This window comes from Rathayibacter sp. PhB179 (assembly GCF_004345345.1).
GTDB classification, from domain to species: domain Bacteria; phylum Actinomycetota; class Actinomycetes; order Actinomycetales; family Microbacteriaceae; genus Rathayibacter; species Rathayibacter festucae.
On record NZ_SLVD01000008.1, the window covers coordinates 171,884 to 229,554 of the forward strand.

Genomic DNA, 57,671 nt, shown 5'->3' on the forward strand with positions numbered 1-57,671 from the left:
CGCGGTCCTCATCCGTCGCGAGGAAGAGCTCGTCGGCGTTCTTCAGCGCGCGCTTGAGGTCGGCGACCGTCTTCTTCTTCTGGTCGGAGACGACGTAGTAGGGCTCGAAGCCGTTGTCGACGTCGACGGAGAACTTGCCCAGCCCGCCCTTCTTGAGCTCGGGCGGCAGGTTCTTCGGCTCGATGAGGTCGCGGATGTGCCCGACGGAGGCGAGCACCTCGTAGCCCTCGCCCAGGTACTGGGCGATGGTCTTGGCCTTCGCCGGCGACTCGACGATCACCAGCTTCTTCGTGCCGGACACAGTTCTCCTCGATTGATGCTGTCGGATCGGACGCTCAGCGAGTCCGACGGGTCCCCTTCGGCGGGGAGGCGGTGCGCGGCGTCCGCAGGAGGAACGACGATCCGTTCGCGTCGGCTTCGGGGCGCCCGACAGGCACACCATACACACTGACTCCGGGCGTCCCTCGCCGTCGTCCGCTCGCCGCGCGCTGGGAGCACTCCGGCCGCCGCCCGGGAATCCGCCGAATCGGGAGGACCGCACCCGGTGACGGATCGCGGCGATCGGCGCATGATGAGGGGCATGGCAACGACGCACACCACCTCCGCTCCGACCACCTCCGCCTACACCGCGAAATTCCTCGACGGGCCGCTCGAGGGCAAGACGCTCCGCCGCTCCTACGGCGAGGCGACGGCCCCGGCGGGCCGCCTCGAGATCCCGGCCGCCCGCGAGGGCACCCGCTACCTCTATCTCCTCGCCGGCGCTCTCGAGCACGACGAGGGAGCGGGCGCGCTGCCCACCGCGGCGGCCTACCGCTACCTGCGGGTCAGCGCCGACTGAGCCCCGGTCCCACCGGGCGGGTCGGACACCGGCGACCCGACCGAGCGCGGGAGCGCACTGCCGTTGCGCCCCGGGCGCGGCGGGAGCCGTCGCCGCCGTCCCCGGCGCGGGAGGAGCGTCACGGCGGCGGCCCGGCGCGCGACCGGGCGGGGAGCGCGAGCGGCCCGACGGACACGACGACCTCGACGGTCGCCACTCCTCCTTCCACCGCGCAGCCCGCGACGGTCGCCCGCATCGCCCCCGCGACACGCTCGGCCGCCCCGCACGGCTCGCCCGGCAGCAGTCCGGACGCGACGTCCGCCGCGGCGAGCGCCGCCGCATCCGCCGCGGCCACGGCACGCTGGTGCCCCGCGACTCCCCCGCATCCGGCGAGCACGGCCGCGGTCACGAGGATCGTCCCCGCGACGACGCCGACCGCGACGACCGCCGCCGAGCCGTCCTCCCCTGCGCGGTCCGGCTCCGGCCGGGGGATCACCGTCCTCCGCCCAGCGCGCAGGACCGGACCGAGACCGGCAGCTCCAGCGCCGGCAGCGGCCGGAGCCGCGCGGTGACGTCCACGCAGACGAGCCCGCCGTCCGCGGAGGTCGCGACGCTCGCTCCCGCATCGACCCGCGCGACGGGCCGATCCGGATCGTCCCCCCGCGCCAGCGACCGGGCGCCGTCCGCCGCGGCGTCGACCAGCCGGACGTACTGCGCCGAGGCCGCCACCGAGCCCAAGCAGAGCGCCAGCACGACCACCACCGCCGGCAGCACGACCGCCAGCTCGGCCGTCGCGGAGCCGTCCTCGCCTCGTCGCCCATCGGCGACCAGGTCCACTCTCGTCGCCGCACGCGCACCACCCGGGCACCGCACCGCTCATCCCCCCGAGGTGAGCGCCCGGGTGACCAGGTCCGTGAGGATCCCGCGCACCTCGTCGCCCTTGAGGATCACCACCAGCAGACCCGCGAAGCCGACCGCGGCCATCGTCGCGATCGCGTACTCGGCCGTGGCCGAGCCCTCCTCGTCGCGCCATCCGCTCAGCAACCCCGCCTCCCAGGCAGGGCCCGGGAAGCGCTCCGGCCCGGCACCGCCCCGCACTCGTCCGATCGTCCCCGCACCGCTGCTCCGACTGCCGTTCATCCGCTCGCTCCGTTCGTCGTCACTGCCCCCACTCGAGGATCGCCGAGCCCGGAGCCGGTCGGGGTGGGGAGCTCGCGAACGGTGGACAAGAGGAGAGAGGAGCGGCCTGTGGAGAGCTCCCGCGGGACCGCTCACCGCTGCCCCGCGAAGGTCGAGAGCAGCACCGAGATCATCATCGGAGCCACGCCCAGCAGGAGGAACGCCGGCAGCACGCAGACTCCGAGCGGCAGGAGCAGCGTCACGCCGAGCCTCGCCGCCCGCTCCCGCGCCTCGGACGCGGCCCGCACCCGCGCCAGTGCCGCCTCGCTGCGCAGCAGCCGGCCCGCGGGGACCCCCGCCGCGCTCGAGAGCGCGAGCACGGGCTCCGCCGCGGCCAGCGCGGGCGGCCCCGACGCGAGCCCGCACTCGGCGAGCGCCGCCAGCACCCGCTCCCGCCCGCCACCGATCGATCCCCCGCCCGCGAGCGCGACCGCGAGCAGGTCGAGCGCCAGCCCCGGTGCCGGGTCCCCCGGGCCGGCGCCGCGGACGAGCCGGCGCGTCCACGCGACGGCACCGAGCATCAGCCCGAGCCCGCCCACCAGGCAGGCGAGTCCCGGCACCGTCCCGATCAGCACGCCCAGCACATCGAAGCCCAGCAGCGTGCCGAAGCCGAGCGCCACCAGCGGCAGCCCGCCGACCACCCGGCTCGTCGCGAGCGGGCCCGCCAGGGCGACCTCGATGTCCCGCCGCGCCCGGCCGAGCTCCCGAAGAGAGTCGGCCAGCTCGCCGAGGGCCGCGGCGATCGGCGCCCCGGAGTCCGCGGCGACCCGCCAGCAGGCGGCCAGGGCCGCCCAGGCCGTCTCCTCTCCGCGATCGCGCGACCCCCGTGCCGCGATCTCCCTGCGACGAGGGGCGCGCTCCCCCGTCCCTCGCCTCTCTCGACGGGAGGCGGGCACGCCCGCCAGGAGCGCCACCGTCACGTCCCCGCCGCGCGCCGCATCGACCGCCACCGCGCGCAGCAGCCGACGACGTCGCGCGGCACCCGCCGCCTCCGAGTCGTCCGACGCCGCGAGGTGCGCCAGCGCCGACGCCGGCGCGACGCCCGCCGCGAGCAGCACCGAGAGGCGGTGCACCACGGCCGCCACCTCGTCGACCCCCTCCCCGCGCTTCACGGCGAGCCCCGCTGCGGCACGGCGCCCTCCTCGATCCGGAGCCGCCCGGCGCCGTCGAGCCGGAAGCAGCCCGAGGCCGCGAGCCGGCGCCGGCCGCCCCGCCGCTCGAGATGCAGCACCAGGTCGATCGCGCTGACCGTCTGCCGTGCCACCGCCTCCGGGCCCATGCCCGCGAGCGAGCCGAGCGCCTCCAGCCTCGCGGGCACGTCGGCGAGCGAGTTCGCGTGCAGCGTCCCCGCGCCGCCGTCGTGCCCGGTGTTCAGCGCCGAGAGCAGATCGCGCAGCTCCACTCCGCGGCACTCGCCGAGGACGAGCCGGTCCGGCCGCATCCGCAGGGCCTCGCGGACGAGACGGTCGAGGCCGACCCCGCCCGCTCCCTCGAGGTTCGGCTGGCGCGCCTCGAGCGAGACGACGTGCGGATGCGCGGGCCGCAGCTCGCCGACGTCCTCGATCACGACCAGGCGCTCGTGCGACGGCACGCAGCCGAGGAGGGCGCCGAGCAGCGTGGTCTTGCCCGATCCGCCGGCACCGGTGACCAGGAGGTTCCAGCGCGCCTCGACGGCCCGGCGCAGCAGACTGCGACCCGGGTCGTCGAGCATCCCCGCCGCGTGCAGCTCGTCGAGACTCCAGGCGTCGGCCCGCGGGACGCGCACCGAGATCAGCGTCCCCGCGGTCGCGACCGGCGGCAGCACCACGTGCACGCGGACCCCGTGCTTCAGCCGCACGTCCACGCACGGGCTCGCCTCGTCGACGTGCCGTCCGCCGGCCGCGACCAGCGACACCGCGAGCCGCCGGGCCCCCGCGGCGTCGAGGGTCCAGGACGGCTCCCGCACCGCGCCGCCGCCGCGGTCGAGCCAGAGACCGGAGTCACCGTTGACGAAGAGGTCGGTCACCGCCGGGTCGGCGGCGAACGGCGCGAGCAGGCCGAGCGCCGCCGCCGCCGGACGGACCGGCGCGGGCCGCGGTGCCTCGCCGGCGTCCTCCCCCGGCGGGCGAGGTGCGTCCGGGCGGTAGGCGGCGGGAACGAGCGGGACGAAACCGGTGGTCATCCGGGAACGCTAGGAGCGCGCGCTCTCCGATGGCGCGCCGAGGACCGGATCGGTGGACGGCAGGGCCGAGGACGCCCCTGGGGAGGAGCGACGAGCTCGGGATCGGCGTCGTTTCCGCGAGCCGGAGGTCCACCGGTCGAAGCTCGGGCACGCGATTCGAGCCCCGGCGCGCCGGAACCAGCCGATCCAGCGTGCCGAAGGCGTTTCCGCGAGCCGGAGGTCCACTGGTCGAAGCTCGGGCACGCGATTCGAGCCCCGGCACGCCGGAACCAGCCGATCGGGCGTGCCGGACGTGTTTCCGCAAGCCGGAGCTCCACCGGTCGAAACTCGGGCACGCGATTCGAGCCCAGGCACGCCGGAACCAGCCGATCCAGCGTGCCGAAAGCGTTTCCGCGAGCCGGAGGTCCACCAGCCCAAGCTCGGGCACGCGATTCGAGCCCCGGCACTCCGGAACCAGCCGATCGGGCGTGCCGGATGTGTTTCCGCGAGCCGGAGCTCCAGCAGTCGACACTCGGGCACGCGATCCGTGCTCCGGCACGCCGAAATCGGCCGATCCAGCGCGCCCAGCGTGTTCTGGCGAGCCGGAGGTGCAGCCGCCCAACTGCGGCCCGGCCGTGCGGATCCTCCGGGGAGCGGGACGCTCGATCAGCGGAGGGAAGAGAAGGGGGCGGCACCCATTGGGGGGAACAGGTGCCGCCTCGGCGGCGCTGGATTGGGGGGAATCACTCGCGCCGCTGAGCCGAAGTTCATTCGGCCGTATGCAACGTTAGGGCACGGAGGCGATTTCGCCAAGTCGGATCCGCGTTCTGAGCCGACTCTTCACGAAACCCCGCCGGACGGTCAGCTTCGCGTCGTCCCCTCCCCACCCGAGACCCGGACGCTACGGTGGTCCGGAACCGACCACGCCGGCCGGCGCACGTCGCACTCGCGAAGGAGCGAATCGCAGATGTCCACACCCCTCGACGCGTCCGGGGCCGCAGGCTCGAGCGCCATCGACAGCCTCCAGCAGGAGACGCGCCGCTTCCCGCCGCCCGCCGAGTTCGCCGCCGACGCCGCCGCGACCGCCGGGCAGGCCGAGCAGGCCGCCGCCGACCGCCTCGCCTTCTGGGCCGACCGCAGCCGCGAGCTGCTGCACTGGCACCGGCCGTTCACGCGCACCCTCGACTGGAGCGAGCCGCCCTTCGCGCGCTGGTTCGACGACGGCGAGCTCAACGTCGCCTACAACTGCCTCGACCGGCACGTGCTGGCCGGTCACGGCGACCGCGTCGCGATCCACTGGGAGGGCGAGCCCGGCGACAGCCGCGACCTGACCTACGCCGAGCTCACCGCCGAGGTGAAACGCGCGGCCAACCTCTTCACGAGCCTGGGCGTGCAGGCCGGCGACCGCGTCGCGATCTACCTGCCGATGATCCCCGAGGCCGTCATCGCGATGCTCGCGGTCGCCCGGCTCGGTGCCGTGCACTCGGTCGTCTTCGGCGGCTTCAGCGCCGAGAGCCTGCGCGCGCGGATCGACGACGCCGAGGCGAAGCTCGTCGTCACCGCCGACGGCGGCTGGCGGAAGGGCTCGGTCTTCCCGCTCAAGCCCGCGGTCGACGCGGCGCTGGCGCTGGACGGCGGCGCGTCGAGCGTCGAGCACGTCCTCGTCGTCCGCCGCGGCGGCAACACCGTCGAGTGGAGTGCGGGCCGCGACCTGTGGTGGCACGAGGAGATCGTCGCGGTGGACGCCGACCACGTCGCACGGCCGTTCCCCGCCGAGCAGCCGCTGTTCATCCTCTACACGAGCGGCACCACCGGGAAGCCGAAGGGCATCCTGCACACCAGCGGCGGCTACCTCACCCAGGTCGCGTACACCCACCGCACGGTCTTCGATCTCAAGCCCGAGACCGATGTCTACTGGTGCACCGCCGACGTCGGCTGGATCACCGGGCACAGCTACGTGGTCTACGGCCCGCTCGCGAACGGCGCCACCCAGGTGATGTACGAGGGCACGCCCGACACCCCGCACCCCGGACGCTGGTGGGAGATCATCGAGAAGCACGGCGTCACGATCCTCTACGCCGCCCCCACGGCGATCCGCACCTTCATGAAGCTCGGCCGGCAGATCCCGCAGCGCTTCGACCTCTCGAGCCTCCGCCTGCTCGGCTCCGTCGGCGAGCCGATCAACCCCGAGGCCTGGATCTGGTACCGCGACGTCATCGGCGGCGGCCGCACCCCGATCGTCGACACCTGGTGGCAGACCGAGACCGGCGCGATCATGGTCTCGCCCCTGCCCGGCGTCACGACCCTGAAGCCGGGCTCGGCGCAGGTCCCCGTCCCCGGGATCTCGATCGACGTCGTCGACGACTCCGGCGCCCCGGTCGGCGCGGGCTCCGGCGGGCTGCTGGTCATCACCGAGCCCTGGCCGTCGATGCTGCGCGGCATCTGGGGAGACCCGGACCGCTACGTCGAGACCTACTGGTCGAAGTTCGGCGACCGCTACTTCGCCGGCGACGGCGCGCGGCTCGACGAGGACGGCGACCTGTGGCTGCTCGGCCGCGTCGACGACGTGATGAACATCTCCGGCCACCGCCTGTCGACGGCCGAGATCGAGTCGGCCCTCGTCTCGCACCCGGTGGTCGCGGAGGCGGCCGTGGTGGGCGCGGCGGACGAGACCACCGGCCAGGCCGTCGTCGCCTTCGTCATCGCCAAGGCGAGCCAGGCGGAGGCGCTCGCCAGCGGCCACGACGAGCTCGAGGCGACGCTCAAGGCGCACGTCGCCGAGCACATCGGCGCGATCGCCCGGCCGAAGCGCATCTTCATCGTGCAGGAGCTGCCGAAGACCCGCTCCGGCAAGATCATGCGCCGGCTCCTGCGCGACGTGGCCGAGGGCCGGGCCGTCGGCGACACGACCACGCTGGCGGACACGCAGGTGATGGCCGTCATCTCCTCCGCGGTCGCCGCCGACGACTGAGCCGCCGAGGGCCGAGCCGCCGAGGACCGACCCTCAGCGCACTGAGCCTCGACGCCGAAGGGCGCCGCCTCCCGAGAGGGGAGAGCGGCGCCCTTCGGCGTCGAGCCGGGACCCGGTTCAGGCGAAGGCGACGATCAGCTCGACCTCGACCGGTGCGTCGAGCGGCAGCTCCGCCACGCCGACGGCCGAGCGGGCGTGCCTGCCCGCCTCGCCGAAGATCTCGCCGAGCACCTCGGAGGCGCCGTTGATGACGCCGGGCTGGCCGTTGAAGCCGGGTGCGGAGGCGACGAAGCCGGTCACCTTGACGATCCGGGTCACGCGGTCGAGCGAGCCGATCACGTCGGCGATCGCGGCCAGCGCGTTCAGGGCGCAGACGCGGGCCAGGTCCTTCGCGACCTCGGGCTCGACGCCCGCGCCGACCTTGCCGGTCGCGGGCAGCGCGCCGTCGACGAAGGGGATCTGCCCGGCCGTGAAGACCAGGTTCCCCTCGACGACGGCCGGGATGTAGGCGCCGGCCGGCACCGCGACCGCGGGGAGCTCGATGCCCAGCTCGGCCAGGCGCTCGGCGATCACGCGCCGACCTCGGCGACCGGACGCTTCAGGTACGCCACGAGCCCGCCCTCGGGACCGGTGACGATCTGGACCAGCTCCCAGCCCTCGGAGCCCCAGGTGTTCAGGATCGCGGTGGTGTTGTGGATCATCAGCGGCGTCGTGATGTATTCCCAGCGGGGGACGGACATGGCTCTCCTCGTGAGGCAGGGGTGCGGATGCCGGGCGCACCGCACCCGGAGGAGTCGGTGCCGGCGGGTCGAGCGCCGCGTCCGGTGTCAGGAGCGGCGGTTACGCTGATTCTATGTCGGGGGCAGTCGGGAACAGGGTCGTCACGTCCATCGGCGCCGCGGTCGGAGGACTGATCGGGATCGTCGCCATGAGCGTCATCGCCGGAGTCCTCGTCGCGGCGTCGGTCACTCCGGCGATCGCGCTCGGCGGGATGGCCGCGAACAACACGGTCACCATGTTCGACAACCTCCCGGGCTACCTCGAGATCGGCACGCTCGCCGAGAAGAGCGACGTCTACGCGAAGGGCGCCGACGGCCAGGACGTGCTCCTCGCCTCGTTCTACGCGCAGAACCGGGTGGAGGTCGGCTGGGACGACATCTCGCCCTTCGTCAAGGACGCGGTCGTCGCCTCGGAGGACCCGCGCTTCTACGAGCACGGCGGCATCGACCTGCTCGGCACGATCCGCGCCGCGGCCACGGTCGCCTCCGGCGGCAACGTGCAGGGCGGCTCGTCGATCACGCAGCAGTACGTCAAGAACGTGCTCGTGCAGAAGGCGGAGGCGCTCTCCGACCCGATCGAGCGCGACGCCGCCTACCGCGAGGCCACCGAGACCACGGCCGAGCGCAAGGTCGCCGAGATGCGGCTCTCGATCGGGCTCGAGAAGGAGTACCCGAAGAACGACATCCTGCTCGGCTACCTCAACATCGCGCTCTTCGGCGGCACCGTCTACGGCATCGAGGCGGCGGCGCGGTACTACTTCGACACCAGTGCCCGCGACCTCACCCTCGCGCAGTCCGCCGCCCTGATCGCCATCGTGAACAACCCCGAGAAGTTCCGCTTCGATCGCCCGGACGACCCGGCCAACCTCGCGGTGGAGGGCTTCCCCGAGACGCTCAACCGCCGCAACTACATCCTCACGCGGATGGGGATCGAGTCGAAGGTCACCCCCGAGCAGATCGGCGAGGCCGCCTCGACGCCGGTCGTCCCCGTGATCACGGAGCCGAGCACCGGTTGCCAGACCGCCGGCATCGCGGCCTACTTCTGCGACTACGTGACCTGGGTGATCAAGAACGACGACGCCTTCGGCGCCAGCCAGGACGAGCGCGACGCGACCTTCAAGCGCGGCGGCTACCAGATCTACACGACCCTCGACTCCGATCTGCAGGAGGCCGCGGTCGCCGCCACCGAGGACTGGGTGCCGAAGTCGATGGCCCGGGTGAACATCGGCAGCGCGAGCGTCTCGGTCGAGGTCGGCACCGGCCGCATCCTCGCGATGACGCAGAACAAGGACTACTCGAACGACCCCGACGTCAGCGGCGCCAACTACACCAGCGTCAACTACAGCACCGACTTCGGCTACGGCGGCTCGAGCGGCTTCCAGGTCGGCTCGACCTACAAGGTCTTCACCCTCGCCGAGTGGCTGCAGGAGGGCCGGGCCCTGAACGAGACCGTCGACGGCACCCGTCGCGCGTACACGACCTTCCGCGACAGCTGCGAGCCCGACGGCACCTACTACGGCGAGCCCTGGGACCCCAAGAACGACGAGGGTGGCAACGGCGGCGTCTACTCCGCGCTCGACGCCACCAAGGGCTCGATCAACACCGGCTTCGCCGCGATGGCGCAGCAGCTCGACCTCTGCGGCATCCGCAACACCGCGCTCGCGATGGGCGTGCACCGCGCCGACGGCACCGAGCTGCAGAAGTTCGCGCCGACCATCCTCGGCACCAACGAGATCGCCCCGCTGACGATGGCGACCGCGTTCGCCGGCTTCGCGAACAAGGGCAGCGTCTGCACGCCGATCGCGATCGACCGGATCGTCGACCGCGGCGGCGCCGATGTCGCCCCGCCGGCGAGCACCTGCACGCAGGGGATGTCCGAGGAGGTCGCCGCGACCGCCGACTTCGCCCTGCAGCAGGTGATGACGGGCGGCACCGGCCGCGCCTCCGCGACCGGCACCGGCGTCCCGCACATCGGCAAGACCGGCACCACCGACAACGCGGTCCACACCTGGATGGTCGGCGCCAGCACCGAGGTCGCCACGGCGACCTGGGTCGGCAACGTCAGCGGCTTCACCTCGATGCGCGGCTTCACGCTGAGCGGCGTCAACGCCGGGCAGGTGCGCCACCAGATCTGGCCGCGGATCATGCGCGTCGCCGATCAGAAGTACGGCGGCTCGGCCTTCCCCTCGCCCCGGCAGTCGCTCGTCGACGCGCCCCAGCAGGCGGTGCCCGAGGTGACCGGCCAGAACCCCGCCGCCGCCACCGCGCGCCTGCGCGAGCTCGGCTTCGTCGTGACGGTCGACCCGAACCGCGTGCCGTCCGATCGGCCCGCGGGCTCGGTCGCGCAGACGAACCCGCCGGCCGGCTCCCGCCTCTCCCGCGGGGCCCCGATCGCACTGCAGATCAGCGCCGGTCCGTCCACCCCGCCGCCGCGCGGCTGACGCCGGGTCGTCCCCCGGGCCGGGTCGGGCAGACTGTACGCGGCCGCTCCCGCAGCCCCGCCCCGACGAGAGAAGGATCCATGACCGGACGCAGCAGCGCTCGCCCCCTCACCACGGCCCTCGCGGCCGTCGCCGCCGTCGGGAGCGCCGCCGCCGTCTGGGGCATCGCCGTCGAGCGGACGATGTTCACGGTCCGCCACGAGTCGGTGCCCGTCCTGCCCGCGGGCTCCGCACCGCTCCGGATCCTGCACTTCTCCGACCTGCACATGGCGCCGTGGCAGACGAAGAAGCAGGACTGGCTGCGCTCGCTCACCGCCCTGGCCCCCGACCTCGTCGTGGGTACCGGCGACAACCTCGGGCACCGCGACGGCGTCCTCGGAATCCGCCGCGCACTCGAGCCCTTCGCCGGCGTGCCCGGCGTCTTCGTCCACGGCTCGAACGACTACTTCGGCCCCCGGGTGAAGAACCCGCTGCGCTACTTCCGAGGCCCGTCGAAGAACCCCGCGCGCAACGCCAGCGACCTCGACACCGCCGCGCTGACCGGATTCTTCACCGACGAGCTCGGCTGGCAGGACCTCAACAACACGGCGCACGCCCTCACCGTCCGCGGCACCCGCGTCGAGCTCTTCGGCGTCGACGACCCGCACATCGGCCTGGACCGCATCGACCTCGTGGCGGGCGCCGTGGACGAGCTGCGGGCCTCGGCGGAGGAGCCGGCCGGCGTGAGCATCGGCGTCGCGCACGCGCCCTACCAGCGCGTCCTGGACGACTTCGTCGCGCGGGGGGCGGAGGTGATCCTCGCGGGCCACACCCACGGCGGTCAGGTCTGCGTGCCCGGCTTCGGCGCGCTGGTGACCAACTGCGACATCCCCCGCGACAAGGTCTCCGGCTTCTCCACCTGGGACAACGGCCTGCACAGCTCCTTCCTCAACGTCTCCGCCGGAGTGGGCACCTCGATCTACGCGCCGGTGCGCTTCGCCTGCCGCCCCGAGGTCAGCCTGCTGACGCTCGAGCCGGTGGCCTGAGCGGTCCCGCTCGAGGAGTCCCGCGCGAGGCGCCGCGACCGGTGTCCGACACCGCCGCGGAAATCGGCTACTATTGACGAGGCTCGTGAGCGGTTCACCGCGAAGAGTCCACCGGGGTGTGGCGCAGCTTGGTAGCGCGCCTCGTTCGGGACGAGGAGGTCGTGGGTTCGAATCCCGCTACCCCGACCGGTGAGAAGCCCGGCCAGGATCGATGATCCGGCCGGGCTTCGTCGTTCCGCGGTGCGGACGGACTGAGCGATGTCGCGGTGCGGACGGACAGGGCGACGCCGCGGTGCGGACGGACGGGCGGCGCCAGAGAGCCGATGTTCCGGCGCCAGGGCCGTCGGAGCCCGACGCAGCCGGGAAGACTGAAGCGCTCGCGCCGTCGCTGACGACGCGCTCCCTCCCGTCGCCGCAGCGACCCTCGCCGAGACGAGAACCGTGCCTCGACCCCCGACCCGGCTCACCGTCGTCGTCGCCCTCGCCTACGCCCTGGTCCTGGCCGCCGTGGTCTTCTGGCCGACACCGGTCGACGGCGGGCACGCCGGCGAGCTGAAGCAGGTCCTCGCGCAGCCCCGCGCCCAGAGCCTCGGGCTCCTCGGCTACGGCGGGATCGAGGCGACGGCGAACGTGCTGCTCTTCGTCCCGCTCGGACTGCTCGCGGTGCTGCGCCTCCGCGGGCACCGGGCGTGGCTCGCCGTCCTGCTCGGCGCGGCGACGAGCGCCGCTGTGGAGACCGTGCAGCTCCTGCTGCTGCCCCAGCGCCACGCGGACGTGCACGACGTGCTGGCGAACACCGCGGGCGCCGCGATCGGCGCGGTCCTCGGCGTCGTCCTGCGCCGACGACTCCCGGCACGACGACGCCGGAGGGCGGCGGAGCGGGACCGCGCTCGCGCACGTGTCCCGCTCCGCCGCCCTCCGGCGTGACAGGGGTCGATCCCCCGGGTGGAACGGAGCGGCCGCCGGTCAGCGGGCGGCCGTCGATCGCCGTGGATCAGCGGCCGAGGCCGCGGTACTCCCAGCCGGCGGCGCGCCAGGCGTCCTGGTCGAGGCAGTTGCGGCCGTCGACCACGAGCTTCCCGGCCACCTTCTCGCCCGCGGCGACGGGGTCGATCGCGCGGAACTGCTTCCACTCGGTGACGACCACGACGGCGTCGGCACCGCGCAGGGCCTCGTCGATGTCGGTCGTGTAGGTGATGTCGGGGTAGCGGCGGCGCGCGTTCTCGATCGCCTCGGGGTCGGTCGCGACCACGTCGGCGCCGAGGTCGTGGAAGCGGGTCGCGACGTCGAGCGACGGCGAGTCGCGGACGTCGTCCGACTCCGGCTTGAACGCGAGGCCGAGAACGGCGATCTTCCTGCCCTCGACCGAGCCGCCGAGGCCCTCGGTGACGAGGTCGACCACGCGCTGGCGGCGGCGCAGGTTGATCGCGTCGACCTCCTTGAGGAAGGCGACCGAGTCGCCCACGCCGAGCTCGTCCGCGCGGGCCGAGAAGGCGCGGATGTCCTTGGGCAGGCAGCCGCCGCCGAAGCCGATGCCGGCGTTCAGGAAGCGGCGGCCGATGCGGACGTCGTAGCCGATGGCGTCGGCGAGCTGCGTGACGTCGGCGCCGGTGACCTCCGCGATCTCGGCAATGGCGTTGATGAACGAGATCTTGGTGGCGAGGAAGGCGTTCGCCGAGACCTTGACCAGCTCCGCGGTCGCGTAGTCGGTGACCACGAGCGGCGTCTCGGCGGCCAGCGCCGTCGCGTAGACCTCGTCGAGGGTCGCCTTGGCGGCCTCGCCGGCCGCGCCCGCGGGCACGCCGTAGACCAGGCGGTCGGGGCTGATCGTGTCCTCGACGGCGAAGCCCTCGCGGAGGAACTCCGGGTTCCAGGCGAGCGTCGCGCCGCTGGCGGCGATCCGCTCGGCGAGGCGGGCGGCGGTGCCGACCGGGACGGTCGACTTGCCCACGACGAGCGAGTCCGCCGTCAGCAGCGGCAGGATGCCGTCGATCGCGGCGTCCACGTAGGTCATGTCGGCCGCGTTCTCGCCCTTCTTCTGCGGCGTTCCCACCGCGATGAAGTGCACGGCGGCGTCGGCGGCGTCGGCCGTGTTCGTCGAGAAGCGGAGGCGGCCGGAGGCCACGCCCGAGGAGAGCAGCTCGGGCAGACCGGGCTCGAAGAACGGAGCGGTGCCGGCGGAGAGCGCCTCGATCTTCGCGGGGTCCACGTCGATGCCGATGACGTCGTGGCCGAGCTCGGCCATCGCGGCGGCGTGGACGGCTCCGAGGTAGCCGCAACCAATGACAGAAAGCTTCACGGGATTTCTCCGAATCGTAGGCGGGTCGATGTCGCGTCGGCGACTGCAGGAGGGAGGAACGGGTGGAGCGGAGGGAGCCCGCGCGGCACGCGCGAGGTCAGCTCCGCGCCAATGCTCTCAGATCCCGGGAGATGTCGTGGACGGCCGCGGCGATCTCCTGAGCGACGCGGACGTGCGTGCTCTCGCTGCGGCCGATCGGATCGTCGATGTCGTCGCCCTCGCCGCGGGGCGCCCGGCCCCGGTTCGCCGCGGCGAGCCGCACCACCGAGCGCAGTCGAGCGGCGGGGTCCTCGACCGCGGGGATCGGCACCTCGGCGAGGACGAACGGGAGCACGCGGGCGAACTCGCGCAGGGTGAAGCCGCGCAGCAGGAGCGGCGGGTGGCTCCGCGACGCGTCGACGAGGTGGTCGCGGGTCATCGCGAGCATCAGGTCCGCCTCGCCCGCGAGGGCGTCGGAGAGCTTCGCGCTGACGTGGCCGGAGGGGTCGCCGCCGAGCTCGGCGGACAGGCGCGCGGAGGTCGGCTCCATCGGGTAGCCGTCCCGCGTCTGCACGCCCGCGCTGCGGAAGGCGAGGAGCGCCGCGCCACTCGGTGCGGTGAGGTCGCCCAGCTGCGCCCGCAGGAGCTGCTCCGCCATCGGCGAGCGGCAGATGTTGCCGGTGCAGACCGAGAGGACGGTGAAGACCGGAGCGGCGGGCGTCGAGGCCGCCTCACCGGGGCGCCACCCGCGCCGGGCGCGCCGCAGGCCGTCGTCTCCCGGGAACGTCATCCGCGGCCGCTCAGACCGCGCTGGGGGCCGGGGCAGGAGCCGGAGCGGCTGCCGCATCCGGACGCGCGCCCGACTTCTGCGAGCCGTAGTAGCTCGTGTAGTAGTAGCCGTAGCCGCGGCCGACCTGGCCCCGCGGGGGAACGCGGTTGAGGATGACGCCGAGGGTGTGGCCGCTGACGCGCTCGAGATTCTGGATCGCCTTGCCGAGCTCGTCGGTCGTCGTCCGGCCGGCCGAGATGACCACGAGGGCGCCGTCGGTGCGGGCGGTGAGGATCGCACCGTCGGTCACGGGCAGCAGCGGCGGGGCGTCCACGAGCACGATAGCCTCGCGGGCGATCTCGTGCAGGAGCATGTCCATGCCGTTCGAGCCGAGCAGCTCGCTCGGGTTCGGCGGGATCGAGCCCGCGCCGAGGATCCAGAGGTTGCCGGAGGGACCCCAGGGCTGGAGCACGTCCTGCAGCTCGGCCTTGCCGATCAGCAGGTCGGTGAGGCCGACCCCGGGGACGAGGCCGAAGGACTTCGCGACGGTGGGCTTGCGGAGGTCGCCGTCCACGACGACCGTGCGCTGACCGGAGGCGGCGAGCGTCACCGCGAGGTTCGCGGTCACGGTCGACTTGCCGTCGGAGGGCAGCGGGCTGGTCACGACGATGATCCGCGGCGGGCTGTCGACGTTCATGAACTGCAGGTTCGTGCGCAGCTCGCGCAGCGCCTCGGCGAGCGCGTGCTTGCCGTCGGACTTCACGTAGTCGGTCGTGTCCGCCTCGGGCACGATGCGGTTGGTCTCGTTCAGGCGCTTGTCGACGGGGAGCGTGCCGACGACCGGGAGGTCGAACAGCCGCTCCACCACCTCGGCGGTGCGGATGCGGCGGTCGAGGGTGTTGCGGACGAAGGCGTAGACGAGGCCCAGCACGAGGCCGGCCAACGCGCCGACGCCGAGCACCAGGCGCACGTTCGGGAACTCCGGGGAGGACGGCAGAGCGGCGGACTGGACGCCGGCGAGGCTGACGATGTCGCCCGCTCCCGCCTCCTGGTTCACCTGCTGGATGCGGACGGCGATCGCGTCGATCCAGGCGTCGGCGAGGGTGCGGGCGCCCTCCGGGGTGGACGCCGTCGCGCGGACGTTGAGGATCGGCGACTCCGGATCGGGAGTGACCTGGACGGCGGTGATCAGCGACTCCGCCGTCACGTCGAGCCCGAGGTTGCCGATGACGATCTCGGCGACGTTCCGCGACTTCGCGATCGGGACGTAGGTGAGGGTGCTCGACTTCGCGACGGAGTCCGCGATCTGGCGCAGGTAGATCGCCTGGCTCGGGTCTCCCCCGGCATCGGCGACGGCCGCCGAGACGAGGCCCTGGGCCTCCGCGGCGTAGCGCGGCTTCTGGGTCAGCGACCAGCCGTAGGCGACGAGGGTGCCCAGGAGCACGGCTGCGACGAGGGCGATCCAGTGATCGCGGAGAAGTCGGAGGACGTCTCTAAGTTCCACAGTGTCAAGTTCCTTCACTGGTCCGGACCGATCGGCGACTGCCGGAGACGGGCTTCAGAATCATTGCACGCCGGTGTATCGGCCCCGTTTCGGGGACCGTCAGACGTGCACCCCTTCCGGGGTGGGCTGGAGCGGAGTCGCTCTCGCGATCACGCCGAGCCCGAGCAGCTCGTCGACGGCGGCGGACACCGCGGCCGAGGCGTCGATCCCCTCCGGCGGTCCGCCGAGCTCGGCCAGCACCGCGGCGACGAGGTCGGGCAGATCGGCGCCGCCGGCCGCGGAGCGCCAGAGGACCGGCCCGATCCCGGCGAGCCGGATCACCGTGTTCTGGCGGAAGACGAGCAGCTCGCCGCTGGGCAGCGCCAGCGCGTCGTCGACCTCCGCGCGGCGCAGGGAGCCGCCGGCGGCCGCGTCCTCCGCCCCCAGCGGAAGCGCGACGACGTCGTGCCAGACCGCCGGCGCCGGCTCGGCCGGAGCGGCGAGCAGACCGTCGACGAGATCGAGCACGTCCGCCGCCTCGGAGTAGACCAGTCGATTCGCGCCACCGACCGAGGCGATCGTGCGGACCAGCGCCGAGAGAGCCCTGGGCCGGGCGGCGAGGTAGGACGTCTGGGGCACCAGGGCGTCGATCGCCACGGTCGGCTCGACCTGCTCGAGGCGGGGCGCGTCGACGCCGTCACGGCGCTCGAGCAGGACGATCCCGGCCAGCACGAGCGGCGCCTGCGGAACGGGGCGCAGACCGAGGTCGACCGGCGAGAGCTGGGCCTTCGGCGCGCTGCCGGTCGCGGGCTTCACCGACAGCGGCTTCGGATAGGGCAGCACTGTGCCGTCGGGCGTGACGGCGACCGTCTCGTCCGTCACATAGCCGAAGCGCTCGCCCAGCACCCGCGAGGCGGTCGTCTTGCCGGTCCCGGAGGCGGCCACGAACGCGAGCACGCGGCCGTCGTCGGCGGCGACGCCGCAGGCGTGCAGCATCAGGAGGTCGCTGCGGCGCTCACCGATGGCCTCGAGCGTGAGGGTCGACGTGAGCGACTCCTCGAGCTGCGCGACGGAGTGCGAGAGGACCCGCGCGCCACCCGGCGGGACCGCGCCGGGACGCGGCACATCGGCCGAGATCACGCGCGCGTCGGCGCTGTCGGCGGCGGCGCAGGAGCGCCAGCTGCTCCGGATCCGCGCGACGTCCTCGTCGGACAGTCCGGGCCCGAACTCGACGCGGAACGGGACCTCGAGGATCGCCAGCGACATGCTGCGCGGTCCGGATCGCTCGTCACCGGGCTGGTCGGCACCCGTCTGCACGGAGGAGCTCAATACGCCCCGTCCCTCGCCAGGACCGCGCGAGCGGTCTTGAAGAGGATGACGATGTCGCCGGTCATCGACCAGTTCTCGACGTAGTAGAGGTCGAGGCGGACGGTGTCCTCCCACGACAGGTTGGAGCGGCCGCTCACCTGCCAGAGGCCGGTGATGCCGGGCTTCATCAGGAAGCGGCGGTGCACGTGCTCCTCGTACTGCTCCACCTCGCGCGCCAGCGGCGGGCGGGGGCCGATCAGCGACATGTCGCCGCGGAAGACATTGAGGAACTGCGGCAGCTCGTCGAGGCTGAAGCGGCGGAGGACGGTGCCGACCTTGGTGACCCGGGGGTCCTTGGCCATCTTGAAGAGGATGCTGTTGCCCTCGTCGCGCTGCTGGGCGGCGAGCTCGGCGAGGCGCGCCTCGGCGTCGACCACCATCGAGCGGAACTTGAGCATCTCGAAGGTCGAGCCGTTCAGCCCGATGCGCTCCTGGCGGAACAGGATCGGGCCCGGGCTGGTCGTCTTCACCAGCACCGCGACGACGATCAGCACGGGAGCGCTGAGGATGATCAGCATCGTCGACGCGGCGATGTCGAAGAGCCGCTTCGCGAAGCGCTGGCGGCCGTCGAAGCGCGGGGTCTCGACGTGGATCAGTGGCAGGCCGGCGACCGGCCGGGTGTGGATGCGCGGGCCGCCGATGTCGGTGAGGCTCGGCGCCACGACGAGGTGCTCGCGGCCGGGCTCGAGCGTCCAGCTGAGCTCGCGGATGCGCTGCGGGGCCAGCTCGTCGGAGCTCGTGACGACGACGGTGTCGGCACCGGTCGCGTCCATCACGGCGCGCACGCCGTCGATCCCGGAGAAGCCGTGCAGCGAGAGGCCCGCCAGCTCGGCCTCGCTCGTGAGCGCCTCGGCGCCGCCGACGGAGGTGGAGACCGCGCCGACCAGCTTGTAGCCGGCCTCGGTGCCGCGCCGGAGCTCGCGTGCGGTGTGCAGCACGCTCGCGCGGGAGCCGAGCAGGACGACCTGGCTGGAGAAGCGGCCGACCTTGCGCTGGCGGGTCAGCCAGGAGCGCCAGACCAGACGGCCGACGCAGATCAGCAGGATCCCGGCGGGGAACGCCGTGATGATGTAGCCGCGCGCCAGCAGGATCTGCAGGAGGTAGGCGATGATCGCGACGATGCCGAACAGCCAGATGGAGGCGTCGACGATCCGCCGGTACTCGACGTAGCCGGTCCCGACGATGCGGCGGTCGCGGGTGTCGAAGACCTGCAGGGCGAGGAGCCAGCCGATCGAGAGCACGACGGACACCCAGGTGTAGCTGACGGCGATGTCCACGGGGTTGTTGAAGCCCACGTCGGAGTTCAGGTCGAGATCGAACCAGAACAGCTGCGTGCCGAAGACCGAGACGAGGATCGCGACGACATCGGTGGCGAGGAGGCGCCGGCGGTAGTCCTGCTCCCAGGACGGACGGCGCTTCGGCGGAGTCTCCTGCGAAGCCATCGAACCCCCCGGTCTCGCGTGCTGCGTCGGAAGGCCTGCGTGCGTTTCCGGTGATGTCACGCCCGCAAGGCTACCCACTTCCCTGTTTCATTCGGGTCACGCCCGATGAGCACTGCTCGACACTGCTAGCCGCGCAGGCGTCCGCGGCTCTCCTGCAGGTAGCACGAGCCGCAGAGCGACTCGTAGGTGACCTCGGCCCCGTCGATGGCGACCTGGTCCCCGTCGAAGACGAATCGGCCGTCGACCACCCGGCCGTTGAAGATCGCCTTCCGCCCGCAGCGGCAGATCGTCTTCAGCTCCTCGAGGCTGTGCGCGATCTCGAGGAGCCGCCTGCTTCCGGGGAACGCGGCGGTCCGGAAGTCGGTCCGGATGCCGTAGGCGAGGACAGGGACGTTCTCCAGGATCGCGATCCGGAGCAGATCGTCGACGTGCGACTCCGGCAGGAACTGCGCCTCGTCGACGAGCAGTGCACTGACGTCGCGGGCCGTCTCGGCGAGCACGCGGGCGCGCGCGGCGGAGAAGACGGCGACCGGATCGCCGTCGGGCTCGAACAGGATGTCCACCGGACGGGTCACGCCGAGGCGGGACACGATGAGCTCGTCGCCCTTGGTGTCGACGGCCGGCTTCGCGAGCAGCACCCGGTGCCCGCGCTCCTCGTAGTTGTGCGCGGCCTGCAGGAGCGAGGTGCTCTTGCCGCTGTTCATCGCGCCGTAGCGGAAGTAGAGCTTCGCCATCAGGTCCTGTCTCTGCTCGTGGGCGGGCGGTGCCCGCGGGCCGCGCCGGGCGCGGTCCTCGTGGTCGTGGTCGTGGTCGTCGTGGTGGTCGTGGTGATCGTCGTGCCGTCCGCGGTCGTGCCGGTCACTCGAGGAGGCCGTCCTCCGCCGCCCGCCGGATCAGGTCGGCGCGCCGGCTGGCCGGGCGGCCGATCTTGGCGTACTTCTGCCGGACGCGGCGCAGGTAGGTCTTCGCCGTCTCGAACTGCACGTTCATCCTCGCGGCGACCTCGGGAGTGCTGGCGCCGGCGACGTAGTGGCGCAGCGCCTCCAGTTCCCCCGCGCTCAGGCGCGGACGCTGCTGCGCGGCCACCCCGATCGGGAGGGGGCGCCACTGCGCGGCGGACCCCGCGGTGGAGCGCATCGCCATCGCCGAGCGCGCCGCCTCCATCACGTCCTGCATCGACTGCGCCTTCGTGAGGTGCCGGGCGGCGCCGGCCCGCAGCGAGCGCTCGCGGATCTCGTCGTCCTCGCGCTCGGCGAGGACGATCACGGTCGCGCCCGCGGCACGGCAGGTGCGGATCCGCGCCTCGATCGAGATCGGCTCGCTCAGCTCGAAGTCCATCAGGACGACCTGCGTCGGGAACACCGTGCTGGTGACCAGCTCCATCCAGGTGCCGGCGCTCACGACGAGCTCGAAGTCCGGGGCGTTGGCGGCGATCCAGCTGCTCATGCTGTCCAGGAGCAGCTCGTGGTCGTCGAGGATGCCGAGCCGGACCGGTCGCGCGCCGCCGTCGGCGGAGGGGGTCTCGGCGGACCGGGACTCAGCGGACCGGGTCTCGACGGACCGGGACTCTGCGGCCCGGGCGGAGGAGCCGGACGTCGGCTCACCGGGGCGAGGGAGCATGCGACGATCCTAGCCGCGGGGCCGGATTGCCTCCGCGGCCCTCTCAGAACAGCGTCGGCTGGCCCACGCCGGGCAGCATCGAGGCGCCGTCCTCGCCCAGTTCGCGGAGGATCAGACCGCCGCCGCGGAGACCGGCGTGCCGAGCCGGCTCGTCGCCGTCCTTCGGGCGGCCGTGCTCGCCCCCGAGGGTCCGCAGCACGCCGAGCGAGGGCAGCGCCGAGGCGCCGCGCGCGGTCGGTCCGAGCGCGGAGGAGCGCATCGAGCCGGTCGCCGGGTCGGCCTCCCCCTCCTCCAGCCGGTGGTCGCGCATCAGCGGGCGGATCCGGGCGGACAGCCAGCTGCGGTAGTCCGCCGGCGCGTAGGCGGAGCGCCCGGGATACAGGGAGCGGTAGCGGTCGAGCAGCTCGGGGTGCTCCTGCGCGAGCCACTGCAGGAACCACTCCTTGACCCCGGGCTTGAGGTAGAGGGTCGAGTACATGATCGTGCTCGCCCCCGCCTCGCGGCAGGCGCGGAGCGAGGCGTCCAGGTGGGCGCGGGTGTCGGTGAGGAACGGCAGGATCGGCATCAGGAAGACCGAGCACTCGAAGCCCGCCTCGCGGGCGGCCGTGACGGTCGCCAGCCGGGCCGCGGCGGACGGAGCGCCGGGCTCGATCGAGCGCTGCAGATCCTCGTCGAAGACCGCGATCGAGACGCCGAGGTCGACGGGCACGTGCTCGGCGGCCTCGCGCAGCAGCGGCAGGTCGCGCCGGAGCAGCGAGCCCTTGGTCAGGATCGAGATCGGGGTGCCGGAGGCGGCCAGCGCGGCGATGATGCCGGGCATCAGCCGGTAGCGGCCCTCCGCCCGCTGGTACGGGTCGGTGTTGGTGCCGAGCGCGACGGGGTGCCGCTCCCAGCTCGGCCGGGCGAGCTCCCGGGTGAGCACCTCGGCGACGTTCACCTTGACGACGATCTGCGAGTCGAAGTCGCGCCCGCCGTCGAACTCGAGGTACTCGTGGGTGGGCCGGGCGAAGCAGTAGGTGCAGGCGTGAGTGCAGCCGCGCATCGGGTTGATCGTCCAGCCGAACGGCATCTTCGACGAGGAGTGCACCCGGTTCAGCGCCGACTTGGCGAGCACCTCGTAGAAGGTGATGCCGTCGAACTCGGGGGTGCGGACGGTGCGGACCAGCTCAGTGAGCTTCACCAGGCCCGGGAGCGCGGCCTCGTCCGCCGCGCCGATCGCCTGTCCGCTCCACCTCATGCATCCATTAGAACATGTGTTCGAACGTTTCCGGTGGATCCATGCTGGTCGAGTAGCCGCGAAGCGGTGTATCGAGACCCGCCGTCCTCAGCAGGTCGGGTCTGCAGACCCGTCTTCTGACGACGGCGGATCTCGATACGCCCGCTGCGCGGGCTACTCGATCAGCATGCGGCTTCGCGCCCTCGGTGCTCAGACGGAGGCGCGGAGCGCGAGCGCCTCCGAGGTGGCGGCGACGGTGCGCTCGGCCGTCTCCGGGGCGTCGTTGAGCGTCGAGCCGTAGCTGGGGACGAGCGAGCGGATCCGCGGCTCCCAAGCCTTCATCCGGTCGGGGAAGCAGCGCTTGACGATGTCCAGCATGATCGGCACGGCCGTCGAGGCGCCGGGCGAGGCGCCGAGCAGACCGGCGATCGTGCCGTCGGCGCCGGTGATGACCTCGGTGCCGAACTGCAGCACGCCGCCCTTCTTCTCGTCCTTCTTCATCACCTGGACGCGCTGGCCGGCGGTGATCAGGTACCAGTCCTCGGAGCGGGCGGTGGGCAGGAACTCGCGCAGCGCCTTCATCTTCTTGTCGCGACCGGCCAGCACCTCGCCGAGCAGGTACTTCATCAGGTCGAGGTTGTCGCGGGCGACCGCGAGCATCGGGCCGATGTTGTGCGGGCGGATCGACAGCGGCAGGTCGAGCCAGGAGCCGCGCTTGAGGAACTTGGGGGTGAAACCGGCGTACGGGCCGAACAGCAGCGAGGCCTGGCCGTCGACGACGCGGGTGTCGAGGTGCGGGACCGACATCGGCGGGGCGCCGACAGCGGCCTTGCCGTAGACCTTCGCCTGGTGCCGGGCGACGATCGCCGGGTTGTCGGTCCGGAGGAACTGCCCCGAGATGGGGAAGCCGCCGAAGCCCTTGATCTCGGGGATGCCGGACTTCTGCAGCAGGTGCAGCGCACCGCCGCCGGCGCCGACGAAGACGAAGCGGGCGACGACCTTCTTGGGCGTGCCGCCGACCTTCTGCTTGAGGTCCAGGCGCCAGGTGCCGTCCTTCTGCCGGGTGATGCCGGTGACCTCGTGGCCGGTGTCGAGCGTGCCGCCGTGCGCGACGACGTGGTCGAAGAGCTGGTGGGTGAGCGCGCCGAAGTCGACGTCGGTGCCGGCCGGGATGCGCGTCGCGGCGTACGGTCCGCCGCCCGCGGGGCGCTGCTCCATCAGCAGAGGCGCCCACTCGTGGATGGTCTTCGTGCTCTCGGTGAACTCCATGCCGGCGAAGAGCGGCTGGTCCTTCAGCGCCTCGTAGCGCTTCCGGAGGTACTCGACGTTGGCCTCGCCGTGCACGAAGGTCATGTGCGGAGCGGAGTTGATGAAGCTCGAGGGCTCGCGGATGTCACCGGCCTCGACCAGGCTCGACCAGAACTGGCGCGAGATCTGGAACTGCTCGTTGATCTGGATCGCCTTGGCGGGGTCGACCGATCCGTCGGCCGCCTCGGGCATGTAGTTCAGCTCGCAGAGGGCGGCGTGGCCCGTGCCTGCGTTGTTCCAGGGGTTCGACGACTCCTGTGCCACGTCGCCGAGGCGCTCGTACGCGGCGATGGTCCAGTCGGGCTGGAGCTTGGTGAGGAGTGCACCGAGGGTGGCACTCATGATGCCCCCACCGATGAGGGCGACGTCGACCGGTTCCGAGGAGTTCACGAGAGTCGAGTTTACCGTCGGGCGCCGGGCGGGAGGCGGGCCGGGGGGCCGCTCCCCCATCAAATTGACGGCTTTTCCCGTCGGCGGGCGGCGGCGGCGGCCGCTGCTCGGGCGGGTGGGTCTCGATACGCCGCTCCGCGGCTACTCGACCAGCATGCAACCACCGCGGCGCGCAGGCGAGCGCCCCCCACGCAGGTGCCGCGGCGCGCAGGCGGGCGCCCCATGCTGATCGAGTAGCCCTCGCAGAGGGCGTATCGAGATCCGCCGTCGCAGAGACGGCGGCCGGAAGCCACCGTCCTGAAGGCGTGGGTCTCGATACGCCGCTCCGCGGCTACTCGACCGGCATGGCGGTCCGTCGGGTCAGGCGACGGGCTGCTTCGCCGCGATCAGCTCGGCGATCTGGACGGCATTGAGCGCCGCGCCCTTGCGGAGGTTGTCGTTGCTGATGAAGAGGGCGAGGCCGCGGCCCTCCGGGGCGCCCTCGTCGGCGCGGATGCGGCCGACGTAGCTCGGGTCGCTGCCGGCGGCCTCGAGCGGGGTCGGCACCTCGCGCAGCGCGACTCCGGGGGCGTCGGCGAGCAGCTCGCGGGCGCGCTCGGGGCTGAGCGGCGCCGAGAACTCGACGTTCACCGAGAGCGAGTGGCCGGTGAAGACCGGCACGCGCACGCAGGTGCCCGAGACCAGCAGGCCGGGCAGCTCGAGGATCTTGCGGCTCTCGTTGCGGAGCTTCTTCTCCTCGTCGGTCTCGTTCAGGCCGTCCTCGACGAGGCTGCCGGCGAAGGGGATGACGTCGAAGGCGATCGGCGCGACGTACTTGTCCGGCGCCGGGAAGGCGACCGCCGAGCCGTCGTGCACGAGGTCGAGCAGGTGCTCGTCGGCGACGGCCGCGCGGACCTGGCCGGCCAGCTCGTTCGCGCCGGCGAGGCCGCTGCCGGAGACGGCCTGGTAGGTGCTGACGATGAGGCGGGTGAGCCCGGCCTCCTGGTCGAGGACCTTGAGGATCGGCATCGCGGCCATCGTGGTGCAGTTCGGGTTCGCGATGATGCCCTTCACGGCCTGCTCGATCGCGTGCGGGTTGACCTCGCTGACGACCAGCGGGACCTCGGGGTCCATCCGCCAGGCGCTGGAGTTGTCGATGACGACGGCGCCCGCGGCGGCGAAGCGCGGTGCCTGCGCACGCGACCCCGTCGCTCCGGCCGAGAAGAGCGCGATGTCGAGCCCCGAGGGGTCGGCGGTCTCGGTGTCCTCGACCACGATGTCCTCGCCACGGAACGGCAGGGTGGTGCCGGCCGAGCGGGCGGTCGCGAAGAAGCGGATCGACGCGATCGGGAAGTCGCGCTCCTCGAGGAGGCGGCGCATGACGGTGCCGACCTGGCCGGTGGCGCCGACGACTCCGACGTGGAGGGGGGTGCTGCTCATGCTGGGCTCTTTCGTCCGTGGGCCGCTCGCGGAGGAGCGGCACGAAGGGGGTGCTGGCGGGAGGGCCGGGGCGGGCTCCCCGGAGACGGTACCGAACGACGGCGGAGTCGACGGGGCCGGAAGGTGCGATCGGCGGGATCGCGAGGGCGATCGGCGGTCAGCGCCCGGTGCCGGCGTAGACGACGGCCTCGTCCTCGGCGTCGAGGCCGAAGGCGGTGTGCACGACGCGGAGGGCGTCGTTCACCGTGTCGGCGCGGGTCACGACCGAGATGCGGATCTCGCTCGTGGAGATCATCTCGATGTTGATCCCGGCCTCGTAGAGCGAGCGGAACAGCTTGGCCGAGACGCCCGCGTTGGTGCGCATGCCAGCGCCGACGAGGGCGAGCTTGGCGATCTGGTCGTCGTACTGCAGCGACTCGAAGCCGACCTCGTCCTTCTCGGCGTTGAGCGCCGTGAGGACGGTCTGGCCGTCGGCCTTGGGCAGCGTGAAGGAGATGTCGGTGCGGCCGGTCGCGGCGGCGGAGACGTTCTGCACGATCATGTCGATGTTCGAGCCGGTCTTCGCGACGATCGTGAAGATCTGCGCGGCCTTGCCCGGGATGTCGGGCACGCCGACGACGGTGATCTTGGCCTCGTTGAGATCGGCGGCGACTCCGGCGATGATCGGCTCTTCCACGGGCTGTCCATTCTTCTCGGTGCTTCCGGGGGCGTCCTCGCCGGGCACGGCGTTGTAGACGATGGTGCCCTCGTTGGGGCTGAACGACGAGCGCACGTGCAGGGTGACGCCGTGGCGGCGGGCGAACTCGACGGCGCGGATGTGCAGGACCTTCGCGCCGGCGGCGGCGAGCTCGAGCATCTCCTCGCTGGAGATGCGGTCGAGCTTGCGGGCCTTCTTGACCACCCGTGGGTCGGCGGTGAAGACGCCGTCGACGTCGGTGTAGATCTCGCAGGTGTCGGCGCCGAGGCCGGCGGCGAGCGCGACCGCGGTGGTGTCCGAGCCGCCGCGGCCGAGGGTGGTGATGTCCTTGGTGTCGCGGTTGAAGCCCTGGAAGCCGGCGACGATGACGACCGCGTTCTCGTCCAGCGCGGCGCGCAGGCGGACCGGGGTGATGTCGACGATGCGGGCGGCGCCGTGCTGGGCGTCGGTGATCATGCCGGCCTGGCTGCCGGTGAAGGAGCGGGCGTCGTAGCCCATGCTCTTGATCGCCATGGCGAGCAGCGCCATCGAGATCCGCTCGCCGGAGGAGAGCAGCATGTCGAGCTCGCGGGGCGCGGGGATCGGCGTGACCTGGTGGGCCAGCTCGAGCAGGTCGTCGGTGGTGTCGCCCATCGCGGAGACGGCGACGACCACGTCGTTGCCGGCCTGCTTCGTCGCGACGATGCGCTTCGCGACCCGCTTGATGCTCTCCGCGTCGGCGACGGAGGACCCGCCGAACTTCTGGACGATCAGGCTCACGCGCTACTCCCGGGTCAGTGGCTCGGGCCGTGGCGACCCGACGCAGGAGTCTACCGGCGGGCGCATGCGCGAGGGGTCATGTTGCGGCGGCGGCTGTCGGGGTGTCCTCGGGGCGGGCCGGTGAGGTGCCTTCGGCACTCGGAACCGGCTCCGGCACGCGGGAACGGGCGGATTCGACGAGCCGGAGATGAATCCGCGAGCCGGAGATCCGGTTCGGAGACGTTCGGCACGCGGGAATTGGCCCGGCACGGCAAAACCGACGGAATCCACGAGCCGGAGGTACTTCGGCGAGCCTGAGATCCGATTCGGAGATGTTCGGCACGCGGGAGCAGGCTCGGCACGCCGGAACCGAACGAAACCACGAGCCGGAGGTGGATCCGCGAGCCGGAGGTCCGGTCCGGGGACGTCCGGCACGCGGAAACGGGCACGGCACGCCAGGACCGACCGAAACCACGAGCCGGAGGTGGATCCGCGAGCCCGAGGTCCGATACAGGGACGTCCGGCACGCGGAAACGGGCACGGCACGCCAGGACCGACCGAAACCACGAGCCGGAGATGAATCCGCGAGCCCGAGGCCCGATACAGGGACGTCCGGCAGGCGGAAACAGGCTCGGCACGCCGGAACCACGAGCCGGAGGTGGATCCGCGGGCCGGAGGTCCGATCCGGGGACGTCCGGCACGCGGAAACCGGCACGGCACGCCGGAACCGACCGGAACCGCGAGCCGGAGGTGGATCCGCAAGCCCGAGGTCCGGTCCGGGGACGTCCGGCACGCGGAAACAGGCTCGGCACGCCGGGAGCGACCAAGACCACGAGCCGGACGTGGATCCGCGAGCCGGAGGTGGGCGACGAGGGGCGGGGCGGCCCGTGTCAGTTCTCGACGAGGCGGCGGCCCTCGAAGGCGCGGCCGAGGGTGATCTCGTCGGCGTACTCGAGGTCGCCGCCGACGGGGAGGCCGGAGGCGAGGCGGGTGATGCGGATGCCGAGGGTGCTGAGCATGCGGGAGAGGTAGGTCGCGGTCGCCTCGCCCTCGAGGTTGGGGTCGGTCGCGATGATGACCTCCTGGACCTCGCCGTCGGCCAGGCGCTGCAGCAGCTGGCGGATCCGGAGCTGGTCGGGGCCGATGCCGTCGATCGGGCTGATCGCGCCGCCGAGCACGTGGTAGAGGCCGCGGAACTCGCGGGTGCGCTCGATGGCGGGGACGTCCTTCGCCTCCTCGACCACGCAGATGACGGCGCGGCTGCGGCGCGGGTCGCGGCAGATGCCGCAGGTGGCCTCCTCCGCGACGTTGCCGCAGATGTCGCAGAAGTGCACGCGGTTGCGCAGCTCCAGCAGGATCTCGGCGAGACGCGTGACGTCGAACGTCTCGGTCTGCAGGATGTGGAACGCGATGCGCTGGGCCGACTTCGGGCCGATGCCGGGGAGCCGGCCGAGCTCGTCGATCAGCTCCTGGACGATGCCTTCGTACATGCGGGCGCCTCCTCTCGGGATGCGGATTCAGTGGTGAGGAGTGCGGGAGCGAGGAGCGGGGCGACGGTCATGCGCCGGTCACCCGCGGACCGCGGGGGACGTGCGGCTGCTCCTCGATGAACTGGGCGCCGAGGATCTCGCGCACCACGGCCTCGCCGTAGCGCTGGCGGCCGTCGGCCGTGGCCGAGCGGGTGGTGCGGGTCACCGGGCGGGGCGCCGGCTCGGGCCGCTCGCGGGCACGGACGGGCGCGGGAGCGACGGGCGCCGGTGGTGCGGACGGCTCGCCGGGGGGCGCGACGGTGGCCCAGGAGTCGGGCATCGGCGGCTCGACCGGCGGCATGTCCTCCTCGGGCGGCTCCTCGTCGAACGGCGGCTCGTCGTCGGAGGGCTCGGCCGATGCGGCGGCCGGGCGGACCGGCGGCTCCTGCTCGGGGACGACCGGCGTCGAGCGCGGCGACGGGGCGAGGACCGGCACGTCGGACGGCTCGGGAGCGACGACCGTCTCGATCGCGGGCTCGGCGGCGACCTCGGCGGGGGCCGGGTCGGCCGGGATGGCGACCGTCGCCCACTCGTCGGGGTCGCTGGGGGCGGTCGCCGCCGCGGGCTGCTGCGCGGCGGACTGCTCGGCGGCGGGCGGCGGGGTCGCCTCGACGGCGGCGCGCTCGGCCTCGGGCGCGGTCGCGCGGGGCTCGACGCGGGCGATGTACTTGACCCGGAGGCCGAGGACCTGCTGGATCGCCTGGCGCAGGTGCTCGCTCACGCCGGGCTGACCGGCGCTGCCGGCCATCTTGAACGAGTCGACGTCGTTCTGGCTCGGGAAGGAGAGGGTGAGGACGTCGTCCTTCAGCGCCCGCACCTGTGCGGTGTAGGCGACGAGCCAGGCCGTCATCCGGGCCTTCTGCACGACCTCGAGGATCTCGGGCCAGCTGTCCTTCATCCGCTGCAGGGTGACGCCGCCGGGCTCGTCGGCCGCGGAGGGGTGGGGCGCTGCGGCGGGCACGGCCGGGCGCGGAGCCGCGGTGCCGGCCGGAGTCGCGTCGGCGGGAGTCGAATCAGCGGGAGTCGAGTCGGCGGGAGTCGAGTCGGCGGGAGTCGAGTCGGCGGGAGTCGAGTCGGCGGCGGCGCTCGGGACGGCGTCGGGCGCCGAGGACGCCGCGGCCGTGCCGGAACCGGCGTCGACCGACGCCGCGGAGACGACCGGGACCTCGACGCGCGGGGCCGCCGCGATCGACTCCGGCACCGACTCCGGCGTCGCGGCGTGCGACGCGAGGTGCGGCTCGGGCATGCGCGACTCGGGTGCGCGGGTCTCGGGCGCGCGGGAGGCGGCGGCACGGGACTCGGGCGCGCGCGGCTCCGGAGCACGCGAGTCGGCGAACGGCCGCGTCGACGCCGGGGCGGACTGCGACGGCGCCGGCACCACGACGGACGCGGGGGCGGCCGCCGCGCCGGAGCCGTGCACCAGCGTGCGCGCGATCATCAGCTCGAGGTGCAGCCGCGGCGAGGTCGCGCCCGTCATCTCGGTGAGCGCGTCGTTGACGATGTCGGCGATGCGGGAGAGCTCGCCGAGCCCGAGGGCGCGCGACTGGCCGGCCATCCGGTCGAGCTCGTCCTGGGACACGCCGCGGAGCACCGCGGAGGCCGCGCCTCCGGTGGCCGCGACGACGATGAGGTCGCGGAGCTTCTCGAGCAGGTCCTCGACGAAGCGGCGCGGGTCCTGACCGGTCTGGATGACGCGGTCGACCGCGCCGAACGCCTCGGCGGAGTCGTGCTCGGCGAGCGCGTCGACGACCTCGTCGAGCAGGGCGCCGTGGGTGTAGCCGAGCAGGGCGACCGCGCGCTCGTACTCGACCGTCTCGTCCTCGGAGCCGGCCATCAGCTGATCGAGGAGCGAGAGGGTGTCGCGGACCGAGCCGCCGCCGGCGCGGACGACCAGCGGGAGCACGCCCGCGGCGACGCTGACCTTCTCGCGCTCGCAGAGCTCCTGCGTGTAGTCGAGCATCTGCGCCGGCGGGACGAGCCGGAACGGGTAGTGGTGGGTGCGCGAGCGGATCGTGCCGATGACCTTGTCGGGCTCGGTCGTCGCGAAGATGAACTTCACGTGCTCCGGCGGCTCCTCGACGATCTTGAGCAGCGCGTTGAAGCCCTGCGGCGTCACCATGTGCGCCTCGTCGAGGATGAAGATCTTGAAGCGGTCGCGGGCCGGGGCGAAGATCGCCCGCTCGCGCAGGTCGCGCGCGTCGTCGACGCCGTTGTGGCTCGCAGCGTCGATCTCGACGACGTCGAGCGAGCCCTGGCCGTCGCGGCTGAGCTCGACGCAGCTGTCGCAGACGCCGCACGGGGTGTCCGTCGGGCCCTGGGCGCAGTTGAGGCAGCGGGCGAGGATGCGCGCCGACGTCGTCTTGCCGCAGCCGCGCGGACCGCTGAAGAGGTAGGCGTGATTGACGCGGTTGGTGCGCAGCGCCGTCATGAGCGGATCGGTCACCTGGGACTGGCCGATCATCTCGGCGAACGTCTCCGGCCGGTACCGGCGATACAGGGCTGCTACCACCCGACAAGAGTAGCCGCGACCTCCGACACCGGACGCGGGTCGCCGGAGCCGCCGCCTCCCGTAGCCTCGAGGCCGTGACCGGCCGCCCCCGCACTCCCTCGTTCGACGCCGTCGTCCTCGCCGGCGGACGCGGCGAGCGCCTCGGCGGCGCGGCCAAGCCGCTGCTCGAGCACGACGGCTCGACGCTGCTCGGGCACGCCCTGGCCGCTGTCGCCGGCGCCCGGCGCGTCGTGGTCGCGGGACCGCCGGAGCTCCGCGGCGGGGTCGGAGCGGCGCTCCTCGTCCAGGAGGAGCCCGCCTTCGGCGGACCGGTCGCCGGTCTCGCGGCGGCGCTGCCCCTGCTCGCGCGGGACGACGCGGCCGGCTGGATCGCCGTGCTCGCGGCCGACCTGGTCGATCCGGCCCCCGCGCTCGACCGGCTGCTGGCGGACGCCGCCTCCGCCGATCCCGCGACCGACGCCCTGCTCGCCGTCGACGGGGACGGCCGCGCGCAGCTCCTGCTCGGCCTGCACCGCCGAGCCGCGCTGACGGCCGCCGTGACCCGGCTCCCGGCGGTCGACGGCGCCTCCGTCCGCGCACTCCTGGCGGGGCTGGCCGTGCGGCTCGTCGAGGTGCCGGCCGGTTCGACCGCGGACGTCGACGACCGCGCCGACGCCCGCCGCCACGGCATCGCCGTGCCGGGCGCGGAGAGCGCGCGGGGCGCAGAATCCGAACCGGGCGCAGACTGAACGCGTGACCCACGACACGAACGCGACCCCTTCCTCCGCCCCGGACGCCCGCGAGGACACCGCCGCACTGCTCGCCGCCTGGTGGGACGAGCTGAGCGCCGCCCTCGGGCTCGCCGATGTGCCGGTCGAGCGCGACGCCCTGCTCTCCCTGGCCGGCGACGCGGCGCACGGCGTGGTGCGGCCGGCCGCTCCGCTGACGACGTTCCTCGCCGGCTACGCCGCGGGCCTGCAGGGCGGCGACCGGGCGGCGCTCGACGCGGCGGTGCGGACGTCGCTGGAGGCCATTCGCATGCGAACGCACGAATCCTGAGACGCTACTCCCTCCCCCTCGATCCGGCACCAGGCTTCGGGCGTACGTTTCGCTCGAGCCCCGACGCCGCGGCCCTCCTCCGGACGATCGCGGCGCGGCTCCCGCGGGCGCTCACGCACCGCGGTCGCATCCCGTGAAGGAGAACCGCATGTCAGGCAACAGAGCAGTCGCCTACAAGAGCCCCGGCGTCGTCGAGGTCATCGACATCGACTACCCGACCTTCGAGCTGAAGGACGGGCCGGGCGTGAACCCGGCGAACATCGGCAGGAAGCTGCCGCACGGCGCGATCCTCCGCACCGTCTCGACCAACATCTGCGGCTCGGACCAGCACATGGTCCGCGGGCGCACCACCGCTCCCGCCGATCTGGTCCTCGGGCACGAGATCACCGGCGAGGTCGTCGAGGTCGGGCCGGACGTCGAGTTCGTCAAGGTCGGCGACATCGTCTCGGTGCCGTTCAACATCGCCTGCGGCCGCTGTCGCAACTGCAAGGAGCGCAAGACCGGCATCTGCCTGAACGTGAACCCGGACCGCCCGGGCAGCGCCTACGGCTACGTCGACATGGGCGGCTGGGTCGGCGGGCAGGCCGAGTACGTGATGGTCCCCTACGCCGACTGGAACCTGCTCGTCTTCCCCGACCGCGACCAGGCGCTGGAGAAGATCCTCGACCTCACGATGCTCTCGGACATCTTCCCGACCGGCTTCCACGGCGCGGTCACCGCGGGCGTCGGGGTCGGCTCGACCGTGTACGTCGCGGGAGCCGGGCCCGTCGGACTGGCCGCTGCCGTCGGCGCGCAGCTGCTCGGCGCGGCCGTCGTGATCGTCGCGGACCTCAACGAGGAGCGGCTCGCCCAGGCGCGCTCGTTCGGCTGCGAGACCGTCGACGTCTCCAAGGGCGACCCGGCCGGCCAGATCGAGCAGATCCTCGGCGTGCCGGAGGTCGACTGCGGTGTCGACGCCGTGGGCTTCGAGGCGCACGGCAACGGCGCCGACTCGGGCACCGAGGCGCCGGCCACGGTACTCAACTCGCTGATGTCGATCACCGCGGCGGGCGGCGCGCTCGGCATCCCGGGGCTCTATGTCACCGGTGACCCGGGCGGAGTGGACGAGGCCGCGCAGGAGGGCTCGCTCTCGATCCGCCTCGGGCTGGGCTGGGCGAAGTCGCTGTCCTTCACGACCGGCCAGTGCCCGGTGATGAAGTACAACCGCTCGCTGATGATGGCGATCCTGCACGACAAGGTGCAGATCGCGAAGGCGGTGCAGGCCACGGCCATCACGCTGGACGAGGCGCCGCAGGGCTACGCCGACTTCGACAAGGGCGCCGCGAAGAAGTTCGTGCTGAACCCGAACGGGTACCTCGGCTGAGCCCGCCGACGGCGCCGGGTCCTCGGATCCGGCGCCGTCGCCGGCCCGGCGCGGGCGCGACCAGAATGGACGGATGAGCGACATCGACTGGGACGGCGCTCGCGCGCGGATCACCGCGGCGACCGCTCCCGGGCCGCTCGCGACGGTCCCACTGCTCGAGGCGGAGGGCTCCGTCACAGCGAGCGCCGTGCTCGCTCCGCGACCGCTCCCCCACTACGACTCCTCGGCGATGGACGGCTGGGCCGTCCGCGGGGCGTCGCCCTGGCGGCTCGGACCGGGCAGCGCCGAGCCGATCGTCACCGGCGGGGTCGTGCCGGAGTGGTGCGAGGGCGTCCTCCCGAGCGAGCGCGGCCGGGTGACCGGGGACGTGCTCTCCTCGGAGCACCCGGTGCCGCTCGGGCGGCACATCCGCAGCGCGGGCGACGAGGCCCCGGCCGGAACCGCGCTCGTCGACTCCGGCGTGCGGCTGCGGCCGGCGCACCTGGCGCTGCTCGCGATCGCGGGCTTCGACGAGCTCGTCGTGCGGCGGCCGGCGACGGTCGATCTGCTCTTCACCGGTGACGAGGTCGACACCGCGGGGATGCCCAGGGCCGGGCGCGTCCGCGACGCGTTCACGCCGCTGCTGCCGCCGCTCGTCGCGCGCGGCGGGGGTGCGGTGGGATCGGTGCGGCGGCTCGGCGACGACGACGAGGCGATCGCCCGCGCGCTGCTCGCGAGCACGGCTCCACTGCAGATCACGACGGGCGGGACCGGGCGGTCGCGGGTGGACGCGGTGCGGCGGGCGCTCCGGATCGCGGGGGCGACCCTGATCGTCGACGGGGTCGCGATGCGGCCGGGGCATCCGACGGTGATCGCGTCGCTGCCCGGCGGGGCGGTCGTGCTCGCGCTGCCCGGGAATCCGCTCGCCGCGTTCCTCGCGGCACTGTCGTTCCTGCCGCCGGCGCTGGACGCGGCGAGCGGGGCCGCCGCGCCGGTGCTGCGTCAGGGCGTGCTGGGCGAGCCGCTCGGCCGCGCCGGGTCGACCGTGCTCGTGCCGGTCGTCGAGGCGGACGGCGTCTGGCGGGCGGTGCACGGGATCCGCTCGCACATGCTCTCGGGGCTCACGGTGGCGGAGGCTGTCGCCGTCGTTCCGGCGGGCGGTGCCGCGGCCGGGGAGAGGGTGCGGCTGCTTCGGCTGCCGTGGTGAGCGCGACCGGACTGCTGACGGGGCGGGTCTCGATACGCCGCTCCGCGGCTACTCGACCAGCATGGTGCGCAGCGGGCGTAGCGAGCGGCCTGCCTTCATGCTGATCGAGTAGGCCGCGCAGCGGGCGTATCGAGATCCGCCGGCGTCAGGAAGGGTGGGTCTCGATACGCCGCTCCGCGGCTACTCGACCAGCATGTTCCGCAGCGGGCGTAGCGAGATCCACCGGGCGGGTCAGGCGGCCGGCTCCAGGCGGACGACGACGGACTTCGAGGTGGGGGTGCCGCTGACCGCCGCGGTGGAGTCGAGCGGGACGAGCACGTTCGTCTCGGGGTAGTAGGCCGCGATGCAGCCGCGCGGGGTGTCGTACGCGACGACGCGGAAGGACGGGGCCCGGCGCTCGAGGCCGTCCTCCCACTCCGAGACCAGGTCGACCATCGCGCCGTCGGCGAGGCCCTGCTCGGCGATGTCGTCGGCGTGCACGAAGACGACGCGGCGGCCGCCGTGGATGCCGCGGTAGCGGTCGTCCTTGCCGTAGATCGTGGTGTTGAACTGGTCGTGCGAGCGCAGCGTCTGCAGCAGCAGGCGCCCCTCCGGGACCTTCGGGTACTGCAGCGGGTTCGCGGTGAAGCGGGCGAGGCCGGTCGCGGTGGCGAAGCGCCGCTCGTCGCGCGGCGGGTTGGGCAGGACGAAGCCGCCCGGCTCGTTCACGCGGCGCTCGAAGTCCTCGAAGCCGGGGACGACGGCGGCGATGTGCCGGCGGATCAGGCGGTAGTCCTCCCGCAGCGCCGCCCAGTCGACGACCGGCGTGTTCGGGCGGTCGGCGAGCAGGCGCTCCGCGATGCCGGTGAGGATGGCGACCTCGGACTGCAGGACCGGACTCGGCGGCGCGAGCCGCCCGCGCGAGGCATGCACGGCGCTCATCGAGTCCTCGACGGTGACCCGCTGCTCCCCCGTCGCGCGCTTGTCGGAGTCGGTGCGGCCGAGAGTCGGCAGGATCAGCGCGCGGCGGCCGGTGACGACGTGCGAGCGGTTGAGCTTGGTCGAGACGTGCACCGTGAGCGCGAGCGAGCGCATCGCGGCCTCGGTGACGCCGGTGTCGGGCGTCGCGCGGGCGAAGTTGCCGCCGAGGCCCATGAAGACGCGCGCCTTGCCGTCGCGCATGGCGCGGATCGCGGCGACCGTGTCGGTGCCGTGCTCGCGCGGCGAGGCGAAGGAGAACTCACGGTCGAGCGCGTCGTGAAAGGAGTCCGGCATCCGCTCGAAGATCCCCATCGTGCGGTCGCCCTGCACGTTCGAGTGGCCGCGCACCGGGCAGACGCCCGCGCCCGGCTTGCCGATGCTGCCGGTCAGCAGCAGGACGTTCACGACGTCCTTGAGGGTCGCGACGGAGTGCGCGTGCTGCGTGAGACCCATCGCCCAGCAGACGATGGTGCCCTCGCTCGCCGCGATCAGCTCGGCGATCTCGCGGATGCGGGCCTCGTCGATCCCGCTCGCCCGCTCGATCTCGGACCACTCGGTGCCGCGGATCTCGTCGAGGTAGCCCTCGAGGCCGTCGGTGCTCTCGGCGATGAAGGCGCGGTCGAAGACACCGCCGCGCGCCTCCTCCGCGTCGAGGAGCGCCTTGCCGAAGCCCTGGAAGAGCGCCTGGTCGCCGCCCAGCCGCACCTGGAGGAAGTGGTCGGCGAGCGCCGTGCCGCCGCCGATCATGCCGCGCACGGTCTGCGGGTTCTCGAAGCGCAGCAGGCCCGCCTCGGGCAGCGGGTTGATCGCGACGATCGTGCCGCCCGCGCGCTTCGCCCGCTCGAGCGCGGTGAGCATCCGCGGGTGGTTGGTGCCCGGGTTCTGGCCGGCGACGATCAGCAGCGGCGCCCGCTCGACGTCGTGGAGGCTGACCGAGCCCTTGCCGATGCCGATCGTCTCGGTCAGCGCGGACCCGCTGGACTCGTGGCACATGTTCGAGCAGTCCGGCAGATTGTTGGTGCCGAAGCCGCGCACCAGCAGCTGGTAGACGAACGCGGCCTCGTTGGAGGTGCGGCCCGATGTGTAGAAGATCGCCTGGTCGGGATCGGCGCAGGCGCGCAGCTCGTCCGCGACGACGTCGAGCGCCTCGTCCCAGCCGACCGGGCGGTAGTGCGTCGCGCCCTCGTCCAGGAGCATCGGCTCCGTGAGGCGGCCCTGCTGGCCGAGCTGGTAGTCGTCCCAGCCCTCGAGCTCGGTCATCGAGTGCCCGGCGAAGAAGTCGGCCGTGACGGTGCGCAGCGTCGCCTCCTCGGCGACCGCCTTCGCGCCGTTCTCGCAGAACTCCGCGACGTGCCGCTTGTCGCCCTCGGGCCAGGCGCAGCCGGGGCAGTCGAAGCCGGTCTTCTGGTTCACCCGGAGGAGCGTCTCGGCGCTGCGCAGCGGACCCATCTGCTTGAGCGAGATCTGCAGCGCGTGCGCGACGCCGGGGATGCCGACGGCCCGCCTCTTCGGGGCGCCGACCGTGACGGCGCTCTCGTCGATCGGGTTCTCACGGGCTTCGGCGTCATCGACCATTCCTGCATGCTACGTCGGGGAGCGGGTGGGAGGATGAGCGCCGGCCGTCCGGGCTCTCAGGTCGCGGGGCGGTGCGCCAGCCGCGTCGAGGAGGACCCCATGAGCCGTGCCGTCGCCCGGACCCGCCTGATCGCCGTCCGCGCCGGGGAGCCGACCCGCCGCCGCGAGGACGTGCTGGCCGTCGAGGAGCCGCTCGAGATCCGCGTGGGCGGGCGGCGATTCAGCGTCACCATGCGCACTCCCGGGGAGGACTTCGACCTGGTCGCCGGGTTCCTGGTGTCGGAGGGGGTGCTCACCTCGACGGAGCAGCTCGCGGCGATGCGCTACTGCGCGAGCGGCGCGGGGCCGAGCGAGAACACCTACAACGTGATCGACGCGACGGTGCGCGGGGGCCGCGCGGAGATCCTGCTCGACCGCGAGCGCTCGGTGTACACGTCGAGCTCGTGCGGGGTCTGCGGGCTGGCGTCGCTGGAGGCCGTCGCGACGGAGTCCGCGTGGAGCGTGGCGGAGGATCCGCTGCGGGTGTCGACCGAGCTGCTCGTGTCGCTGCCGGACCGGCTGCGGGAGGCGCAGGCGGTGTTCGAGCGGACCGGCGGCCTGCACGCGGCCGGCCTCTTCGACTCGGACGGCTCGCTTCTGGCGCTGCGGGAGGACGTGGGGCGGCACAACGCGGTCGACAAGGTCGTCGGCTGGGGCCTGCGCGAGGGCCGGCTGCCGCTGCGCGGCACGCTGCTGCAGGTGTCGGGCCGCGCCTCGTTCGAGCTCGTCCAGAAGGCCGTGATGGCGGGCATCCCCCTCCTCGCGGCCGTCGGCGCCCCGTCCTCGCTCGCCGTCGACCTCGCCCGCGACGCGGGTCTCACCCTCATCGGCTTCAGCCGCGGCGCCGGCTTCAACGTCTACGCGGGCGACGCCCGCCTCGCCGCAGACTGACGCCGGCGGGTCTCGGTCTGCAAGCTCGGGCAGGGTGGGTCTCGATACGCCGCGTCCCGCGGCTACTCGACCAGCATGCACAGGACGGCGACCGCGGATGGCAGCAGCCCGCGCGCGAGCGCGGCCCTCCCACTGCTTGCACGTTCATCGGCGACGTGGAAGGCAGCAGCTCGCGCGTCAGCGCGGCCCTTCCGCTGCTCGCACGTTCACCGGCGCCGTCGCCGGAAGCAGCTCGCGCGGCAGCGCGGCCCCACCGCTGCTCACGCGACCACCGAGGACGTCGGCCGCACCGGGCTTGCACGGGCAGGGCAGAGGGCCGCGACCCGGAATCGCGTGCCAGCGATTCAGGGCAGCCCGACGCGACCCGCTCCACAGAACGCTCCCACCTGTGCAAGCCGACCGCGAGTCGTGTAGCGGCTGCGCCGCTACACGACCGATAAGGACTGCCGGGCGATCTCGAGTTCCTCGTTGGTGGGGATGACGAGGACGGCGACGCGGGAGTCGTCGGTGGAGATGCGGCGGGGGCCGCGGTCGCGGGCGGTGTTGCGCTCGGGGTCGAGCTCGATGCCGAGGCCCTCGAGGCCGCGGAGGGCGCCGGCGCGGACGGCGGGGACGTTCTCGCCGACTCCGGCGGTGAAGACGATCGCGTCGACGCGGCCGAGCTGGGCGTAGTAGGCGCCGACATAGTGGCGGAGGCGGTGGTAGTAGACCTCGAGCGCGGCGATCGCGGTCTCGTCGCCGGACTCGGCCGCGTCCTGCACGTCGCGCATGTCGCCGCGGCCGGAGAGGCCGAGGAGTCCGCTGCGGCGGTTGAGGACGGCGTCGAGCTCGTCGGTGGAGAGGCCGGCCTTGCGGGCGAGGTGGAAGACGACGGCCGGGTCGAGGTCGCCGGAGCGGGTGCCCATCACGAGGCCCTCGAGCGGGGTCATGCCCATCGAGGTCTCGACGGACGCGCCGCCGTCGATCGCGCAGGCGGAGGCACCGTTGCCGAGGTGCAGGACGATCGTCTTGAGGTCGGAGCGGCGGCGGCCGAGGAACGCGGCGGCCGCCTCGGAGACGAACTTGTGCGAGGTGCCGTGGAAGCCGTAGCGGCGGATGCGGTGCTTGTCGGCGAGCTCGGCCGGGATCGCGTAGGTGGAGGCCGCCGCGGGGATGGTGTGGTGGAACGCGGTGTCGAAGACGGCGACGTGCGGGACGTCCGGGAAGGCCTTCTGCGCGGCCTCGATGCCCTCGAGGTTGGCGGGGTTGTGCAGCGGGGCGAGGTCGCTGAGGTCCTCGATGTTGATCTTGACGAGGTCGGTGACGACGGTCGGCTCGTAGAAGCGCTTGCCGCCGTGCACGACGCGGTGGCCGACGGCGATCGGCGGGAACTCGTCGAGGCTCGGGCCGTGCTCGGCGAAGGCGCGGATCATCGCGTCGAAGCCGGCCGTGTGGTCCGGGATCGGCGTCTCGAACTCGACGGTGTCGCCGTCGTGGCTGTGCTTCGTGCGGCCGGTCTCCTCGCCGATCCGCTCGACGAGGCCGCTCGCGAGCGTCTCCTCCGTCGTCATCTCGATGAGCTGGTACTTGAAGGACGACGAGCCGCTGTTGACGACGAGGACGACGGACACGGTGGGACTCCTGGGGGTTCGGGGTCGGACGGGGCGCTCGGGCGGGTGGCCCTCAGCGCACGACGGGGATGGCGGAGGTCGGCGGGACGATGGCCTGGGTCGCCGCCTGGATCGCGGTGATCGCGACGGTGTTGACGATGTCCTGCACGAGGGCGCCGCGGGAGAGGTCGTTGACCGGCTTCCGCAGGCCCTGCAGGACCGGCCCGATCGCGACGGCGCCGGCCGAGCGCTGCACGGCCTTGTAGGTGTTGTTGCCCGTGTTGAGGTCGGGGAAGATGAACACCGTCGCGCGACCGGCGACCTGCGAGCCGGGCATCTTCGAGGCGGCGACGGCCGCGTCCGCGGCGGCGTCGTACTGGATCGGGCCCTCGACGAGCAGGTCGGGGCGGCGCTCGCGGACGAGCGCGGTGGCCGCGCGGACCTTCTCGACGTCGGCGCCCGCTCCGCTCTCGCCGGTGGAGTAGGAGAGCATCGCGATCCGCGGGTCGATGCCGAACTGCTGCGCCGTCTCGGCGGAGGAGATCGCGATGTCGGCCAGCTGCGCCTCGGTCGGGTCGGGGTTCACGGCGCAGTCGCCGTAGACGAGGACGCGGTCGGCCAGCGCCATCAGGAACACGCTCGAGACGACGGAGACGCCGGGGCTGGTCTTGATGATCTCGAAGCCGGGTCGGATGGTGTGCGCGGTGGTGTGCGCGGCACCCGAGACCATGCCGTCGGCGAGGCCGAGCTGCACCATCATCGTGCCGAAGTAGGAGACGTCGGTGACGGTGTCGTAGGCGTGGTCGAAGGTGATGCCCTTGTGCGCGCGGATGCGGGCGTACTCCTCGGCGAAGCGGTTGCGGTGCTCCGGGTCGAGGACGCTGAGGACACGGGCGCCGTCGATGTCCAGGCCGAGGCTCGCGGCGCGGGAGCGCACCTCGACCTCCTCGCCGAGGATCGTCAGGCGGGCGATGCCGCGCTTGAGCACGGTCGCGGCGGCGCGGAGGATGCGGTCGTCGCCGCCCTCGGGCAGCACGATGTGCCGGTCGGCGATGCGGGCGCGCTCGATCAGGCCGTACTCGAACATCAGCGGCGTGACGACCTCGGAGCGGCCGACGTCGAGGAGGGTGAGCAGCTCGACGGGGTCGATCGCCTCGGCGAACAGGGCGAGGGAGGTGTCGCGCTTGCGCGGCGAGTCGGCGGCGAGGCGACCGCGTGCGGCGGTGACCCGCACGGCGGTGTCGTAGGTGCCGAGCTCGGTCATCACGATCGGCAGGCGGTTGTCGACGCCCTCGATCAGGCGGACGATCGGCTCCTGCAGCTCGAAGCCGCCGTTGAGGATGATCGCGGAGACCGTCGGGAAGTTGCCGGAGGCGTGCGCCATGATCACGGCGAGCACGACCTCGGGGCGGTCGCCGGGGACGATGACGACGCCGCCCTCCATCAACCGCGGCAGCACGTTGACCATCGACATGCCGGCGACGACGACGCCGAGCGCCTCGCGGCCGAGCAGCTCCGGATCGCCCGCGACGAAGACGCCGTCGACGGCGTCGATGATGCGCGAGACACTCGGGGCGACGAGGGACGGGTCCTCGTGGATCGCCCAGACCGGGGCGCCGGAGGGCAGGGCCTCGCGGATCGCGGCGACGGCCTGCTCCGAGGTACCCGGGTCGGCGCGGTTGGCGACGACGCCGATGAGGCTCGCGTGCGCGGTGCGCAGCTCGACCGCCGCGAGCTCGGTGATCTGCCGCATCTCGTCGGGCGTGCGGGCGGGGGCCTGGCCGAGCTGCTCGCTCCGGGACGGATCGCGGCCGGTGAGGACGAGGAGGACGGGAGCGCCGAGGTTCGCGGCGATGCGCGCGTTGTAGCCGAGCTCCGTCGGGCTGCCGACGTCGGTGTAGTCGGAGCCGAGGATCACGACGGTGTCGCACTGCGCCTCGACGGCCTTGTAGCGCTCGACGATGCGGGAGAGGGCGGCCTCGCCGTCGGCGTGCACGTCCTCGTAGGTGACGCCGATGCAGTCGTCGTAGGCGAGACCCGAGTCGGAGTGCCCGAGCAGCATCTCGAGCACGTAGTCGCGCTCGGAGGTGGAGCGGGCGATCGGGCGGAAGACGCCGACCCGCTGCACCTGACTGCTGAGCAGGTCGAGGACGCCGAGGGCGACCGTGGACTTGCCCGAATGACCTTCGGCGGACGAGATGTAGATGCTCTGAACCATCGGCGCAAGCCTAGCGACGGGCGCCCTCCGGAGGCTGGGCGGGTGCCCGGGATGGGAGAGCGTGCAGGAGCGGCGGTGTGTGGAGGAGAGGTGGGCCGGGTGCGCGACCCGTTAAAAGGAAAGACCCCCCGCGCACCCGCCAGAGCCCGGTTACCCTTGCTGCGTTTCCGCCCTGGGGGAGTTGGCCTGGATGGCGCCACGCGGGGAGCCGGGAGACAGTCTAACCGACGTCGGCGGCGTGCAGGCACGGCCGTCGCGGGGCCGTGGTCAGCGGAGGGCGCCGGCACCGGCTAGTATTGATGAGTCGCGGCCACGGTCGCGCCAGGAGGATTCGCCTAGTGGCCTATGGCGCACGCTTGGAAAGCGTGTTGGGTGCAAGCCCTCGGGGGTTCGAATCCCCCATCCTCCGCCGAACGGCGCCGCACGCTCTCGCCAGCTGCGGCGCCGTTCTCTGTTTCCCGGCGCGTGGTGTTTCCCGGCGCATGGCGCCTCCCCCGCCGAGTCGCCCGAGAAGGCTTTCGAGTCGCCCGAGAAGGCTCGTTCCCGGAGTGGAGAACGCGCCTTCTCGGGCGAGTCAGTGCGCTCGTCAGCGGGTGAGGCGCAGGAGCCACTCGTCGAGGAGGGCGGACTCGGCGGCGGTCAGGCCGTCGACGCCCGGCAGCGCGGTGCGCAGGGCGACCGCGTGGGCGGCGAAGGCGCGGGCGGCAGGGTCGGTCGGGCCCGCCTCCGCCGTGGTGATCGCGGCGAGGACGGCCTCGCGGGAGCGGGCGGAGAGCTCGTCGTCCGGCGCGGACGCGAGGGTGAGGGTGCAGCCGAGGGCGGCGGACTGCAGGAGGCGGGCGGCGTGCTCGACCTCGACGGTCAGGCGGCCGGCCTCGGCGACGGCGCGGACGTGGGCGGCGAGGACGCCGCGAGCGAGGCGGGCCGCCTCCGACTCCTCCCCCGGGCGCCCGGTGAACATCAGGGCGTAGAGGTGCGGCTCGGCGAGGCCGAAGGCGATGTGGTGGTCCCAGGCGGCGCGGAGGGCGTCGACGGGGTCGACAGGTGCGTCGACGGCGTCGAACTCGGCCTGGGCGGAGGCGAAGCCCGCGGCGGCGACGGAGTCGAGCAGGCCGCGGAGGTCGCCGAAGGTGCGGTAGATGGTGGGCGCCTGGACGCCGGCCGCCGAGCTGATCGCTCGGGTCGAGACGGCGTCGCGGCCGCCCTCCGCGAGCAGCGCCGCCGTCGCGCTGAGGATGCGGTCGCGGGTCGTCGGGCTCTCGGTCACGAGTATCGACGCTAACACGGCGGCGTTAGCGGACGTGCGCGGGGAGTGCCGGTGACGTGGATCTCGATACGCCCGCGGCGCGGGCTACTCGATCAGCATGGAATTCCACTGTGTGGAACATTGCCTGGGCTACTCGATCAGCTCGGGCAGCGCGCGGCGCAGCCCGAGCGGGCCGCGGGCGCTGACGGGGTGAGCTGCAAGGCGGAGGAGGAAGCGATACCGGCGGTATCGCGCCCGACGACAACGCCGCAGATCGCCCCGTCAGCGGCCGCGGCGGGCCGTGCCGAAGATGCCTCGGACGACCTCGCGCAACAAGGTCTTCCCCACCGAGGACCCGAGGACCTCCTCGACGACGGTCTTGTCGCGGCGGGTGGAGCGGGAGCGGGTGGTGGGCGCGGTGCGGCGGCGGGAGCGCTCGGCCGCCTGGTCGGCGCGGCGCTCGGCGGCGGCGCGGTCCTTGGCCCGCTGAGCGGCGGCGCGGGCGTCCTCCTTGGCGCGGCGGGCGTCGTCGGCGGCCTGCTCCTTGGCGCTGCGGGCGGCCTCGGCGGCCTGCTCCTTCGCGCGGCGGGCGTCCTCCTCGGCCTGCTCCTCGGCGGCGGCGCGGGCCTCCTCGGCGTCGGCGGCCGCGTCGAGGCGGCGGGTGAGGATCTCGCGGGCGGAGTCGCGGTCGAGCGGGGTGCCGTAGCGGGCGAGCAGCGGGGAGCGCTGGACGCTCGCCTCCCGCTCGGCCTCGGGGGTCGGCGCCATCGAGCCGCGCGGTGCCCGGAGCCGGGTCCAGGCGACCGGGGTCGGGGCGCCGCGCTCGTTCATCACCGTGACGATCGCCTCGCCGATGGGGAGCGCCTGCAGCACCTCGCCGAGGTCGTAGTCGCTCTCGGGGTAGGTCGAGACCGTGGCGCGCAGGGCCTTCGCGTCGTCGGGGGTGTGCGCGCGCAGCTGGTGCTGGATCCGCGAGCCGAGCTGGGCGAGGACGTCGCTCGGCACGTCCTTCGGGGTCTGCGTCACGAAGACGATGCCGACGCCCTTCGAGCGGATCAGCCGCACGGTCTGCGTGATGGCCGCGAGGAAGTCCTTCGAGGCGTCGCGGAAGAGCAGGTGCGCCTCGTCGAAGAAGAAGACCAGCTTGGGCCGGTCGAGGTCGCCGACCTCGGGCAGGTCGTTGAAGAGGTCGGCGAGCAGCCACATCAGGAACGTGGAGAACAGCGCGGGCTTGTCCGCGACTCCGGGGACCTCGAGCAGGCTGACGACGCCGCGGCCGTCGGGCGCGAGGCGGAGGAACTCAGCGGTGTCGATCTCGGGCTCGCCGAAGAAGACGTCGGCGCCCTGGTCGGCGAAGGCGATCAGCTCGCGCAGGATGACGCCGGCGGTGGCCTTGGACAGCCCACCGAGCTCGGCCAGCTCGGCCTTGCCCTCGTCGCCGACGAGGTAGGTGAGCACGGCGCGCAGGTCGGAGAGGTCGACGAGCGGCAGCCCGGCGCTCTCGGCGTAGTGGAAGACCAGGCCGAGGCTCGACTCCTGGGTGTGGTTGAGGCCGAGGACCTTCGCCAGCAGCAGGGCGCCGAAGCCGGTGACGGTCGCGCGAACGGGGACGCCGGTGCCGACGCCGCCGAGTGCGAAGTACTCGGCGGGAGCGGCCTCGGGGGTCCAGTCCTGGCCGATGGTGCGGGTGCGGGCGAGCAGCTTCTCGTCGGGGGTGCCGGCGGTCGCGAGTCCGGACAGGTCGCCCTTGATGTCGGCGGCGAAGACGGGGACGCCGTGCGCGGAGAGCTGCTCGGCGAGGACCTGGAGCGTCTTGGTCTTGCCGGTGCCGGTCGCGCCGACGACGAGGCCGTGGCGGTTGAGCATCCCGAGCGGGATGCGGACGGGGACGTCGGCGCGGGCGTCGCCGTTGACGAGGGCGCCGATCTCGAGGGCGGGGCCGGTGAAGGCGTAGCCGGCGCGGACGGCGTCGACGGCGGACTCGGCGAGCGGTCCGGGCGTGGGGGCGGCGGACGGTGCGGGTGCGGATGCCGCGGCGGGCGCGGACGCCGGGACCGGTGCGGGCACTGCGGTCGGCGCCGGGACCGGTGCGGGCGCTGCGACGGGCGCGGGCCCCTCCCCCGGACCGCCGTCGACCAGCCGCACGTCGTCGACGACCGCGGCCGCCTCCTCCGGACCGGCGACCGCCTCGAGGGCCGCGGCGGCAGCCTCCGCGCGGGCCAGCGCCTCGGCGGCCTCGGCCTGCAGTCGTCGGGCGGCCTCGAGGGCCGTGCGTGCGTCGTCCCTCGCCGAGGCGAGCCCGTCGTCGTTGCTCATGGGGTCAGCCTAGGGTCGCGACGCCGGCCGAGCCCGGCTCGCCCCGGCCCGATCCGCGCGCACTCCGCATCGACCGGCGTCACGGCCGACCCCGCCGACCGCGCTCCCGCTCAGTCCTCGCGGACGTGCCACGGCTGGCCGTAGCCGCCCTCGTCGAGCGGGCGGGCCATCAGCTCGAGGAACGGCTCGGCGTCGAACGCCTCCGGCCCGAGCACCCCGGCGCCGGACCAGGCACCTGTCGCGAGCAGCTCGAGGGCGATCACCGGGTTGAGCGCGGTCTGCCAGACGACGCACTGGGTGCCGTACTCCGCCATCGTCCACTCGTTGTCGCTGACGTGATACAGGTACACCTCGCGGTGCTCGCCGTCCTTGGCGCCGGAGACCCAGAGGCCCGCGCAGGTCTTGCCGGTCATCCGCGGGCCGATGCTCGCCGGGTCGGGCAGGCCCGCGGCGACCACGTCGCGCGGCGAGACCAGCACCGGCCCGTCGGCGGAGCGGACCCGGACCGGCTCCGTGCGGTCGAGTCCGAGCAGGTTGAGCGTGCGGAGGACGCCGATGAACTCGGCGCCGAGGCCGTACTTGAAGGTGACCCGCTTCGCATCGAGCCAGCGCGGCATCAGCAGCACCTCCTCGTGCTCGACGTTGACGCACTCGACGGGGCCGATCCCCTCGGGGAACTCGAACACCTCCGGTTCGGAGAACGGCGGCGTCGTGAACCAGCCGCGGTCCTTCTCGTAGATCACCGGCGGGTTCAGGCACTCCTCGATGGTCGTCCAGATCGAGAAGGAGGGCGCGAAGATCTCGGCGCCGGAGTCGTCGCGGACGACGAGGTTCGCGCCGTCGCGGACGCCCAGCTCGTCGATCTCGTCGAAGAGGTGGTCGGCGGCGTAGCGGGCGAAGACGTCGGAGAGCCCGGGCTCGACGCCCATGCCGACCAGGGCGAGGCGGCCGGCGGATTCCCACGTGGGCGCGGCGGCGAACTGCTCGTCGCCGAGCTTCAGCCCGGTCTTCGCGTGCGGCTCCTCGGGGTGCGGCCGGGAGAGGCTCATCGCCATGTCGACGTAGTCGGCGCCGGCGGCGAGGGCGCCCGCGAAGATCGTCGGCACGAAGGACGGCTCCACCGCGTTCATCACGTGGGTGGCGCCGTGCGCGCGGGCGACGGTCTCGACGTTCTCGGCGTCGGAGGCGTCGATGCGCGCGGCGACGAAGCGGTTCTCGACGCCGTCGGCGCCGTGCCGCTCGAGGATCCAGGCGACGGTGCGCTCGGCCCGGGCGAGCTCGTAGTCGCAGACGATGATCTGCTCGAAGAAGGAGCGGCGGGCGGCGATCTTCGCGAAGGCGTCGCCGACGCCGCCGGCGCCGACCAGGAGGATTCTCATGCAGCCACCGTAGCGACGGAATCGCTCGTGGTTCAAGGTCGGGACCGCGGGAATCGGGAGGCGGGGCGGATCTGCACGACGGAATCCGTCACTCCTGCGCCGTCTCCTCCGCGATCTCGAGGAGGCGGATGAAGCGCGAGAGCCGCTCGAGCGCCGCCATCGAGGTGGGCGGCGACGCCGCCAGGGCCGGGGAGTGCACGAGGAACGCGGCCCACTTCGCCCGCGAGATCGCGACGTTCAGCCGGTTGGGCAGCAGCAGGAACTCGAGCCCGCGCGGGACATCGGCGCCGGAGGAGGCGGCGAGCGAGACGATCGCGACGACCGCCTCCCGGCCCTGGAAGAGGTCGACCGTGCCGACCAGCGTCTCCTCGAGCCCGGCCGCGTCGAGGGCGTCGCGGAGGAGCGCGCCCTGCGCGTTGTACGGGGCGACGACGATGACGTCCGCGGCGGTGAGCGAGCGCTCGCCGTGCTCGTCGGTCCAGGCGCGGCCGACCATCGAGAGGGCGATCTCGACGACTCGGCGCGCCTCGTCCGGGGAGGAGGTGGTGTCGCCGGCGTGCACGACCGGGACCGCGTGCAGTCCGGGCCTGACGCCGTCGAGCCGGCGCACCTCCGGGGCGCGGGAGGAGAGGGCGCCCTCGTAGGAGAGCTCGGAGACGGCGGCGGCGAGCGCGGGGTGCATCCGGTAGGTCTGCGCGAGGAAGTAGCCGTAGGCGGGCGGCAGGACGTCGTGGCCGTCGGCGAGCCAGCCGAGCGCCGACTCGTCGACCGGCTCGGGGTGCGAGCCCTGGCTGACCTGCGGGAGCTGCTGCGGGTCGCCGAGGAGGAGCACGCGCTCCGCGGCGATCGCGGAGGCGATGGTCGGCGCGAGCGAGAACTGGCCGGCCTCGTCGATCACCAGCAGGTCGAGCGAGCGGCGCGGGACGCTGCCCGCGTTGGCGAAGGTCCAGGCGGTGCCGCCGACGACGCAGCCGCCGCCCCCGGCGAGCGCGGCGAGGGCGGCGCCGTTCTTCACCGGCGTCCAGGCGACGGCGGCGAGGGCCTCCGCGGAGCTGCCGGCCTTGGGCACCTTCGCGACCCGGGCGCGGTCGACGCCCTTCGCGACGACCGCGGTCAGGACGTTCTCGACGACGGAGTGGGACTGCCCGACGACGCCGACTCGCCAGCCGTGCTCGGTGACGAGCCGGGCGATGACGTGCGAGCCGACATAGGTCTTGCCGGTGCCGGGCGGGCCCTGGACGGCGAGCGTCGCGCGCTCGAGGCCGAGCAGGGTCTCGACGACGGCGGCGATGACGTCGTCGCCCTCGACCGGCGCGACGACGGCCGGGGGCACGCGCCGGAGCACGTCGAGGGCGGGGTCTGCCAGGAGTGCGGGCAGGGCGTCGAGCACCTGGCCGCCCCACTCCGCGATCGCCTCGGGCTGCGGGGCGGCCCGGGGCGGCGGTGCGGGCGCGAGGGCGATCGGGACGTCGTCGTGCGAGTCCTCCCCCGCGCGCAGGCCCTCCTTGAGCAGCAGCACGACCCGCTCGCCGTCGTCGGACGCGGCGAGGATCTCGGCGCGGTCGGAGGCGCCGCGCATCCCCGGTCCGGGCGAGGGCGCCCCGGGTGGCGCCGGGGAGTCGTAGACGAGGAACGGCTTGGCGCTGATGCCGAGCCGGCTGCCCGGGGCGAGGCGGCCGAGGATCCGCAGCTCGCGGGAGAGGGTGCGCGCCCGCGCCGGCGTCGACCAGTCGCGGACGACCTCGACCCGCTCGACGACGACCACGTCGCGGGCGTCGGCCCAGTCGTCGAGCGGCTGGCGCAGCCGGTCGAAGTGCTCCTGCCAGAAGGTCTTCGCCTCGCGGCGGTGGTAGTCGATCGCCGCGCCGGCGAGGGCGAGGGCGGTCTGGTCGGGGGTGCGCTCGCGGGGCTCGATCCCCTCCACCTGGGCGAGGAGCGCGACGGCGACCGGGTCCGGCTCGCGCGGGACGGGCAGGTCGACGTCGACGAGCGGGAGCGGCTCCTCCTCGCGCGCGGGGACGAGCGAGCGCAGCCAGTCGCGCAGGCGCAGAGTGGAGCGGCAGTCGTAGGCGTTGTACTCGCCGATCTCGGCGAGGCGGCGCTCGCCCTCGCGGCGGTCGAGCTCGGCCCTCGCCGGGTCCCTCTCCGCCGACGCGGCGTCCCGATCGGCCGACTGCAGCAGCGCCCGCGCCTCGACGTACTCGGTGATGCTGTCGGCCGCGTTGGTCACTCCCTGGGTGTCGCGCGCCTCCTCGCCCATGTAGAGCGGCTCGAGCTTCTTGATCGAGTAGCTGCGCGAGCCGACGCGCAGCGCCCGGCGGACGACCGGGTAGAGGTCGACGAGGACGCCGTCGCGCAGGAGCGCGTCGATCTCCTCCTCCCCCGTGCCGTGCCGCTGCGCGAGCGAGAGCAGGTGGCTGCGCTCGTAGGACGCGTAGTGGTAGACGTGCATCCGCGGGAAGCGCGCTCGCCGCTCGCGGAGGAGGGCGAGGAAGTCGACGAGGGCGCGGCGCTCGGCCGCGAGGTCGTGCGCCCAGAACGCGGTGAAGACCTCGTCCTGGTCGACCATGCCGAAGAGGTAGTCGAGGCCCCACTGGCCGTCCTCCGCGTGCAGCGGGTCGCCCTCGAAGTCGAAGAAGAGGTCGCCCGGGTCGGGCGCGGGCAGGGCGGTCAGCACGGAGGCGTCGACGACCTCGACGACGGGGACGTGGTCGGCCGAGGCCTCGGTGGCGAGCTGCAGGCGGGCCTGGGCGCGCAGCGTCTCGGCGGCGCCGGCGCTCATCCCGGGGACCGGCCCCGCGCTGACCGCGAGCGCGTCGAGGGTGGTGATGCCGGCGGCGGCGAGCTTCGCGCGCTGGTCGAGGCGCATGCCGGCGACCAGGATCGGGTCCCGGTGGGCCTGCACCTCGGGGGCGCAGAGGCCGCAGCGGCCGCAGGCGGTGAAGCGCGGATCGCCCCACGCCACCGGCTCGGTCGCGGCGAGGTGCTCCTCCAGAACCGCGCGCAGGCGCGCCCGCTGGACCCGCTGCACGGGGGCGATCATCGCGAGGTCGTGGCTGGTGGTCGTGCCGTCGCCGAGGACGAGGTGGACCTTCCCGCCGACGCGGATCCCCCGCGCCGCCATCTGCTCCGCGTACGCGGCGAGCTGCAGCAGCGCCGGGATCTTCGCGTGCCGGGCGAGCTTGGTGTCGTAGACCTCGTAGGCGCCGTCCTCGGTGCGGAGCAGGAAGTCGGAGAAGCCGATGAATGTGCCGTCGTAGAAGGTGGCCTGGTAGAGCACGTCGACACCCGCGCGCATCGCCTCGACCGCCTCGTCCGCGGCCCTCGCGTAGTCGGCGCGCTCGGGGCGGGCGAACTCGAGGACCTCGTGCGTGCGCTTCAGCTCGGCGAGGAAGGCGACCTCGTGCTCGTCGCCGAGCACGGCGGTGCGCTGCAGCATCGCGTCCTCCTCGACGACGACGCGGGGCGCCCGGCCGAGGGTCGCGTCGAGCCGGCGGAGCACCGCCCACTCGCAGGCCGACCAGGAGGAGAGGTCGGTCGGGCTCGTGACGAGGCGGACTCCCCCGCTGCGGTCGTCCTCGAGATACACGCGACTCCCTCCCGGGCCGCCGGGCGACGACCGCCTCCAGGGTAGGGCGCCCCTCCGACACCGGCGCGTGCGAGGCTGGGCGGATGACCAGGGCGCGCTTCGAGATCATCCCGTCGGACGGCATCGGCGAGAAGGCAGAGCGGGCGTTCCCCGATCCGGCCGCGGTGACGCTGACCGTGACGAGCCTGCCGAAGCACGGGACGGAGCGGACGATCGACTCCGCGGTGGAGCTGGCCGGCCGCGGCTTCCGGGTCGTGCCGCACCTCGCGGCGCGGAACGTGGAGGGGCGCGAGGCTCTGGAGCGCGCAGTCGGGCGGATGCGGGACGCGGGGATCGACGAGGCGTTCGTGATCTCGGGCGACGCGAGGAGCGCCGCGGGCGGCTACTCGACGTCGCTCGAGCTGATCCGCGACGCCCGCGAGCTGCGGCCCGAGCTGGCCGTCGACGTCGCCGGCTACCCGGAGGGGCACCCGCACCTCTCGGACGAGAGCATCGCGAAGCACCTGCGCGAGCGGGCGCCGTACCTCCGCGGGATCGTCACGCAGATGTGCTTCGACGTGGACGCCGTTGTCCGCTACGCCGACCGGCTGCGGGCGGACGGGATCGACGCGGAGCTGTGGGTAGGCGTCCCGGGGCCGGTCGAGCGGGCGCGGCTGCTGTCGCTCGGCGCGCGGATCGGCGTCGGGTCGTCGCTCGGCTTCCTCAAGCGGAGCTCGTCGGTGGCGGGCGGGCTGCTGCGCGGCCGCCGCTTCGACCCGTCCGCCTTCGTCGGCCGGCTGGAAGCCGCCGTGGGCGACCGCCTCGCCGGCCTGCACGTTTACACCTTCAACGAGCTCGACGGCCTGCGCGCGTTCTGACCCCCTCCGCGAGATGCCACTTGTGAGCGGCTTTTGCGGCGTGTCGCGCTCATAAGTGGCATCTCGCGGCGGGGATCAGTGCGTGCGGCGGACCCAGAGGGGCGGGTGAGGGAGCTCGGACTCGGTGCGGAGGCGGCCGGCCAGGGGGGCCCAGACGATCAGGGCGACGGCGAGGCCGAGCAGGAGGCCGCCGATGGTGTCGGTGAGCCAGTGGGCGCCGAGGTAGGTGCGGCTGGCCATCATCGCGACGCTGTAGAGGAAGCCGGCGATCCAGACCCAGAGCAGCGGGAAGACCAGGGCGAGCACCATCGCGGTGGTCGAGGCGTTCGCGGTGTGGCCGGAGGGGAAGGAGCCGTAGTCGCTGGTCACCAGCATGTCCTCGGGGCGGGCGCGGCCGACCAGCTCCTTCACGAGCTGGGTGGCGCCGACGCTGACGAGGGCGGCGAGCGCGTAGTAGAGGGCGGCCCAGCGCCGGCGGAAGACCAGCAGAACGATGATGATCGCGACCGGGATGATCGCGGTGCCGACGATCCCGGCGCCGACAGTGTTCATGATGAGCGCCGGCACGTCCCAGACGCTCGAGCGGTGCTCGACGATCTCGTCCATCCACTCGACGTCGAACGAGAACGCGCTGGTGGGTCGGAAAGCGATGATCACGGCGAGGACGATCGTCACGGCCAGCGCGATCGAGGCGGAGATCAGCGGCCAGCGGCGCGAGACGTGCCGGGCGGCCTCCGTGGTGAGGACCTTCGCGACGACGTCGTCCGAGGGGGCGCGCCGGTGGAGGCGCTCGCGCTGCACGGCGTCGGGCTGGGCGACGCCGGGCTCGGTCTTCAGGGGGTCGTGGCGAGGATCCATCCGGACATGATGGCGCCACCGGACGTTCACGCGCTGGGGCTTGCGGGCTGACGCGGCGGGGTCGGGCTCGCGGAATCGCTTCCGGCACGTGGAAGCGGCACGTTTTCGCGAGCCGGAGCCGGAACGACGAGCCGGAGATCGGCCGTGATCACCTCCGGCTCGCGGAAACGCGTCCGGCACGTCGGATCGGTGCGTTTTTACGAGCCGGAGCGGATACCGCGAGCCGGAGGTCAACCGCGGACACCTCCGGCTCGCGACAACGCGTCCGGCACGTCGAAAGCGGGCCATCCGACGAGCCGGAGCCGGATCCGCGAGCCGGAGGTCATCCGCCCGCACCTTCGGCTCGCCAGAACGGGTCCGGCACGCCGGAAGATGGCGATTTCGCGAGCCGAGGCCGCTTCCGCGAGCCGAACATCTCCCGGCACGCGGAACGCGCTCCGGCACGCCCGAATCCGCTGATCCGGCGAGTCGGAGCCGGTTCCGCGAGCCGGAGGTCGCCTCGGCGGATCAGTCCTGCAGGGCCGGGACCGTGCGGGGGCGGACGACGAGCCAGAGCGCCAGGATCGAGACGGCGGCGGTGGCCATCATCACGCCGGCCATCGGCACGGCCGACTCGGCGCCGAAGAGGCCGGAGATCGGCGAGAGGATGCCGGCGGTGCCGAAGTTCACGGCGCCGAGCAGCGACGCGGCGGTGCCCGCCTCGCGGCCGTGGTTGACCAGGCCGAGCACCTGCACGCAGGGGAAGCTGAAGCCGCAGGCCGCGATGAAGAACCAGAGCGGGACGAGGGTGCCCCCGATGCCGAAGCCCAGGCCGTCGAAGAGCGCGATCAGCCCGGCGGTGACGAAGAGCGTGACCGTGGTGATGGCGAGGATCCACTGCGGGCCGACGCCGCGGCGGCTGAGGTACGAGGACGCCTGGACGCCCGACACCACGCCGAGCGAGTTCACCGCGAAGAGCAGGCCGTACTGCTGCGCGTCCAGGCCGTAGAGCCCCTGGAAGAGGAACGACGAGCTGGAGAGGTAGGTGAACAGACCGCCGAAGGTCATGCCGCCGATGATCGCGACGCCGACGAACACCCGGTCGCTGAGGACCGCGCGGTAGCGCTGCGCGAGCGAGCGGGAGTCGCGGTCGGCGCGCGCCACCCGGGGGCGCGTCTCGACGATCAGCAGCGCGACCGCCAGCATCACCAGCAGGCCGTAGGCGGCCAGGAAGACGAAGATGCCGCGCCAGTCCATCACCAGCAGCAGCTGCGAGCCGATGACCGGCGCGAGCACGGGCGCGAGGCCGGAGACCAGCGCGAGCCGCGACAGCATCTTCACGAGCGGACGCCCGCCGAACAGGTCGCGGACCATCGCCATCGCGACGACACCGCCCGCGGCGGCGCCGGCTCCCATCAGGAAGCGGAAGACGCCGAGCGAGACGATCTCGGGGGCGAACGCCGCTCCGACGCAGGCCAGCACGTGCAGCGAGGTCGCGAGCAGGATCGGCAGCCGCCGCCCGACCACGTCGCTCCACGGCCCGACGACCAGCTGCCCGAGCGCGAAGCCGAGCGTCGTGCCGGTGAGGGTCAGCTGCACCGCCGCCTCCGACACGTTCAGCTCGCCCTGCAGCGCCGGGAAGGCGGGGAGGTAGAGGTCGATCGTGAACGGGCCGAGCGCGGTGAGCGCGCCGAGGACGATCACGTAGACGAGGCGCTGACGGTTGGTCAGGGCGTCGCCGGCGTGCCGGTGCACGGAGATCGAGCCGGTGGGGGTCGGGGCGAGAGAGGTCACGGAGCCTTCCTGCGGGGCGCAGAGCGGAGAAGGGAGAGGGGAGCGCGGAAGGGCACCGCCTCTACCGCCAAGCGACGGGAGACCGGATTCATTCCCCGACTATCGAATCAATTCGACCGGGGGTCGCGCAAGGGCCTGAGCCGAGCCCGTGGACCGGAGTGCGCATCGGGTGGGCGCGCGGAGACGGAGCGGCGCGAGGCCGCGGCGGACGACGGCCAGATCGGGCGGGGGCGGTGGGAGCTGCTCAGGCCGCCGGCCGCGCGCCGCCGGCCGGGTGCAGCTCGGCGGTGAGCGGATCGGCGAGCAGGCGCTCGAAGGCCAGCTCGGCCGCGCCGAGCATCAGCAGGTCGGCGCCGAGCTCGGTGCGGGCGATGCGCACGGAGTCGAGCGCCACCCGGAACGGCCCGCCGCGGCCCAGCCGCTCCTCGAGGAAGCCCGGTGCGACGCCGACGAGCGCGCCGAGGAACCCGCCGAGCACGACCAGCTGCGGGTTGAAGATGTTGACGACGTTGCGCAGCGCCACGGCGAGGTGCCCGAGCTGCCGCTCCACCTCCGCACGCACCGCAGGATCGCTCGAGGCGGCGAGCGCCTCCTCGAGCCGCTCGCTCACGTCGGCGCTCTCGTCGAGGCCGAGCACCCGCAGCAGCTCCGCCCGGCCGACCTCGGTCTCGAGGCAGCCGACCGCGCCGCAGTGGCAGTCGACGCCGGCGCTGTTGACGAGGGTGTGGCCGATCTCGCCCGCGTACCCGTCGATCCCGTGCAGCGGGGTGCCGCCGACGATCACGCCGGCGCCGACGCCGCTCGCGCCGCCGTTGAGGTAGACGAGGTGGGACACGTCACGCCCGGCGCCGAGGACGCTCTCGGCGAGGGCACCGAGGTTCGCGTCGTTGGCCGAGAGCACCGGGAGCCCGGTCGCCTCGGCGAGCATCCGGGAGAACGGCTCATCGGTCCAGCCGAGGTGCGGGCCGACCCGGACCAGGCCGTCGGCGTCCCGGACGAGGCCGGGGACGGCGACGCCGATGCCGACCGTGCGGGCGTCCCTCGGCAGCTCGGCGACCAGCTCGGCGATGGCGCCGGCCGCGAGCGCCGCCGCGGCCTCGGCGCTCGGCACGGCGGCGGTGCGGCGGATGCGGCGGCGCACCTCGGCGTCCAGGCCGACGATCGCGACGGTGACGGCGTCGATCTCGGGGTTCACCGCGATCGCGACGACCCGCAGATCGGTCTCGACGATCGGGCTCGGCCGGCCGACCTGGTTGAGGGTCTCGGGCTGCAGCTCGCGCACGACGCCCAGCTCGACCAGCTCGCCGACGAGGGCGGCGATGGTGGAGCGGTTGAGGCCGGTGAGGCGGGTGAGCTGCGAGCGGGACCGCGGGCCGCCGCGGTGCACGAGGCGCAGGAGCGCGGACAGATTGTGCCGGCGGACCCGGTCGAGGTTGTTGCCGCGCGTCGCGTTCTCGGCCATTCCGCGGTCTCCTCTGCTCTCCGGGGCCAGCCTATCCGCGGGTGCGGGCGCTTCCGGCCGCACAACATCAGCTGAGAAGGGGGTCCCTCGCCCCACAGAGGAGGGACCCCTCTCTCAGCTGATGTTGTGCAGCGACCTCGCCGGTCAGGACCCCGCGCGGGTCCAGGTCCAGCTGCCGGCGGGCGCGTCGACGCTCACGTCGCCGCCCGAGCGGGTCACCGTGAACACCGTCTCCGCACCGGAGTCGTGCGCCGGCACCCGCACGACCGTCTCGCCGTCCGCGCCCGGGAACACCCGCAGCTCCAGCCCGTCGACGTAGTCGTACTCGGCGACGTCGCTGCGCGCGCCGACCGGGATCACCGCGCCCTCGCGGACGTAGAGCGGCAGCGAGTCGAAGCCGTGCACCTCGCGGCGCCACTCCCCCGCCGAGTCGGTGCTCTCGCCCGTCCACCAGTTCGTCCAGCGGCCGCGCGGCAGGTAGAACTCGACCGAGCCGTCGGGGGTGAACACCGGCGCGACCAGCAGGTCGTGGCCGAGCATGTACTGCGTGTCGAGGTGCGCCGCGTTGCGGTCGTCCTCGAACTCGAGCGTCATCGGCCGCATCACCGGGGTGCCGGTGCGCGCCGCCTCTGCCCCCGCCGCGTAGAGGTAGGGCATCAGCGAGAGCTTCAGCCGGGTGAAGAGCCGGGTGACGTCGACCGCCTCCTCGTCGAACGCCCACGGCACCCGCACCGAGGACGACCCGTGCAGCCGCGAGTGCGAGGAGAGCAGCCCGAAGGCGAGCCAGCGCTTGAAGACGCCCGGGTCGGGCGTGCCCTCGAAGCCGCCGATGTCGTGCGCCCAGAAGCCGAAGCCGCCGAGCGCGAGCGAGAGCCCGCCGCGCAGGGTCTCGGCCATCGAGACGTAGGAGGAGGTGTTGTCGCCGCCCCAGTGCACCGGCAGCGCCTGGCCGCCGACGGTGGCGCTGCGGGCGAAGAGCGCCGCGCGGCCCTCGCCGAGCTCCTCCTCCAGCACCTCGAACACCGCGCGGTTGTAGAGCTGGGTGTACCAGTTGTGCATGCCCTCGGGGTCGGAGCCGTCGGACCAGGCCACGCCCTCGGACGGGATGCGCTCACCGAAGTCGGTCTTGAACGAGTCGACGCCCTGGCGGACCAGGACCCGCAGCTTGTCCTGGAACCACCGGGTCGCCTCCGGGTTCGTGAAGTCGATCAGGGCCATGCCGGCCACCCACAGGTCCCACTGCCAGACGTCGCCCGCGGTGGTGCGCAGCAGGTAGCCCTTCTCGCGGCCCTCCTCGAACAGCGCCGAGGCCTGGCCGATGTAGGGGTTGATCCAGACGCAGGTGTGCAGGCCGCGCTCGTGCAGGCGAGCGAGGATCCCCTCCGGGTCCGGGAAGGTGCGCGGGTCCCACTCGAGGTCGGTCCACTGGAACTCGCGCATCCAGAAGCAGTCGAAGTGGAAGGCCGACAGCGGCAGCTCGCGCTCGGCGAAGCCGTCGATGAAGGAGTTCACCGTCTCCTCGTCGTAGCTGGTGGTGAAGCTCGTGGTGAGCCAGAGGCCGTAGCTCCAGGCGGGGACGATCGCGGGGCGGCCGGCCAACCCGGTGTAGCGGCGGAGCACGTCCTTCTTGGTCGGACCCTGGATGACCAGGTACTCCAGCGCCTCGCCGCCGACGGAGAACTGCACGCGCTCGACGGTCTCGGAGCCGATCTCGAACGAGACCAGGCCGGGGTCGTTGACGAGCACGCCGTAGCCGCGGCTGGAGAGGTAGAAGGGGACGTTCTTGTAGGCCTGCTCGGAGGAGGTGCCGCCGTCGGCGTTCCAGACGTCGACGGTCTGGCCGTTCTTCACGAACGGGCCGAAGCGCTCGCCGAGGCCGTAGACGAGCTCGCCGACGCCGAGGTCGAGCTGCTCGTGCAGGTAGGCCTTCCCGTCGGGGCCGGTGAGGTAGCCCTCGGCCTTGTGGCCGGAGCCGGTGAGACGGGTGTCCGTCGCGGTGTCCCAGAACTCGAGCGACCAGGGCGCGCCCTGCGCGACGCGCACCTCGAGGTCGCCGGTGCGCAGCACGCCGCCGGTCTCGGTGAGGCCGGCCTCGCCGACCGCGTCGTCGACCAGGTCGAAGCCGCGGCGGGTCGCGGTGCCGCGCCAGTGCTCGATCCGGACCTTCGCGACGCCCTCCGCCGGCGAGGACACGGTGACGGTCAGCGTCGGCCGGTTCAGCACGTCGCCGCGGCCCTGGATCACCTTGGTCGGCGCGATCACCTCGAGCGAGGTGCCGTGGGAGCGGATGTCGTACGCCTCCTGCGCGAAGAGGGGCGTGAATCCGGCCCTCGTCTGCCAGAACCCGTCGGTGAACTTCATGGGGTGGTGCCTTTCTGATGGGGAGGCCGATGCCGGGAGCGAGGTCGAAGCGCTTCGATTCCCGGCCGGGCACGCCGAGGGGATCAGCGGCGCGGGCCCCGGTGGAAGGACCCGCGCCGCGGTGAGAAGGGGCTACTTGACCGCGCCGGCGGTGATGCCGCGGGTCAGGGTGCGCTGGAAGATCAGGAAGAAGATCAGCGTCGGCAGCAGGCCCAGCAGGGCGCTCGCGCTGGTCGTCGTGACGTCCATGATCTTGTCGCCCTGGAGGCTGGAGATGGCGATCGGGACGGTCTGCGTCGCATCGCTCACCAGGAAGACCAGCGGGATGAGGAACTCGTTCCAAGTCCAGATGAAGAAGAAGATCATCAGCACCGAGAGCGTCGGCCGCGAGATCGGCACGATCACCCGGGTGAGCACCTGCCACTTGGAGGCGCCGTCGAGTGCCGCGGCCTCGAGGATCTCCTTCGGGAAGGTGCCGTAGACGCTGGAGAGCAGATAGGTGCCGAACGCCGACTGGATGACGGTGAAGATGATGATCACCGAGAGCTGGCTGTCGTAGATCCCGACGGCCTTGAACATGTAGTACAGCGGGTAGAGCAGGGCCTCCTGCGGCAGCATGTTCGCCAGCAGGAACAGGATGATGATCCAGCTGCGTCCCTTGACCCGGCCGATGCCGATCGCATAGGCGTTGAGCACCGAGAGGGCGACCGCGAGGATCGCGACCGAGCCCGAGATCAGGATCGAGTTGCCGAGCTTCTCCGGGAAGTTCACCCGCTCCCAGAAGGTCGAGAGGCCGTCGAAGGAGAGGCCGGTCGGGAAGGCGAGCGGGCCGCCCACGGAGTACTCGGCCGGG

Annotated in this window: 45 protein-coding genes, 2 tRNA genes and 1 other RNA gene (2 of these 48 running past the window's edge); 13 read left to right on the top strand and 35 right to left on the bottom strand. The window is 73.1% G+C overall.

The annotated features are described in order from the left end of the window. Positions 1–301, bottom strand: partial view of a type I DNA topoisomerase gene (gene topA / locus EDF43_RS16480; protein WP_132437677.1) — the 5' end (the start) only. It extends 2,621 nt beyond the left edge of the window; the window shows 301 of its 2,922 coding nt (coding positions 1–301); it begins with the start codon at positions 299–301; its stop codon lies beyond the left edge, outside the window. A 279-nt stretch (positions 302–580) separates the two neighbouring features. Here topA and EDF43_RS16485 point away from each other — a divergent pair, with 279 nt between their 5' ends. Further along, positions 581–838, top strand: coding sequence for a hypothetical protein (locus EDF43_RS16485; protein WP_123447682.1), 258 nt, complete (start codon positions 581–583; stop codon positions 836–838). 118 nt (positions 839–956) lie between these two features. Here EDF43_RS16485 and EDF43_RS22385 read toward each other — a convergent pair whose 3' ends face one another. The 5 genes from EDF43_RS22385 to EDF43_RS16510 form a co-directional block, all read right to left on the bottom strand. Beyond that, entirely contained in the window at positions 957–1,313 is a 357-nt protein-coding gene (locus EDF43_RS22385) for an Rv3654c family TadE-like protein (RefSeq protein ID WP_243646343.1), read from the bottom strand. Then, positions 1,310–1,654: a TadE family type IV pilus minor pilin gene (locus EDF43_RS22390; protein ID WP_132437676.1), complete on the bottom strand. Its 345-nt coding sequence runs from the start codon at positions 1,652–1,654 to the stop codon at positions 1,310–1,312. The genes EDF43_RS22385 and EDF43_RS22390 overlap by 4 nt, the downstream gene beginning before the upstream one ends. 39 nt (positions 1,655–1,693) lie before the next feature. Then, entirely contained in the window at positions 1,694–1,861 is a 168-nt protein-coding gene (locus EDF43_RS22395) for a DUF4244 domain-containing protein (RefSeq protein ID WP_243582262.1), read from the bottom strand. Positions 1,862–2,088: 227 nt separating this feature from the next. Further along, positions 2,089–3,108 carry a type II secretion system F family protein gene (locus EDF43_RS16505; protein WP_132437674.1) on the bottom strand — a complete coding sequence of 340 codons (1,020 nt, stop codon included), beginning with the start codon at positions 3,106–3,108 and terminating at the stop codon, positions 2,089–2,091. Continuing rightward, a complete protein-coding gene (locus EDF43_RS16510; protein ID WP_132437673.1) occupies positions 3,105–4,157 on the bottom strand; it encodes a TadA family conjugal transfer-associated ATPase in 1,053 nt (350 codons plus the stop codon). Before EDF43_RS16510 ends, EDF43_RS16505 begins: the two co-directional genes overlap by 4 nt. Before the next feature lie 946 nt (positions 4,158–5,103). On the opposite strand from EDF43_RS16510, the gene acs reads away from it, so the two are divergent. Continuing rightward, a complete protein-coding gene (acs, locus tag EDF43_RS16515; protein WP_132437672.1) occupies positions 5,104–7,107 on the top strand; it encodes an acetate--CoA ligase in 2,004 nt (667 codons plus the stop codon). A gap of 117 nt (positions 7,108–7,224) precedes the next feature. Here the strand turns inward: acs and EDF43_RS16520 are convergent, their stop codons facing one another. Continuing rightward, a complete protein-coding gene (locus EDF43_RS16520; RefSeq protein ID WP_207901810.1) occupies positions 7,225–7,680 on the bottom strand; it encodes a RidA family protein in 456 nt (151 codons plus the stop codon). Then, positions 7,677–7,847 (bottom strand): hypothetical protein, encoded by a 171-nt coding sequence (locus tag EDF43_RS21965; protein ID WP_165909148.1) that lies wholly within the window; start codon positions 7,845–7,847, stop codon positions 7,677–7,679. The genes EDF43_RS16520 and EDF43_RS21965 overlap by 4 nt, the downstream gene beginning before the upstream one ends. A 113-nt stretch (positions 7,848–7,960) precedes the next feature. Here EDF43_RS21965 and EDF43_RS16525 point away from each other — a divergent pair, with 113 nt between their 5' ends. The 4 genes from EDF43_RS16525 (at position 7,961) to EDF43_RS16540 (ending at position 12,279) form a co-directional block, all read left to right on the top strand. Then, positions 7,961–10,327, top strand: coding sequence for a transglycosylase domain-containing protein (locus EDF43_RS16525; protein WP_132437671.1), 2,367 nt, complete (start codon positions 7,961–7,963; stop codon positions 10,325–10,327). Positions 10,328–10,407: 80 nt separating this feature from the next. Continuing rightward, positions 10,408–11,352 (top strand): metallophosphoesterase, encoded by a 945-nt coding sequence (locus EDF43_RS16530; protein ID WP_123705204.1) that lies wholly within the window; start codon positions 10,408–10,410, stop codon positions 11,350–11,352. Positions 11,353–11,464: 112 nt separating this feature from the next. After that, positions 11,465–11,538: transfer RNA gene (locus EDF43_RS16535), tRNA-Pro, on the top strand. Positions 11,539–11,793: 255 nt separating this feature from the next. Then, positions 11,794–12,279, top strand: a complete 486-nt coding sequence (locus EDF43_RS16540) for a VanZ family protein (protein ID WP_132437670.1) — start codon at positions 11,794–11,796, stop codon at positions 12,277–12,279. 67 nt (positions 12,280–12,346) lie between these two features. On the opposite strand, the gene EDF43_RS16545 is transcribed toward EDF43_RS16540, so the two are convergent. From EDF43_RS16545 to EDF43_RS16605, 14 genes are all read right to left on the bottom strand, one after another. Further along, positions 12,347–13,651: a UDP-glucose/GDP-mannose dehydrogenase family protein gene (locus EDF43_RS16545; RefSeq protein ID WP_132437669.1), complete on the bottom strand. Its 1,305-nt coding sequence runs from the start codon at positions 13,649–13,651 to the stop codon at positions 12,347–12,349. A gap of 97 nt (positions 13,652–13,748) precedes the next feature. After that, positions 13,749–14,420, bottom strand: coding sequence for a low molecular weight phosphatase family protein (locus tag EDF43_RS16550; protein WP_165909147.1), 672 nt, complete (start codon positions 14,418–14,420; stop codon positions 13,749–13,751). Between the two features lie 10 nt (positions 14,421–14,430). Continuing rightward, a complete protein-coding gene (locus tag EDF43_RS16555) occupies positions 14,431–15,903 on the bottom strand; it encodes a polysaccharide biosynthesis tyrosine autokinase (RefSeq protein ID WP_243646342.1) in 1,473 nt (490 codons plus the stop codon). A gap of 99 nt (positions 15,904–16,002) precedes the next feature. Further along, the gene (locus EDF43_RS16560; protein WP_132437666.1) at positions 16,003–17,211 is read right to left on the bottom strand and encodes a hypothetical protein; all 1,209 of its coding nucleotides are present in this window, start codon (positions 17,209–17,211) and stop codon (positions 16,003–16,005) included. Beyond that, on the bottom strand, positions 17,208–18,692 hold the full coding sequence (locus tag EDF43_RS16565; protein ID WP_123737558.1) for a sugar transferase: 1,485 nt from the start codon (positions 18,690–18,692) through the stop codon (positions 17,208–17,210). Before EDF43_RS16565 ends, EDF43_RS16560 begins: the two co-directional genes overlap by 4 nt. A gap of 125 nt (positions 18,693–18,817) precedes the next feature. Further along, positions 18,818–19,426 (bottom strand): thymidine kinase, encoded by a 609-nt coding sequence (locus EDF43_RS16570; RefSeq protein ID WP_123447696.1) that lies wholly within the window; start codon positions 19,424–19,426, stop codon positions 18,818–18,820. Then, a complete protein-coding gene (locus tag EDF43_RS22545) occupies positions 19,426–19,554 on the bottom strand; it encodes a hypothetical protein (protein WP_279389009.1) in 129 nt (42 codons plus the stop codon). The genes EDF43_RS16570 and EDF43_RS22545 overlap by 1 nt, the downstream gene beginning before the upstream one ends. Further along, the gene (locus EDF43_RS16575) at positions 19,551–20,312 is read right to left on the bottom strand and encodes a response regulator transcription factor (RefSeq protein WP_123737557.1); all 762 of its coding nucleotides are present in this window, start codon (positions 20,310–20,312) and stop codon (positions 19,551–19,553) included. Before EDF43_RS16575 ends, EDF43_RS22545 begins: the two co-directional genes overlap by 4 nt. Before the next feature lie 43 nt (positions 20,313–20,355). After that, the gene (locus EDF43_RS16580; protein WP_132437665.1) at positions 20,356–21,549 is read right to left on the bottom strand and encodes an Rv2578c family radical SAM protein; all 1,194 of its coding nucleotides are present in this window, start codon (positions 21,547–21,549) and stop codon (positions 20,356–20,358) included. A 189-nt stretch (positions 21,550–21,738) separates the two neighbouring features. Beyond that, positions 21,739–23,286 (bottom strand): malate:quinone oxidoreductase, encoded by a 1,548-nt coding sequence (locus EDF43_RS16585; protein WP_123737555.1) that lies wholly within the window; start codon positions 23,284–23,286, stop codon positions 21,739–21,741. A gap of 300 nt (positions 23,287–23,586) precedes the next feature. Next, on the bottom strand, positions 23,587–24,645 hold the full coding sequence (locus tag EDF43_RS16590; protein WP_132437664.1) for an aspartate-semialdehyde dehydrogenase: 1,059 nt from the start codon (positions 24,643–24,645) through the stop codon (positions 23,587–23,589). A gap of 157 nt (positions 24,646–24,802) precedes the next feature. Continuing rightward, positions 24,803–26,101 (bottom strand): aspartate kinase, encoded by a 1,299-nt coding sequence (locus tag EDF43_RS16595; protein WP_123447701.1) that lies wholly within the window; start codon positions 26,099–26,101, stop codon positions 24,803–24,805. Positions 26,102–26,970: 869 nt separating this feature from the next. Further along, positions 26,971–27,570, bottom strand: a complete 600-nt coding sequence (gene recR, locus EDF43_RS16600; RefSeq protein WP_123447702.1) for a recombination mediator RecR — start codon at positions 27,568–27,570, stop codon at positions 26,971–26,973. Between the two features lie 67 nt (positions 27,571–27,637). Then, positions 27,638–30,118, bottom strand: a complete 2,481-nt coding sequence (locus EDF43_RS16605) for a DNA polymerase III subunit gamma and tau (protein ID WP_132437663.1) — start codon at positions 30,116–30,118, stop codon at positions 27,638–27,640. Positions 30,119–30,192: 74 nt separating this feature from the next. On the opposite strand from EDF43_RS16605, the gene EDF43_RS16610 reads away from it, so the two are divergent. The 4 genes from EDF43_RS16610 to EDF43_RS16625 all read left to right on the top strand — a co-directional run bounded on the left by EDF43_RS16610 (position 30,193) and on the right by EDF43_RS16625 (position 33,705). Next, positions 30,193–30,846, top strand: a complete 654-nt coding sequence (locus EDF43_RS16610) for an NTP transferase domain-containing protein (RefSeq protein ID WP_165909146.1) — start codon at positions 30,193–30,195, stop codon at positions 30,844–30,846. Positions 30,847–30,850: 4 nt separating this feature from the next. Next, complete coding sequence (locus EDF43_RS22185) at positions 30,851–31,156, top strand: DUF6457 domain-containing protein (protein WP_207901812.1); 306 nt, start codon at positions 30,851–30,853, stop codon at positions 31,154–31,156. Between the two features lie 148 nt (positions 31,157–31,304). Continuing rightward, positions 31,305–32,519 carry a formaldehyde dehydrogenase, glutathione-independent gene (gene fdhA, locus EDF43_RS16620; protein WP_123447705.1) on the top strand — a complete coding sequence of 405 codons (1,215 nt, stop codon included), beginning with the start codon at positions 31,305–31,307 and terminating at the stop codon, positions 32,517–32,519. 73 nt (positions 32,520–32,592) lie between these two features. After that, entirely contained in the window at positions 32,593–33,705 is a 1,113-nt protein-coding gene (locus tag EDF43_RS16625; protein WP_132437661.1) for a molybdopterin-binding protein, read from the top strand. A 231-nt stretch (positions 33,706–33,936) separates the two neighbouring features. Here the strand turns inward: EDF43_RS16625 and EDF43_RS16630 are convergent, their stop codons facing one another. After that, positions 33,937–36,240, bottom strand: coding sequence for an FdhF/YdeP family oxidoreductase (locus tag EDF43_RS16630; RefSeq protein WP_132437660.1), 2,304 nt, complete (start codon positions 36,238–36,240; stop codon positions 33,937–33,939). A 99-nt stretch (positions 36,241–36,339) separates the two neighbouring features. Here EDF43_RS16630 and fdhD point away from each other — a divergent pair, with 99 nt between their 5' ends. Continuing rightward, positions 36,340–37,170, top strand: a complete 831-nt coding sequence (gene fdhD, locus EDF43_RS16635; RefSeq protein ID WP_132437659.1) for a formate dehydrogenase accessory sulfurtransferase FdhD — start codon at positions 36,340–36,342, stop codon at positions 37,168–37,170. 425 nt (positions 37,171–37,595) lie between these two features. Here fdhD and EDF43_RS16640 read toward each other — a convergent pair whose 3' ends face one another. The 3 genes from EDF43_RS16640 to ffs all read right to left on the bottom strand — a co-directional run bounded on the left by EDF43_RS16640 (position 37,596) and on the right by ffs (position 41,190). Then, positions 37,596–38,780 (bottom strand): acetate kinase, encoded by a 1,185-nt coding sequence (locus EDF43_RS16640; RefSeq protein WP_132437658.1) that lies wholly within the window; start codon positions 38,778–38,780, stop codon positions 37,596–37,598. A 52-nt stretch (positions 38,781–38,832) separates the two neighbouring features. Continuing rightward, positions 38,833–40,977 (bottom strand): phosphate acetyltransferase, encoded by a 2,145-nt coding sequence (gene pta, locus EDF43_RS16645; RefSeq protein WP_123447710.1) that lies wholly within the window; start codon positions 40,975–40,977, stop codon positions 38,833–38,835. A gap of 116 nt (positions 40,978–41,093) precedes the next feature. Beyond that, an RNA gene (ffs, locus tag EDF43_RS16650) (signal recognition particle sRNA small type) lies at positions 41,094–41,190 on the bottom strand. 111 nt (positions 41,191–41,301) lie between these two features. Between ffs and EDF43_RS16655 the strand changes: the two genes are divergently transcribed. Continuing rightward, positions 41,302–41,386 (top strand) — tRNA-Ser (locus tag EDF43_RS16655). Between the two features lie 177 nt (positions 41,387–41,563). Here EDF43_RS16655 and EDF43_RS22550 read toward each other — a convergent pair. From EDF43_RS22550 to EDF43_RS16675, 4 genes are all read right to left on the bottom strand, one after another. Continuing rightward, positions 41,564–42,244 (bottom strand): TetR/AcrR family transcriptional regulator, encoded by a 681-nt coding sequence (locus tag EDF43_RS22550; RefSeq protein ID WP_207901813.1) that lies wholly within the window; start codon positions 42,242–42,244, stop codon positions 41,564–41,566. Positions 42,245–42,505: 261 nt separating this feature from the next. Next, entirely contained in the window at positions 42,506–44,539 is a 2,034-nt protein-coding gene (locus EDF43_RS16665; RefSeq protein WP_132437657.1) for a helicase HerA-like domain-containing protein, read from the bottom strand. 110 nt (positions 44,540–44,649) lie between these two features. Then, the gene (locus tag EDF43_RS16670; RefSeq protein ID WP_132437656.1) at positions 44,650–45,918 is read right to left on the bottom strand and encodes a saccharopine dehydrogenase C-terminal domain-containing protein; all 1,269 of its coding nucleotides are present in this window, start codon (positions 45,916–45,918) and stop codon (positions 44,650–44,652) included. An 88-nt stretch (positions 45,919–46,006) separates the two neighbouring features. Next, complete coding sequence (locus EDF43_RS16675) at positions 46,007–49,507, bottom strand: bifunctional RecB family nuclease/DEAD/DEAH box helicase (protein WP_132437655.1); 3,501 nt, start codon at positions 49,505–49,507, stop codon at positions 46,007–46,009. Between the two features lie 83 nt (positions 49,508–49,590). Between EDF43_RS16675 and EDF43_RS16680 the strand changes: the two genes are divergently transcribed. Continuing rightward, complete coding sequence (locus tag EDF43_RS16680; RefSeq protein WP_132437654.1) at positions 49,591–50,364, top strand: methylenetetrahydrofolate reductase; 774 nt, start codon at positions 49,591–49,593, stop codon at positions 50,362–50,364. A 75-nt stretch (positions 50,365–50,439) separates the two neighbouring features. Here EDF43_RS16680 and EDF43_RS16685 read toward each other — a convergent pair whose 3' ends face one another. From EDF43_RS16685 to EDF43_RS16705, 5 genes are all read right to left on the bottom strand, one after another. After that, entirely contained in the window at positions 50,440–51,222 is a 783-nt protein-coding gene (locus tag EDF43_RS16685) for a phosphatase PAP2 family protein (RefSeq protein ID WP_123737316.1), read from the bottom strand. 507 nt (positions 51,223–51,729) lie between these two features. Further along, complete coding sequence (locus tag EDF43_RS16690; RefSeq protein ID WP_243582282.1) at positions 51,730–52,995, bottom strand: multidrug effflux MFS transporter; 1,266 nt, start codon at positions 52,993–52,995, stop codon at positions 51,730–51,732. Positions 52,996–53,239: 244 nt separating this feature from the next. Continuing rightward, positions 53,240–54,457: an ROK family protein gene (locus tag EDF43_RS16695; RefSeq protein WP_132437653.1), complete on the bottom strand. Its 1,218-nt coding sequence runs from the start codon at positions 54,455–54,457 to the stop codon at positions 53,240–53,242. Between the two features lie 144 nt (positions 54,458–54,601). After that, complete coding sequence (gene yicI / locus EDF43_RS16700) at positions 54,602–56,818, bottom strand: alpha-xylosidase (RefSeq protein WP_132437652.1); 2,217 nt, start codon at positions 56,816–56,818, stop codon at positions 54,602–54,604. Positions 56,819–56,950: 132 nt separating this feature from the next. Then, a protein-coding gene (locus EDF43_RS16705; protein WP_132437651.1) for a carbohydrate ABC transporter permease crosses the window boundary here: on the bottom strand, positions 56,951–57,671 show its 3' portion. It continues 200 nt past the right edge of the window; only the last 721 of its 921 coding nucleotides appear in the window; the start codon falls outside the window, past its right edge; its stop codon occupies positions 56,951–56,953.

What these genes read in the sequence shown, in the direction of transcription:
- EDF43_RS16485 (WP_123447682.1), top strand. Translation starts at nt 581, where the DNA reads ATGGCAACGACGCACACCACCTCCGCTCCGACCACCTCCGCCTACACC.
- EDF43_RS16510 (WP_132437673.1), bottom strand. Translation starts at nt 4,157, where the DNA reads ATGACCACCGGTTTCGTCCCGCTCGTTCCCGCCGCCTACCGCCCGGAC.
- acs (WP_132437672.1), top strand. Translation starts at nt 5,104, where the DNA reads ATGTCCACACCCCTCGACGCGTCCGGGGCCGCAGGCTCGAGCGCCATC.
- EDF43_RS21965 (WP_165909148.1), bottom strand. Translation starts at nt 7,847, where the DNA reads ATGTCCGTCCCCCGCTGGGAATACATCACGACGCCGCTGATGATCCAC.
- EDF43_RS16525 (WP_132437671.1), top strand. Translation starts at nt 7,961, where the DNA reads ATGTCGGGGGCAGTCGGGAACAGGGTCGTCACGTCCATCGGCGCCGCG.
- EDF43_RS16530 (WP_123705204.1), top strand. Translation starts at nt 10,408, where the DNA reads ATGACCGGACGCAGCAGCGCTCGCCCCCTCACCACGGCCCTCGCGGCC.
- EDF43_RS16550 (WP_165909147.1), bottom strand. Translation starts at nt 14,420, where the DNA reads ATGACGTTCCCGGGAGACGACGGCCTGCGGCGCGCCCGGCGCGGGTGG.
- EDF43_RS16565 (WP_123737558.1), bottom strand. Translation starts at nt 18,692, where the DNA reads ATGGCTTCGCAGGAGACTCCGCCGAAGCGCCGTCCGTCCTGGGAGCAG.
- EDF43_RS16570 (WP_123447696.1), bottom strand. Translation starts at nt 19,426, where the DNA reads ATGGCGAAGCTCTACTTCCGCTACGGCGCGATGAACAGCGGCAAGAGC.
- EDF43_RS16575 (WP_123737557.1), bottom strand. Translation starts at nt 20,312, where the DNA reads ATGCTCCCTCGCCCCGGTGAGCCGACGTCCGGCTCCTCCGCCCGGGCC.
- EDF43_RS16580 (WP_132437665.1), bottom strand. Translation starts at nt 21,549, where the DNA reads ATGAGGTGGAGCGGACAGGCGATCGGCGCGGCGGACGAGGCCGCGCTC.
- EDF43_RS16585 (WP_123737555.1), bottom strand. Translation starts at nt 23,286, where the DNA reads ATGGGGGAGCGGCCCCCCGGCCCGCCTCCCGCCCGGCGCCCGACGGTA.
- EDF43_RS16590 (WP_132437664.1), bottom strand. Translation starts at nt 24,645, where the DNA reads ATGAGCAGCACCCCCCTCCACGTCGGAGTCGTCGGCGCCACCGGCCAG.
- recR (WP_123447702.1), bottom strand. Translation starts at nt 27,570, where the DNA reads ATGTACGAAGGCATCGTCCAGGAGCTGATCGACGAGCTCGGCCGGCTC.
- fdhA (WP_123447705.1), top strand. Translation starts at nt 31,305, where the DNA reads ATGTCAGGCAACAGAGCAGTCGCCTACAAGAGCCCCGGCGTCGTCGAG.
- EDF43_RS16625 (WP_132437661.1), top strand. Translation starts at nt 32,593, where the DNA reads ATGAGCGACATCGACTGGGACGGCGCTCGCGCGCGGATCACCGCGGCG.
- EDF43_RS16630 (WP_132437660.1), bottom strand. Translation starts at nt 36,240, where the DNA reads ATGGTCGATGACGCCGAAGCCCGTGAGAACCCGATCGACGAGAGCGCC.
- fdhD (WP_132437659.1), top strand. Translation starts at nt 36,340, where the DNA reads ATGAGCCGTGCCGTCGCCCGGACCCGCCTGATCGCCGTCCGCGCCGGG.
- pta (WP_123447710.1), bottom strand. Translation starts at nt 40,977, where the DNA reads ATGGTTCAGAGCATCTACATCTCGTCCGCCGAAGGTCATTCGGGCAAG.
- EDF43_RS16665 (WP_132437657.1), bottom strand. Translation starts at nt 44,539, where the DNA reads ATGAGCAACGACGACGGGCTCGCCTCGGCGAGGGACGACGCACGCACG.
- EDF43_RS16670 (WP_132437656.1), bottom strand. Translation starts at nt 45,918, where the DNA reads ATGAGAATCCTCCTGGTCGGCGCCGGCGGCGTCGGCGACGCCTTCGCG.
- EDF43_RS16680 (WP_132437654.1), top strand. Translation starts at nt 49,591, where the DNA reads ATGACCAGGGCGCGCTTCGAGATCATCCCGTCGGACGGCATCGGCGAG.
- EDF43_RS16685 (WP_123737316.1), bottom strand. Translation starts at nt 51,222, where the DNA reads ATGGATCCTCGCCACGACCCCCTGAAGACCGAGCCCGGCGTCGCCCAG.
- EDF43_RS16695 (WP_132437653.1), bottom strand. Translation starts at nt 54,457, where the DNA reads ATGGCCGAGAACGCGACGCGCGGCAACAACCTCGACCGGGTCCGCCGG.
- yicI (WP_132437652.1), bottom strand. Translation starts at nt 56,818, where the DNA reads ATGAAGTTCACCGACGGGTTCTGGCAGACGAGGGCCGGATTCACGCCC.